General features: G+C 70.8%; 49 protein-coding genes and 4 pseudogenes (1 of these 53 cut by a window edge). 28 read left to right on the plus strand and 25 right to left on the minus strand.

Annotation, left to right across the window (positions count from 1 at the left end; translation table 11 throughout):
* Positions 1 to 373, minus strand: a pseudogene (locus AB0383_RS47255) (hypothetical protein); the annotation flags it as partial.
* 490 nt (positions 374 to 863) lie between these two features.
* On the opposite strand from AB0383_RS47255, the gene AB0383_RS47260 reads away from it, so the two are divergent.
* Positions 864 to 1,136 (plus strand): hypothetical protein, encoded by a 273-nt coding sequence (locus AB0383_RS47260; protein ID WP_366191039.1) that lies wholly within the window; start codon positions 864 to 866, stop codon positions 1,134 to 1,136.
* 186 nt (positions 1,137 to 1,322) lie between these two features.
* Here the strand turns inward: AB0383_RS47260 and AB0383_RS47265 are convergent, their stop codons facing one another.
* The 6 genes from AB0383_RS47265 to AB0383_RS47290 form a co-directional block, all read right to left on the minus strand.
* Positions 1,323 to 2,729, minus strand: coding sequence for an L-fucose/L-arabinose isomerase family protein (locus AB0383_RS47265; RefSeq protein WP_366191041.1), 1,407 nt, complete (start codon positions 2,727 to 2,729; stop codon positions 1,323 to 1,325).
* Complete coding sequence (locus tag AB0383_RS47270) at positions 2,726 to 3,739, minus strand: substrate-binding domain-containing protein (protein WP_364189024.1); 1,014 nt, start codon at positions 3,737 to 3,739, stop codon at positions 2,726 to 2,728. The genes AB0383_RS47265 and AB0383_RS47270 overlap by 4 nt, the downstream gene beginning before the upstream one ends.
* A gap of 28 nt (positions 3,740 to 3,767) precedes the next feature.
* Positions 3,768 to 4,769 (minus strand): ABC transporter permease, encoded by a 1,002-nt coding sequence (locus tag AB0383_RS47275; RefSeq protein WP_366191044.1) that lies wholly within the window; start codon positions 4,767 to 4,769, stop codon positions 3,768 to 3,770.
* On the minus strand, positions 4,766 to 6,292 hold the full coding sequence (locus tag AB0383_RS47280) for a sugar ABC transporter ATP-binding protein (RefSeq protein ID WP_366191046.1): 1,527 nt from the start codon (positions 6,290 to 6,292) through the stop codon (positions 4,766 to 4,768). The genes AB0383_RS47275 and AB0383_RS47280 overlap by 4 nt, the downstream gene beginning before the upstream one ends.
* Before the next feature lie 1,027 nt (positions 6,293 to 7,319).
* Positions 7,320 to 7,577, minus strand: a complete 258-nt coding sequence (locus tag AB0383_RS47285) for a hypothetical protein (protein WP_366191048.1) — start codon at positions 7,575 to 7,577, stop codon at positions 7,320 to 7,322.
* Complete coding sequence (locus tag AB0383_RS47290; protein WP_366191050.1) at positions 7,550 to 7,867, minus strand: cupin domain-containing protein; 318 nt, start codon at positions 7,865 to 7,867, stop codon at positions 7,550 to 7,552. The genes AB0383_RS47285 and AB0383_RS47290 overlap by 28 nt, the downstream gene beginning before the upstream one ends.
* 386 nt (positions 7,868 to 8,253) lie before the next feature.
* Here AB0383_RS47290 and AB0383_RS47295 point away from each other — a divergent pair, with 386 nt between their 5' ends.
* Positions 8,254 to 13,725: a biotin carboxylase N-terminal domain-containing protein gene (locus tag AB0383_RS47295; protein WP_366191053.1), complete on the plus strand. Its 5,472-nt coding sequence runs from the start codon at positions 8,254 to 8,256 to the stop codon at positions 13,723 to 13,725.
* 265 nt (positions 13,726 to 13,990) lie between these two features.
* On the opposite strand, the gene AB0383_RS47300 is transcribed toward AB0383_RS47295, so the two are convergent.
* The 4 genes and pseudogenes from AB0383_RS47300 to AB0383_RS47315 form a co-directional block, all read right to left on the minus strand.
* Positions 13,991 to 15,085, minus strand: a complete 1,095-nt coding sequence (locus tag AB0383_RS47300) for an iron-containing alcohol dehydrogenase (protein ID WP_366191055.1) — start codon at positions 15,083 to 15,085, stop codon at positions 13,991 to 13,993.
* A 64-nt stretch (positions 15,086 to 15,149) separates the two neighbouring features.
* Positions 15,150 to 15,437: an aldehyde dehydrogenase family protein gene (locus tag AB0383_RS47305; RefSeq protein ID WP_364189138.1), complete on the minus strand. Its 288-nt coding sequence runs from the start codon at positions 15,435 to 15,437 to the stop codon at positions 15,150 to 15,152.
* Positions 15,438 to 15,456: 19 nt separating this feature from the next.
* Positions 15,457 to 16,383, minus strand: a pseudogene (locus tag AB0383_RS47310) (aldehyde dehydrogenase family protein); the annotation flags it as partial.
* Positions 16,371 to 17,480 (minus strand): mandelate racemase/muconate lactonizing enzyme family protein, encoded by a 1,110-nt coding sequence (locus AB0383_RS47315; protein WP_364189039.1) that lies wholly within the window; start codon positions 17,478 to 17,480, stop codon positions 16,371 to 16,373. The gene AB0383_RS47315 and the pseudogene AB0383_RS47310, both read right to left, overlap by 13 nt.
* A 98-nt stretch (positions 17,481 to 17,578) precedes the next feature.
* Here AB0383_RS47315 and AB0383_RS47320 point away from each other — a divergent pair, with 98 nt between their 5' ends.
* Entirely contained in the window at positions 17,579 to 18,337 is a 759-nt protein-coding gene (locus AB0383_RS47320) for an IclR family transcriptional regulator (protein WP_366191057.1), read from the plus strand.
* A gap of 279 nt (positions 18,338 to 18,616) precedes the next feature.
* Here the strand turns inward: AB0383_RS47320 and AB0383_RS47325 are convergent, their stop codons facing one another.
* The 4 genes from AB0383_RS47325 to AB0383_RS47340 form a co-directional block, all read right to left on the minus strand.
* On the minus strand, positions 18,617 to 19,831 hold the full coding sequence (locus AB0383_RS47325) for a PadR family transcriptional regulator (protein WP_366191059.1): 1,215 nt from the start codon (positions 19,829 to 19,831) through the stop codon (positions 18,617 to 18,619).
* Positions 19,832 to 20,481: 650 nt separating this feature from the next.
* Positions 20,482 to 21,771 carry an MFS transporter gene (locus tag AB0383_RS47330; protein WP_364189048.1) on the minus strand — a complete coding sequence of 430 codons (1,290 nt, stop codon included), beginning with the start codon at positions 21,769 to 21,771 and terminating at the stop codon, positions 20,482 to 20,484.
* A gap of 192 nt (positions 21,772 to 21,963) precedes the next feature.
* A complete protein-coding gene (locus AB0383_RS47335) occupies positions 21,964 to 22,470 on the minus strand; it encodes a flavodoxin domain-containing protein (RefSeq protein ID WP_366191062.1) in 507 nt (168 codons plus the stop codon).
* 69 nt (positions 22,471 to 22,539) lie between these two features.
* Positions 22,540 to 23,670 carry a nitric oxide synthase oxygenase gene (locus AB0383_RS47340; protein ID WP_366191064.1) on the minus strand — a complete coding sequence of 377 codons (1,131 nt, stop codon included), beginning with the start codon at positions 23,668 to 23,670 and terminating at the stop codon, positions 22,540 to 22,542.
* A 344-nt stretch (positions 23,671 to 24,014) separates the two neighbouring features.
* On the opposite strand from AB0383_RS47340, the gene AB0383_RS47345 reads away from it, so the two are divergent.
* On the plus strand, positions 24,015 to 25,055 hold the full coding sequence (locus AB0383_RS47345; RefSeq protein ID WP_366191066.1) for a GTP-binding protein: 1,041 nt from the start codon (positions 24,015 to 24,017) through the stop codon (positions 25,053 to 25,055).
* 107 nt (positions 25,056 to 25,162) lie between these two features.
* Positions 25,163 to 25,438, plus strand: coding sequence for a hypothetical protein (locus AB0383_RS47350; RefSeq protein WP_366191068.1), 276 nt, complete (start codon positions 25,163 to 25,165; stop codon positions 25,436 to 25,438).
* Between the two features lie 100 nt (positions 25,439 to 25,538).
* Here AB0383_RS47350 and AB0383_RS47355 read toward each other — a convergent pair whose 3' ends face one another.
* Genes AB0383_RS47355 through AB0383_RS47365 form a run of 3 tightly spaced genes read right to left on the minus strand, consistent with a single transcriptional unit; the run spans position 25,539 to position 28,068 of the window.
* On the minus strand, positions 25,539 to 25,982 hold the full coding sequence (locus AB0383_RS47355) for a GNAT family N-acetyltransferase (RefSeq protein WP_366191070.1): 444 nt from the start codon (positions 25,980 to 25,982) through the stop codon (positions 25,539 to 25,541).
* Between the two features lie 5 nt (positions 25,983 to 25,987).
* The gene (gene ligD / locus AB0383_RS47360) at positions 25,988 to 26,989 is read right to left on the minus strand and encodes a non-homologous end-joining DNA ligase (protein ID WP_364189064.1); all 1,002 of its coding nucleotides are present in this window, start codon (positions 26,987 to 26,989) and stop codon (positions 25,988 to 25,990) included.
* The gene (locus AB0383_RS47365) at positions 26,986 to 28,068 is read right to left on the minus strand and encodes an ATP-dependent DNA ligase (RefSeq protein WP_366191073.1); all 1,083 of its coding nucleotides are present in this window, start codon (positions 28,066 to 28,068) and stop codon (positions 26,986 to 26,988) included. The genes ligD and AB0383_RS47365 overlap by 4 nt, the downstream gene beginning before the upstream one ends.
* A gap of 212 nt (positions 28,069 to 28,280) precedes the next feature.
* On the opposite strand from AB0383_RS47365, the pseudogene AB0383_RS47370 reads away from it, so the two are divergent.
* Positions 28,281 to 28,424, plus strand: a pseudogene (locus tag AB0383_RS47370) (RNA polymerase subunit sigma-70); the annotation flags it as partial.
* A 348-nt stretch (positions 28,425 to 28,772) separates the two neighbouring features.
* Positions 28,773 to 29,624 (plus strand): hypothetical protein, encoded by an 852-nt coding sequence (locus AB0383_RS47375; RefSeq protein WP_366191106.1) that lies wholly within the window; start codon positions 28,773 to 28,775, stop codon positions 29,622 to 29,624.
* Between the two features lies 1 nt (position 29,625).
* On the opposite strand, the gene AB0383_RS47380 is transcribed toward AB0383_RS47375, so the two are convergent.
* Genes AB0383_RS47380 through AB0383_RS47395 form a run of 4 tightly spaced genes read right to left on the minus strand, consistent with a single transcriptional unit; the run spans position 29,626 to position 32,657 of the window.
* Positions 29,626 to 30,420, minus strand: coding sequence for an IclR family transcriptional regulator (locus AB0383_RS47380; RefSeq protein ID WP_364189073.1), 795 nt, complete (start codon positions 30,418 to 30,420; stop codon positions 29,626 to 29,628).
* 21 nt (positions 30,421 to 30,441) lie between these two features.
* Entirely contained in the window at positions 30,442 to 31,383 is a 942-nt protein-coding gene (locus AB0383_RS47385; RefSeq protein ID WP_364189076.1) for a PDR/VanB family oxidoreductase, read from the minus strand.
* 12 nt (positions 31,384 to 31,395) lie between these two features.
* On the minus strand, positions 31,396 to 31,611 hold the full coding sequence (locus tag AB0383_RS47390; protein ID WP_364189078.1) for a hypothetical protein: 216 nt from the start codon (positions 31,609 to 31,611) through the stop codon (positions 31,396 to 31,398).
* The gene (locus AB0383_RS47395) at positions 31,608 to 32,657 is read right to left on the minus strand and encodes an aromatic ring-hydroxylating dioxygenase subunit alpha (RefSeq protein WP_366191076.1); all 1,050 of its coding nucleotides are present in this window, start codon (positions 32,655 to 32,657) and stop codon (positions 31,608 to 31,610) included. Before AB0383_RS47395 ends, AB0383_RS47390 begins: the two co-directional genes overlap by 4 nt.
* A gap of 190 nt (positions 32,658 to 32,847) precedes the next feature.
* On the opposite strand from AB0383_RS47395, the gene AB0383_RS47400 reads away from it, so the two are divergent.
* The 20 genes and pseudogenes from AB0383_RS47400 to AB0383_RS47495 form a co-directional block, all read left to right on the plus strand.
* A complete protein-coding gene (locus AB0383_RS47400) occupies positions 32,848 to 33,321 on the plus strand; it encodes a MarR family winged helix-turn-helix transcriptional regulator (protein WP_364189084.1) in 474 nt (157 codons plus the stop codon).
* A 452-nt stretch (positions 33,322 to 33,773) separates the two neighbouring features.
* Positions 33,774 to 35,165, plus strand: coding sequence for an MFS transporter (locus tag AB0383_RS47405; RefSeq protein ID WP_366191079.1), 1,392 nt, complete (start codon positions 33,774 to 33,776; stop codon positions 35,163 to 35,165).
* A 54-nt stretch (positions 35,166 to 35,219) separates the two neighbouring features.
* Positions 35,220 to 36,392, plus strand: a complete 1,173-nt coding sequence (locus AB0383_RS47410) for a Xaa-Pro peptidase family protein (RefSeq protein ID WP_366191081.1) — start codon at positions 35,220 to 35,222, stop codon at positions 36,390 to 36,392.
* Complete coding sequence (locus tag AB0383_RS47415) at positions 36,389 to 37,435, plus strand: aminopeptidase P family N-terminal domain-containing protein (protein ID WP_366191083.1); 1,047 nt, start codon at positions 36,389 to 36,391, stop codon at positions 37,433 to 37,435. Before AB0383_RS47410 ends, AB0383_RS47415 begins: the two co-directional genes overlap by 4 nt.
* Positions 37,432 to 38,511: an ornithine cyclodeaminase family protein gene (locus AB0383_RS47420; protein WP_364189094.1), complete on the plus strand. Its 1,080-nt coding sequence runs from the start codon at positions 37,432 to 37,434 to the stop codon at positions 38,509 to 38,511. The genes AB0383_RS47415 and AB0383_RS47420 overlap by 4 nt, the downstream gene beginning before the upstream one ends.
* A 45-nt stretch (positions 38,512 to 38,556) precedes the next feature.
* Positions 38,557 to 39,066 (plus strand): 3-isopropylmalate dehydratase, encoded by a 510-nt coding sequence (locus tag AB0383_RS47425; RefSeq protein ID WP_364189097.1) that lies wholly within the window; start codon positions 38,557 to 38,559, stop codon positions 39,064 to 39,066.
* Entirely contained in the window at positions 39,063 to 40,343 is a 1,281-nt protein-coding gene (locus AB0383_RS47430; protein WP_364046606.1) for an aconitase/3-isopropylmalate dehydratase large subunit family protein, read from the plus strand. The genes AB0383_RS47425 and AB0383_RS47430 overlap by 4 nt, the downstream gene beginning before the upstream one ends.
* Positions 40,340 to 41,602, plus strand: coding sequence for an aconitase family protein (locus AB0383_RS47435; protein ID WP_366191087.1), 1,263 nt, complete (start codon positions 40,340 to 40,342; stop codon positions 41,600 to 41,602). The genes AB0383_RS47430 and AB0383_RS47435 overlap by 4 nt, the downstream gene beginning before the upstream one ends.
* Positions 41,599 to 42,096, plus strand: a complete 498-nt coding sequence (locus tag AB0383_RS47440) for a hypothetical protein (protein WP_220238894.1) — start codon at positions 41,599 to 41,601, stop codon at positions 42,094 to 42,096. Before AB0383_RS47435 ends, AB0383_RS47440 begins: the two co-directional genes overlap by 4 nt.
* Before the next feature lie 271 nt (positions 42,097 to 42,367).
* Complete coding sequence (locus tag AB0383_RS47445) at positions 42,368 to 43,357, plus strand: ABC transporter substrate-binding protein (RefSeq protein ID WP_366191089.1); 990 nt, start codon at positions 42,368 to 42,370, stop codon at positions 43,355 to 43,357.
* Between the two features lie 12 nt (positions 43,358 to 43,369).
* The gene (locus tag AB0383_RS47450) at positions 43,370 to 44,149 is read left to right on the plus strand and encodes an ABC transporter ATP-binding protein (protein ID WP_366191091.1); all 780 of its coding nucleotides are present in this window, start codon (positions 43,370 to 43,372) and stop codon (positions 44,147 to 44,149) included.
* Positions 44,146 to 44,973, plus strand: a complete 828-nt coding sequence (locus tag AB0383_RS47455; protein ID WP_220238891.1) for an ABC transporter permease — start codon at positions 44,146 to 44,148, stop codon at positions 44,971 to 44,973. Before AB0383_RS47450 ends, AB0383_RS47455 begins: the two co-directional genes overlap by 4 nt.
* Before the next feature lie 4 nt (positions 44,974 to 44,977).
* Complete coding sequence (locus AB0383_RS47460) at positions 44,978 to 45,790, plus strand: ABC transporter permease (protein WP_366191094.1); 813 nt, start codon at positions 44,978 to 44,980, stop codon at positions 45,788 to 45,790.
* Between the two features lie 25 nt (positions 45,791 to 45,815).
* Complete coding sequence (locus AB0383_RS47465) at positions 45,816 to 47,879, plus strand: hydantoinase/oxoprolinase family protein (RefSeq protein WP_366191096.1); 2,064 nt, start codon at positions 45,816 to 45,818, stop codon at positions 47,877 to 47,879.
* Positions 47,876 to 49,624, plus strand: coding sequence for a hydantoinase B/oxoprolinase family protein (locus AB0383_RS47470; protein WP_220238888.1), 1,749 nt, complete (start codon positions 47,876 to 47,878; stop codon positions 49,622 to 49,624). The genes AB0383_RS47465 and AB0383_RS47470 overlap by 4 nt, the downstream gene beginning before the upstream one ends.
* Positions 49,608 to 50,969: an MmgE/PrpD family protein gene (locus AB0383_RS47475; RefSeq protein ID WP_366191098.1), complete on the plus strand. Its 1,362-nt coding sequence runs from the start codon at positions 49,608 to 49,610 to the stop codon at positions 50,967 to 50,969. The genes AB0383_RS47470 and AB0383_RS47475 overlap by 17 nt, the downstream gene beginning before the upstream one ends.
* Positions 50,970 to 51,025: 56 nt before the next feature.
* Positions 51,026 to 51,808: a PaaX family transcriptional regulator C-terminal domain-containing protein gene (locus AB0383_RS47480; RefSeq protein ID WP_364189121.1), complete on the plus strand. Its 783-nt coding sequence runs from the start codon at positions 51,026 to 51,028 to the stop codon at positions 51,806 to 51,808.
* An 11-nt stretch (positions 51,809 to 51,819) separates the two neighbouring features.
* Positions 51,820 to 52,803: an amidohydrolase family protein gene (locus tag AB0383_RS47485; protein WP_366191100.1), complete on the plus strand. Its 984-nt coding sequence runs from the start codon at positions 51,820 to 51,822 to the stop codon at positions 52,801 to 52,803.
* A 60-nt stretch (positions 52,804 to 52,863) separates the two neighbouring features.
* Positions 52,864 to 53,403, plus strand: a complete 540-nt coding sequence (locus AB0383_RS47490) for a peptidase inhibitor family I36 protein (protein ID WP_366191108.1) — start codon at positions 52,864 to 52,866, stop codon at positions 53,401 to 53,403.
* Between the two features lie 107 nt (positions 53,404 to 53,510).
* Positions 53,511 to 53,627, plus strand: a pseudogene (locus tag AB0383_RS47495) (IS5/IS1182 family transposase); the annotation flags it as partial.
* A 56-nt stretch (positions 53,628 to 53,683) separates the two neighbouring features.
* Here AB0383_RS47495 and AB0383_RS47500 read toward each other — a convergent pair.
* Both AB0383_RS47500 and AB0383_RS47505 read right to left on the minus strand, forming a co-directional pair.
* On the minus strand, positions 53,684 to 54,010 hold the full coding sequence (locus tag AB0383_RS47500) for a hypothetical protein (RefSeq protein ID WP_366191101.1): 327 nt from the start codon (positions 54,008 to 54,010) through the stop codon (positions 53,684 to 53,686).
* 11 nt (positions 54,011 to 54,021) lie between these two features.
* Positions 54,022 to 55,176: a DUF1015 family protein gene (locus AB0383_RS47505; protein WP_366191102.1), complete on the minus strand. Its 1,155-nt coding sequence runs from the start codon at positions 55,174 to 55,176 to the stop codon at positions 54,022 to 54,024.
* Between the two features lie 112 nt (positions 55,177 to 55,288).
* Here AB0383_RS47505 and AB0383_RS47510 point away from each other — a divergent pair, with 112 nt between their 5' ends.
* A complete protein-coding gene (locus tag AB0383_RS47510) occupies positions 55,289 to 56,812 on the plus strand; it encodes an MDR family MFS transporter (RefSeq protein WP_366191103.1) in 1,524 nt (507 codons plus the stop codon).
* Here the strand turns inward: AB0383_RS47510 and AB0383_RS47515 are convergent.
* Positions 56,809 to 57,181, minus strand: the final stretch of a protein-coding gene (locus AB0383_RS47515) for a TIGR03854 family LLM class F420-dependent oxidoreductase (protein ID WP_366191104.1). The gene runs 518 nt beyond the window's last position; the window shows 373 of its 891 coding nt (coding positions 519-891); the start codon falls outside the window, past its right edge; the stop codon is at positions 56,809 to 56,811. The two genes, AB0383_RS47510 and AB0383_RS47515, sit on opposite strands and share 4 nt — an antisense overlap.

Here is a 57,181-nt window from a genome sequence, read left to right on the forward strand (position 1 = left end):
GTGGTGCCGCGGGTCGCCGGGCTGCGCTGTGGCCGGCGGTCAGCGCGGCCGCGCGGACGGCCGGTGGGGTGGTGGTGCTGCTCGCGGCGGCCACGGTGCTGTCGCGCGCGCTGGGTGATTCCGGCGCGCGTACCGCGCTCGCGTCCGCCGGACTGCCGCTCGCCTTCGCCGCGGGCGCGCTGGCCCTGGCCGGGGCGCCGCCGACGTCCGCGGCGGGCGCGTGTCCGGGACTGTTCGGCGATGCCCTCGCTTTCGGTCCGCCGCAGGTGCTCGCGGGGTGCGCGGCCGTGCCGGTGGCGTCGCTGGTGGCGCTGGTGGCCGTGGCCGAGCCGGGTGCCGGTGTTCGTGGGGGGCGCTCATGGCGAGCGTCCACGGCGGGGCCGCCGCGTGGCACGCGACGGGCGGCGCCGGCGCCGCCGCCGGCGCCGCGGCTTCGGCAGCGGGCGTGGTTCTGGTTTTCTCGCCCTTGTCCGGACCACTGGTCGCGCGGCTCGGGCGGGTCCCGGCGCCCGCGTTGCCGCAGACCACGGCCGACCTCGTGCGCGATGAACCCCAGCCGCAGCGGCGCGCGGTGTACGCGAGGTGGTGCGGGCCGAGCAGTTCCTCACGGGGCTGCTCGGCGGGGCGGCCGTCGCGGCGGCGGCGGCGGAGGAGGAGAAGGAGGAGGAGGAGGAAGGTGTATTGGCCGCGGACGGGCGGACGTCGGCGATCGTGCTGCTCGCCGTGCTGGCACTGGGCTTCTCCGTGCAGGCCCGGCTTTATCCGGCCGTGCGGCAACGGCCTCCGCTGCCCGCGACGGGGCTGCACGGGTTCCCGGCGCCGGCGGTCGATCAGCTGATCGCCGAAACCCCCAGACAGTCGCCGTGCAGGCGCTGGGGTCCTCCGTGCAGGCCCGGCTTTATCCGGCCGTGCGGCAACGGCGTCCACTGCTCACGGCGGGGCTGTGCGGGTTCGCGGCGCCGGCGATCGGCCCGCTGATCGCCGAAACCCCACTGACGGTCGCCGTCCTAGCGGTGGAGTTCTCCATGCAGATCCGGCTTTATCCAACAGCGCGGCAACGGCTCCCGCTGCTCACGGCGGGGCTGTGCGGGTTCCCGGCGCTGGCGGTCGTTCAGCTGATCGCCGAAACCCCCTGACAGTCGCCGTGCCCGCGTTGATGGTGGCGGCCGCGATGGCGGCCCTGCTCAGTCTCGTGCACAGCCGGAGCGCACCGGGGGCGCGGCTCGGGCGGTACGCGGAGCTGTTCGAGGTGCTGCCGAAAAGTCTCACCCGCGCATGGTCACTCCTCGCGCACGCTCACGGCCGCCGTTGGCCGGAAGCGGTCAGCGCGTCCACTCCTCCACGCGCACCCCGAGCAGCTCCGCCGCCACGCGCAGCTCGCGCCGGCGGTCGCCCGGGACGGCGTGGATGTGGTTGGCACCGAATCCCCTCAGGAACACCGGCGCCTCGACATCGAGCCGGGCGAACGCGTGCGGCCATTCCGGTGTGGAGCGAGCGGCCAACGCCGTGTTCGTCGCGTCGTCGTAGCATTCGAACTCGCCCAGCACGAGCTGCAGCCGATAGGCGCCGTCGAGCCGCGTCAGTCGCGCGAGGGTCATCTGCCCGGGCGCCGCGAAGTGCGCGACGGACGCGCCACCGGCGGGAAAGAAGAACACCGACGGATACAGGTGCACCCGGCCGAGGTTCTCCGCCGGATTGTCGCTGCGGGCGGCGAACCACGTCGCGTGTTGTCCGGAATTGCACAGATCCCACACGTCGCGATTGGGATGGTGGTGCCGGACGTCCGCGAACAGCACCGGCGTGCCCGTGATGCGGTGCATCAGCTGCATCGTCAGCGCACCGTCCATATCGGACTCCGTGGCGGTGACGTGGACGGCCTTGGGCCCGTTCCAGTCGTACGGGTCGTTGAGCAGCGCCTCCGCCACGTCCATCGTCGCGAAGTTCTCCGTGAGCTCAGGCTGGGCTTTGATGCCCGAGAAGTCCAGGTGCCGCTCGGCCGCGATATCCCGCACGGCCAGGTACGCCTGGATCTGCCGCTCCAGCAACGCAGGCGTGAGCTTCTCCCCGTCATAGTGGACGGTCGCGAGCCGCTCCAGCCACTCGCGCCCGCGCGCGGCCTCGACGGCATCGGCCTTCTCCGCGCGCAGCACGAGCTCGTACTGGTCGATCTCCTCGACGTCCACGCCGAATTGCCGCATCCACTGGTCCGTGTTCGCGACGGCCGTGTTCATCCCCATCGGCCGCCCGCCGAAGCGCCCGAACGTCGAGCCGCGCAGCGACGCCACGGCGCCGGCAGCCCGCGCGTGCAAGACGACGTCGTCGACCAGCGCCGGGGCGTCCGGCGCGCCCCACAGCCGCGTGTGGCGGCGGCCGAGCTGGTCCAGGGCGCCGCCCGCGGCGAGCATCCCGACGAGCCCCGGTTCCGCCGGATCGGTGGACGCGACGAGCAGCAACGGCGTCGTCGTCGCGTCGGCCGCCAGCATCGTGAAGTGCGGGAAGCTCCAGACGGCGTAGTAGAACACCGTCACGTCCACCGAAGCCGCGGCGACGGACCGGGCGGCCGCGGTCGCCGTGGTGTTGGTGGCCACGAGCCCGCCGCTGATCACGTCGTGGCCGGCGGCGGTGAGAGCGGTGATGAACGAGTCCACTTTGGATCGGATGAACCCGATGTTGCGCCGGTGCACGTGATCGCGACCGTCGGAGATCGCGATGACCCCGATGCGCGTCATGAGCCTTGGTTCAACTCGGCGTAGACCTGCGTGGCGTTGTCCTTGGTGATCAGCCGCGTCTGCAGGGTCTGCGTCTTCTGGACCTGCCCGCAGTCGACGAGCAGTTTCTTGGCCGCGGCAACGGCTTCCGCCCCGCCGGTCGGGTAGATGAACGTGGCCGACAGCCGCCCGGCCTCCACCGCCTTGATGCCACCCTCCGGCACCGGGAGCCCGTCGATGCCGACGATCGGCAGAGCCGCCTTGCCCGCGTTCTGCGCGGCGAGCCGCGCGCCTTCGGCCATCGGGTCGTTCTCGGAGAAGATCGCCTGCGCGTCGGGGTGGGCCTTGAGCAGCGCGTCGGCCTGCTGCTGGCCCTTGTCGCGCAGCCAGTCGGCGTCGGCCGTGCCGACGATCGTGATGCCCGAGCCCGCGATGCCCTCGTTGAAGCCGTCGGCGCGTTCCTTCGCCGGCGTCGAACCCGCGAGGCCCTTCAGCTCCACGATCTTCCCGCCCTGCGGCAGGAGGTGCTGCTTGAAGTACTGGCCGGCCTGGCGCCCGATGTCCACATTGTCCGCGCCGATGAACGACGTGTATGCCTCACCGTCCACTTTGCGGTCGAGCACCAGCACCGGAATGCCCTGGTCGTAGGCCTTCTTCACGACGCTGGTGAGCGGCGTCGCCTCGTTGGGGCTGATGATCAGCAGGTCGATCTTCTGCGTGAGGAACGTGCTGACCTGCTCCACCTGTTTCGAGTTGTCCTGCGCGGCGTCGGCGAAGTTGACCGTGAACTGCGGGATCGACGCGGCCGCCTTGCGGATGTCGTCGTCCATGCGCACGCGGTAGGGCTCGCCGAGGTTGGCCTGGCTCATGCCGATGGTGAACTTCCCGCCCGGCCCCTTGCACGCCTGCGTGGCGGGCCCGGCGCCGGACGACGCACCGGGCGCGTTCTCGTGCGTGGTGCCGCAGGCCGTGGCCACGAACGCGACCCCCGCGACCGCGAGCGCCAGCCCGCGGCGAGTGGTGGTGGACATGTGAGCTCCTCTTCCCTGGCGAACGTCTCTACGGCCCGGCCTGCGCGCGGCCCGGACGCAGTCGCTGCAGTCCGGCGGCGAACACGATCACCACGCCGACCACGATCAGCTGCACGTTGGAGTCGATGTTGTTGAGCTGGAGGATGTTGTCGAGCACGCCGACGAGCAGCGCGCCCGCCACGGTGCCTAGCACGGTCCCGCGCCCGCCCGAGAGGCTGGTGCCGCCGATGACGACGGCGGCGATGGCGTTGAGCTCGTAGCCGTTGCCGTCGTTGGGTCCGCCGAAGTTGAGCTGTCCCGCGTGGACGATGCCGGCGAGCGCGGCGAGCAGGCCGCAGATGCCGAACACGAGCACCTTCACCCGCACCACGGGCACGCCGGAGAGCCGCGCGGCCTTTTCGTTGCCGCCGATCGCGTAGATGTGCCGGGAGAAGGCGCTCACCCGCAGCAGCACCATGGCGAGGGCGGCGACCACGACGAAGATGAGCGCGGGGATCGGCACGGTGCCGTTGAACGTCCGCTCCCCCAACAGCGAGAACGGGACCGGCGCCTGGCCGGGGCCGTCGCCGTAGGTGATCGACACGCCTTCGCCACCGGACCACATGCGCGCGAGCCCGCGGGCGATCTGCATGCCGGCGAGGGTGACGATGAACGACTGGATGCGGAACCGTGCGCTCGCGACCCCCTGGACCAGGCCGAAACCCAGGCCCAGTGCGAGGATCGCGAGCACGGCTGGGACGAGTGCCCAGTCGTTCGTGGTGAGCAGCTCGGCGATGCCGACGCTCGCCAGGCCCACCACCGAGCCCACGGACAGGTCGATGCCGCCGACGAGGATCACCAGCGTCATGCCGACGGCGAGGATGCCGATCTCGGAGATGGCGCGGACGACGTTGAGCAGGTTGTCGGCGCCGAGGAACACGAGGTCGCCGTCGTTCGAGGGTGAGAACACGATCGCGGCGGCGAACACCACGACGAGCCCGAAGACGCTCTGGAACCGGAACAGCGTGGCGAGCACCCTGCGGCCGGTCACCGGACGTCGCCCATCGACGCGGCGAGCAGCTCGCCTTCGCCGGCGAGGGCGGTGTCAAGCTCGTGCACGGTCTTGCCGCCGCGTAGCACCACCACGCGGTCGCAGACTCCCACGAGCTCGGCTGGTTCGGACGACGCGAGAAGGATTCCCACCCCGGTCTGTGCGACTTCTCCCAAGATCCGGTAGATCTCGGCCTTCGCGCCGACGTCTACTCCTCGGGTTGGTTCGTCGAGTAACAGCAGTTGTGGTTTTGTGAGCAAAGCGCGTCCGAGAACCACCTTTTGCTGATTACCTCCGGACAACGCGCCGACCGGGTCGGCCAGTGTGCGAAGTTTGACATCGAGCTGTTCGGCCGAGTTGTGCGCGGTTTCGCGCTCTCGGCCGGCGGAGACGATGCCGAAGCGGGCGAGGGCGTCGACGACGGAGAGGACGGTGTTGGCGAGGATCGAGTGGTCCAGCGAGAGCCCGGAGATCCGGCGGTCCTCGGGGACGAAGGCCACGCCGTTGCGGAGCGCGTCTCGCGGGGATCGCGGCCGGTATTCCCCACCGTTGAGCCGAATTCGGCCACTGGTGATGGTTCCGGGGGACGCGCCGTAGAGGGTTTCGAGGAGTTCGGTGCGTCCTGAGCCGAGCAGCCCGGCGACCCCGACGATCTCACCGGCGGCGACACTCAGGCTGACCCCCGCGAGTTCACGGCGGCCCGCCTTCGGTGTGACAACAAGTTCGTCTACCACCAAAACGTGTTCGTCTTCGGACGGCTTGGTGTCGGTCGTGAACATCTGCTGCACCGGCCGGCCCACCATCGCTTCGGCGACCTGTGACGCCGTCAGCTCGCGCGCGGCGAACTCGGCGACGACCTCGCCGTTGCGCAGCACCGTCGCCCGGTCCGCGACACGTCCGATTTCTTCCATGCGGTGGGAGATGTACACCAGGGCCACACCGGCTGTGCGCAACTGGTCGATCACTGTGAACAACCGCTCGACTTCGCGGGGGGAAAGCGCCGAGGTCGGTTCGTCCATGATCAGGATCTGTGCGTTCAGCGACAGCGCTTTCGCGATTGTCACCAATTGTTGTTCGCCGGTGCGCAACCGCTCGACCGGCATGGTGGCGTCGAGGTCCACACCGGACTGTTCGAGCAGGGCCCGGGTGGCGCGGACCATCCGCTTGCGGTCGAGCACGCCGTAACGGGTGTGCGGCTCGCGGCCGAGGAACACGTTCTCCGCCACGGAAAGCGCCGGCACGAGGTCGAGCTCCTGGTGGATCATCGCGACGCCGGCCCGCTGCGCGTCGGCCGGGCGGGCGAACCGGACCGGCACCCCGCCGATCCGGATCACCCCCTCCTCGGCGGCCACCTCTCCGGAGAGAACTTTCATCAGGGTGGACTTGCCCGCCCCGTTCTCCCCGAGGAGCGCGTGCACCTCCCCCGCCCACACGGTGAAATCCACCGAACGAACTGCACGCACTCCGCCGTAGGTCTTGCTGACGCCGGCCAGCTCGACCAGCGCGACGCCGTCGTCGCCCATCCCCCTCGATCCCACCGTTCGAGAAATCGATTACCAGCGAACGTAAGGGGGCCGGCGAGGTGTGTCAAGAGTCACTGGACAACCGGTCGAAAACGAGGGAAACCGGACCGGCCGGCACACAAATGTGCGGAAAGCCTCGGCCGAGGGGGTCAACCCGCTACTCCGCTCAGTCCGCGGCCGGCCAGGCCGGCCGATCGCGCCACAGTGCGGTCCGGAGCTCGGTCAATGCGCCTTACTGAGCCCAGCTCAGCCAAGAAAACGCGGCACCACCGGCACGGCCCGGAGCCCTGCGCGCACCACCGGGCGGCCAAGTCAGGCAGGCGGGCCGATCGCGCCACAGCGCGGTCCGAGGCTCGGCCAACGCGCGATAGCGAGCCGCAACTCGGCCAAGAAACGCGGCACCACCCGCACAGCCCCCAGCCCTGCCCGCACCACCGGACAGCTAAGACAGGCAGGCCACTCGCACCACGACGAGGTCCAGGCCTCGACCAACGCGCGATAGCGAGCGCCCACTCGGCCAAGAAACGCGGCACCACCCGCACGGCCCGCAGCCTTGCCCGCACCACCGTGCAGCCAAGTCAGGCAGGCAGGCAGGCCGATCGCACCACAGCGCGGTCCGGGCCTCAGCCAACGCGCGATAACGAGCCCCAGCTCAGCCGAGAGAACGCAGCATCACCCGCACGACCGTCAGCCCTGCCCGCGGCGCTATCAGCCGGCCCGCCGGGCCGGCTGATAGCGCCGCAGCGAGGTCTGCCGCTCAGCACACGCCGGCCAGCGCCCCGCAGCCCACACGCCGCAATCCGAAGCCCGGAGATTCGGGGCCACACCGCGCTCGGGCAAGAAGTTCAAGACTCACAGCCCGAGGTCCGAGCACAATGTCCGAGCCTCAAACCCGGAAGGCCCGAGCCACACCGGCCGGACCCCAAGGACCGATTCCCGAGGCCCGAAGCCTGAAGCCCGAGGCCCGAAATCCACAGCCCAAGACCGCCGGCATCACCGCAGGCGAAGTGCACCGGCAGACACCCCGTCAATCCTCCATACCACCAGGTGACCAATCCACCGCGCCTCCCGGAAAATCCACCACCGCAGCGCGCTCCGGCTCCCCCGCCAAGAGCCGCGTCCACACCGGACTCACCGTGAAGTGGTTGTCGAACTCCTCCTGCGTGGCCAGGACCTCCGCGGGATCCGCCGCACCTCGCCGGATGCGGTCGCCCAGGCGGAAGTAGTCGAAGCGGTTCTCGCCCGGCGCCTTGACGATCAGCACGTCAGCGCCGGACTCGGCCAAGGTGCCCAAGCGTGCACCACACCCGGAGGCACGAGCAGGTAGTCGCCGGCGGTCAAGACCACCACCTCGTCGCCGACGAGGACGCGAAGGCGACCGTCGAGCAGGTAGAACATCTCCGGCGCGAGCCGGTGGAAGTGCGGCGGCGGACCGTCCACACCCGGCCCCAGCGTCGTCCGTACCACGTTCATCACGCCGCCGGTGTCGGCGGCGTCCGCGAGCAGCCACGTCCGGTTCGGTGCGGCGCCCAGCACCTCGGCTTCACCACCCCGGACCAGTACCGGCTGATTCATCCCGACCTCCTCAAGCGGCCATCCACAGAAAAATAGTACGGTGCCAAACTATTCGGAGCCAAACCACATCGGAGGGTTGAACAACCGGTGACGATCACGCACCGTCCCGGCGACAACCTCGGCCACGCTCCGCACTCTCGCGGTTTCCCCAGTCCGCGCGCCGTACGTTGATCGGGTGGTTTGTGGCAGACCTCGCGCGAAACGTGTCCCCGGCGGTGTGGCCTGGGCAACTTTTTGGCGGGTTCCCACAATGCAGCGGCTCCGGCATGCGCCATGCACGACATTGGTGTACCCGCCGGTAAGGGAGCAGGGTGTAAGCGAAGACAGGCGACGATCCGGACACGGACGTCGCCTGCTGCGCGTGGGTACTTGGGAGGCTCAGTCCGGTGTTCAGTCGTGTCGCCATCGTGAACCGCGGGGAAGCCGCAATGCGGTTGATCCACGCTGTCCGAGATCTTTCCGCGGAGACCGGTACACGGATCGAGACGGTCGCCCTCTACACGGACGCGGATCGGTCCGCGACGTTCGTGCGGGAGGCCGACGTGGCCTACTCGCTCGGGCCGGCCTCGGCGCGCCCGTACCTCGATCTCGCCAAGCTGGAGAAGGCCCTGGTCGAGACGAAGGCCGACGCCGCGTGGGTCGGCTGGGGCTTCGTCGCCGAGGACCCGGCGTTCGCCCAGCTGTGCGAGAAGGTGGGGGTGACCTTCATCGGGCCGAGCGCTGAGGCCATGCGCCGGCTCGGTGACAAGATCGGCGCGAAGCTGATCGCCGAGGAGGTCGGCGTCCCCGTGGCGCCGTGGAGCCGCGGCGAGGTCGCGACGCTCGAAGACGCGCTGGCGGCCGGTGACAAGATCGGCTACCCGCTCATGCTCAAGGCCACCGCGGGCGGCGGCGGGCGCGGCATCCGCAAGGTGTCCTCGGCCGACGAACTCACCGACGCCTACGAGCGCACCAGCCAGGAGGCACTGCGCGCGTTCGGCAGCGGCATCGTGTTCCTGGAGCGCCTGGTCACGGGCGCCCGCCACGTCGAGGTCCAGGTGATCTCCGACGGCGAGACGGCGTGGGCCCTGGGCGTGCGCGACTGTTCCGTCCAGCGGCGCAACCAGAAGATCATCGAAGAGTCGTCGTCGCCGGTCCTCTCGCCGGACCAGACGGCCGAGCTGAAGTCCTCGGCCGAGCGGCTCGCGGTCAAGGTCGGCTACCGCGGCGCGTGCACCGTCGAGTTCCTCTACCACCCGGGCGAGAAGCTGTTCGCCTTCCTCGAGGTGAACACCCGCCTGCAGGTGGAGCACCCGATCACGGAGATCACCACCGGCACGGATCTGGTGCGGCTGCAGCTGCACGTCGCGTCGGGCGGCAAGCTCGAAGGCGAGCAGCCCGCCGAGCTCGGCCACGCCGTGGAGGCGCGGCTCAACGCCGAGGACCCCGACCGCGACTTCGCCCCGTCGCCCGGACACATCGCGCGGCTGCTGCTGCCGGCCGGCCCGGGCATCCGCGTCGACACCGGCGTGAGCGAAGGCGACACGATCCCCGCCGACTTCGACTCGATGATCGCCAAGATCATCGCCTACGGCCGCGACCGCGACCAGGCGCTCGCCCGTCTGCGTCGCGCGATGTCCGAGACGACCGTGATCATCGAGGGCGGCGCCACCAACAAGAGTTTCGTGCTCGACCTGCTCGACCAGCCCGAGGTGATCGACGCCAGCGCCGACACCGGCTGGATCGACCGCGTCCGCGCCGAAGGCCGCCTGGTCACTAGCAAGCATTCCGCGATCGCGCTCGCCGCCGCGGCCATCGAGGCCTACGAGGACGAGGAAGAGATCGCCCGCGTCCGGCTGCTGTCGACCGCGCACGGCGGCCGTCCGCAGGTGCAGTTCGAGAGCGGCCGTCCGCTCGACCTGAAGCTGCGCGGCGTCGCGTATCGCGTGAGCGTGGCGCGCATCGGGCCGAAGCGCTTCCGCGTCGGCATCAGCGGCGGCGGCGACGTGCACCCGGCCGACGTCGAGATCGAGCGCTTCGACTCCCACAGCGGCCAGATCACCGTGAACGGCACGCGGTTCCGCCTCGTGGCCGCCACGCACGGCCCGATCCACCTGGTCGAGGTCGACGGCGTCACCCACCGCGTGAGCCGCGACGAGGGCGGTGTCGTCCGCTCCCCCGCGCCCGCGCTGGTGGTCGCGACGCCGCTGTCGATCGGCGACGAGGTGGACATCGGCGCCCCGATCCTCGTGCTGGAGAGCATGAAGATGGAGACGGTGCTGCGCGCGCCGTTCCGTGCTCGCGTGCGGGAGCTGCCCGTGTCGGTCGGCAGCCAGGTCGAGACCGGCGCCGCGCTGATGCGCCTCGAGCCGCTGGCCGACGAGGACGAGGCAGAGGAAACCGCCGACGCCGGCGAGACCGTGGAAATCGAGCTGCCCGCCGAGCCCACGGCCACCTCCGCCGCCGACCGCGCGGCCCGCGGACTGCAGGACCTGCGCGGCCTGTTGCTCGGATTCGACGTGGACCCGCACGACCAGCGCCGCACGCTCGCCGGCTACCTCACCGCGCGCGCTGAGCAAGGTACGACCCGGCCGCTGGCGGGCGAGGTGGAGCTGCTGGGCGTGTTCGCCGACCTGTCGGAGCTCACGCGCAACAAGCCGGCCGGCGAAGACGTCAGCCCGGCGAGCCCGGTGCACAGCGCCCGCGAGTACTTCCACACATACCTGCAGAGCCTCGACGTGGAGCGCGCCGGGCTGCCCGAGACGTTCCAGGCCCGGCTGCGCCGCGTGCTCGGCCACTACGGCGTGGCCGACCTGGAGCGCACGCCGGAGCTGGAGGAGGCGGTCTTCCGCATTTTCCTGGCCCAGCAACGGGCTTCGTCGGACGTCGCGATCGTCACGGCGCTGCTGCGGCAGTGGCTCACGGAGGCGCCGCCCACCGGCGACCTGCGCGAGGAGGCCGGCCTGGCGCTGGAGCACCTCGTGGCCGCCACGCAGGTGCGTCACCCCGCCGTGAGCGACTTCGCGCGCGGGGTGGTGTTCCGCTGGTTCGCCCAGCCGCTGCTGCGCCGCGCCCGCGCCGAGGTCTACGCCGAGGTCCGCCAGAGCCTCAAGCACCTCGACCGCAACCCGGACGCGGCGGACCGCGCGGAGCTCATCGCCGGCATGGTGTCGAGCTCCGAGCCGCTGGTGCGGCTGCTCGGCCAGCGCATCGGCCGGCCGGGCACGGATCCCGCGCCGCTGCTGGAAGTTCTCACCCGACGTTACTACGGCAACAAGAGCCTGTCCGAAATCGAACGGCGCGAAGTCGCCGAGTGTGTGTTCGTCACCGCGGAGCACGCCGAGCCCGCGCGAGTGGTCACCACGGCCGTGGACTTCGCGCGGCTGCCCGCCGCCGTCCACGCCGCGGGTGAGCTCGCGAGCGACGCCGACACCTACGCGGTGGCCGACATCTACGTGACGTGGGCCGACCAGCCCGACTCCGACGCGATGGCCGCGCGTCTGGGCGAGGTCATCGCCGCGCAGCCGCTGCCGGAGGCGATCACGCGCATCACCACCACCGTCGCCGGAGGCGGCGGAGCTGTGATGCACCACCACTTCACTTTCCGCCGCGGCGCCGATGGCTTCGCGGAAGACCGGCTGATCCGCGGCCTGCACCCGCGCGTGGCCGAGCGGATGCAGCTGGAACGGCTGCAGGAGTTCGACCTCACGCGCCTGCCTTCGGCCGACGAAGAGGTGTACCTGTTCAAGTGCGTCGCGCAGGCCAACCCGGCCGACGAGCGCCTCGTCGCGATGGCGCAGGTGCGCGACCTGACGCCGCTGCGCGAGGCCGACGGCCGGCTCGTGTCGCTGCCCGCGGCCGAGGACACGCTGGCCGCGTGCCTCGACGCGATCCGCAACGTGCAGGCGCAGCGCCCGGCCCGGAAACGCTTCGACACCAACCGGATCGTCGTCTACGTGTGGCCGCCGAGCGACCTCACCATGGACGAGCTGAACCTGCTCGCCCAGCGGGTGCTGCCGTCGACGGCGGGCGCGGGCCTGGAGGAGATCCAGTTCCTGGCGCGGCGGCGCAACCCGGAGACGGGCGAGATGACCGAGCTGGCGGTGACGATCCGCAACGAGGTCGGCTCCGGCGTCCGGCTGACAGTCGGGGAGCCTTCGCGCGAACCGGTGCAGCCGCTGGACGACTACCGCCAGAAGGTGCTGCGCGCGGCTCGCCGCGACACCGTCTACCCGTACGAACTCACCGACATGCTGGCCGGCGAGGGCACGTTCACCGAGCACGACCTCGACGACGCCGGTGCCCTGGTGCCGGTCGACCGGCCGAAGGGCCGCAACAAGGCCGGGATCGTCGCGGGTGTCGTCTCCACGCCGACCGCGCGGGTGCCCGAGGGGCTCGAGCGCGTGGTGCTGCTGGGCGACCCGACGAAGTCCCTCGGCGCGCTCGCGGAGCCGGAATGCGCGCGGGTGATCGCCGCGCTGGACCTCGCCGAGCGGATGCAGGTGCCGCTGGAGTGGTTCGCGCTGTCGGCCGGGGCCAAGATCTCCATGGACTCCGGCGTGGAGAACATGGACTGGGTGGCGGCCGCACTGAAGCGGATCGTCGAGTTCACGCAGGCGGGCGGCGAGATCAACATCGTCGTCGCCGGCATCACCGTCGGCGCACAGCCGTACTGGAACGCCGAAGCGACGATGCTCATGCACACCAAGGGAATCCTGGTCATGACGCCGGATTCCGCGATGGTGCTCACGGGCAAGCAGTCGCTCGACTTCTCCGGTGGCGTGTCGGCCGAGGACAACTTCGGCATCGGCGGCTACGACCGCGTGATGGGCCCCAACGGCCAGGCGCAGTACTGGGCGCCGAACCTGGCGGGCGCGCGCGACGTGCTGATGTCCCACTACGACCACACCTACGTGGTCCCGGGCGAACCCGGCCCGCGCGCGGCCGCGACATCGGACCCGGTGAACCGCGACGTGTCGGACTTCCCGCACGCGATCGTCGGCAGCGACTTCTCCACGGTGGGCCAGATCTTCTCGACCGAGCACAACCCGGACCGGAAGAAGCCGTTCGACATCCGCACGGTGATGCGCGCGTTGTCCGACCAGGACCACCCGGTGCTGGAGCGCTGGGCCGGCATGGCCGACGCGGACACGGCGGCCGTGCAGGACGTGCACATCGGCGGGCACCCCGTGTGCCTGCTCGGCATCGAGTCGCGCTCGGTGCCGCGCCGCGGCTTCCCGCCCACCGACGGCCCGGACACCTACACCGCGGGCACCCTGTTCCCGCGCTCGTCCAAGAAGGCCGCCCGCGCCATCAACTCCGCCAGCGGCAACCGTCCGCTGGTGGTGCTGGCGAACCTGTCGGGCTTCGACGGCTCCCCGGAGTCCATGCGCAAGCTCCAGCTGGAGTACGGCGCCGAGATCGGCCGCGCGATCGTCAACTTCGACGGCCCGATCGTCTTCACCGTGATCTCCCGCTACCACGGCGGGGCGTTCGTGGTGTTCTCCAAGGCGCTCAACCCGAACATGACGGTGCTCGCCCTGGAGGGCTCCTTCGCTTCCGTGCTGGGCGGCGCACCGGCCGCCGCGGTGGTGTTCTCGGGCGAGGTCACCACGCGCACGGCTAACGACCCGCGGGTCTCCTCGCTGCAGGCGCGGCTGGGTGAGCTGAACGGCGCCGAGCGCGCGGCCTGCGCGGCCGAGCTGGCGGAGGTGCAGTCGTCCGTGCGCGCCGAGAAGCTGGGCGAGGTGGCCGCCGAGTTCGACCGCGTGCACAGCATCCAGCGCGCGGTGGAGGTCGGCTCGGTGGACGCGATCGTCAGCGTGGCGGACCTGCGGCCGCGGATCGTGGAGGCGATCGAGCACGGGTTGAAGCGCTGAGGTTGGTGTTGGGAAACGCCGAGCCCCTGGTGGGGTCCGGCGTTTCTCTTTGTCCTCAGCAGACGGAGGCGGAGACGCCGGCCACGCGCGGGCGTAGGCCGATGGCGACGGCCCGGTCCAGGACGCGAAAGCGTCCCGGTCAAGGGCCTGGCCGCGCACGCCGAGGCACCGCGTCGCGATGGGCCCGAGGCGTACGTCGCCCAGGCAGAACCTCGCGTAGCTGCCGGGTGAATGGGACCGGCGGTTCGGACCCATCGACTTATCCTCAGTAGACGGAGGCGAGCAGCTGCTCGACCTCGTCTTGCCGCGGTGAGCGAGGCGCGTTTTTCGTCACCGCGTCAGCCAGGGCGGCCGAGGCCACCGCGGGCAGGTCGGCACGGGTGAGGCCGAAGGCGCGCAGCGGGCGTTTGAGGTCGACAGCCATGGAGATCGCGCGGACGGCGTCGACCGCGGTGGGGGCGCGGAGGGATTCGGCGACGGTGGCGTAGGCGGCGGCCGCGAAGGGGGCCGTGTAGGTCATGACCTCCTCCAGCACGGCGGCCAGCGCGACGCCGTGCGGGGTGCCGGTGCGGGCGGTGATGGCGTGGCCGAGGCCGTGGACCAGGCCGAGGCCGGAGCGCGTCAAGGCCTGGCCGGCGAGGTGCGCGCCGAGCATGAGCTGGGAGCGGGCCTCCAGGTTGGCGCCGTCGCGGTAGGCGATCGGGAGCCAGACGCCGACGAGCGCGACAGCGCGGGCAGCGTCGGCGGTCGACACCGCGTCGGCGCCGCGGGAGGCGAGGGACTCGACGCCGTGGACGAGGGCGTCGAGGCCGGTGGCGGCGCTGATCGGGGCGGGGAGGCCGAGCGTGAGCTCCGGGTCGAGCACGGCGATCCGCGGCCGGACCGAATCGTGTCCGATGTAGACTTTCCGGCACAAGCGGGTGTCTTCCACCACGCCGAAACCGTTGGTTTCCGCGCCGGTGCCCGACGTCGTCGGCACGGCGACGATCGGCAGTCCGTCCGAAGCGGACCACAGCGTGTCGGCGTCGGCGGCGAGCGAGCCGGGGTTGCCGGCCAGCAGCGAGATGCCCTTGGCCGCATCCAAAGCGGACCCGCCGCCGAGGGCGATCACCACGGCAGCCCCGTATTCGCGCAGGCGGGCGGCGCCGCGGTCGAGCTCGGTCGTCGCGGGGTTGGGGCCGATGTCTTCGTGCACAAGGCACTCGACGCCGGCCGCGGCGAAGATCCTCTCGACGCGGCCGACGATGCCCGTCGCGCGCAGGCCGCGGTCGGTCACCACGAAGACCCGCGACCCGCCCAGCTCGGCGGCGAACTCCGGCAGCCGTTCGACGAAGCCAGGTCCGAACTCGGTCCGCACCACGCGTGCCCCTTTCCCGAAAGAGGTGGACAAGTCGACAACTCAGGCGAGGTCGGGCCAGGTGGTTTCAGCGCTGTGTGCGCATCGAGCGCGTGCAGCGACTTGTCGCGCCCCGCGTCGGTCGCTTTGAACCGCCGAACGGGGTGATGACGTCGCTCGCGTCGAACGTGTTCACCCACACTGTGCCCGCGCGAAGCTGCTTCGCAACGCGGTGGGCCGTGGTGACGTCGCGCGTCCAGGCTGAGGCGACGGGACCATAATCGGTGTCGTCGGCTAGGCGGCCGTCGTGGAGCACCGTCAGCTCGACGTAGCTGCCGCCGGTCTCGGTGAGCACGCGATTTGCGCGCAGCACCACCGTCCTTCGGCTCCGCCGGCACGATCACGCGCGAGCCGGCGTTGCAGGTCTGTCCGGCGTTGTAGAAGATGCTCCACGCCACGGCGGAAGCGGCGGCCGGCAGGTCCGCGTCACGCAGGATCAGCTGCGGCGGCTTGCCGCCGGCCTCCACGGCGACCTGCTTGCGGTTGGACGCCCCCGCGCAGACCTGGAACCGTCGCGCCACTTCGGGTGAGCCGGTGAACGCGATCTTGTCGACGTCGGGGTGCCGGCCGAGTGCCTGCCCGGTGACCTCGCCGCGGCCGGGAACGACGTTGAGCATCCCGTCGGGCAGGCCGGCCTCGGTGGCGAGCCGCGCGAGCACGAGCGGGGCCAGCGACGTCTGCTCCGCGGGCCTGAGCACCACGGAGTTGCCGGTGGCCGGCGCCGGGCCGAGCTTCCACGACGCGATGAGCAGCGCGTAGTTCCACGGCACGACGGCGCCCACGACGCCGAGCGGCTCGCGGGTGATCAGGGCGAGGGCGTGGCCGGGTGTGGGCGCGACCTCGTCGTAGGTCTTGTCGACGGTTTCGGCGTACCAGGCAAGGGTTTCCGCTGTCTTGGCGACGTCGATGCGCAGCGCCTCGGCGATCGGTTTGCCCATTTCGATGGCGTCGAGCAGGGCGAGCTCGTCGGCGTGGTCCTGGTTGAGTTCGACCCAGCGCAGGAGGACGCGGTTGCGGTCGCGCGGTGGGAGTTCGCGCCGGCGGCCGTCTTCGAAGGCCTCGCGGGCGGCTCGCACAGCGCGGTCGACGTCGGCGGTGCCGCAGTCGGCGACGTGGGCCAGCACGCGGCCGTCGCGGGGCGAGGTGGACGGGAAAGTGTTGCCGGACAACGGCTCCACGAACCCGCCGTCGATGAACGGCCTGGTCTCGGGAGTCAGGTTCCGCGCCGCGGCCGGCCGGTCTTCGTGCGTCAGATCCGCCACCGGTCCACCGCCTCCTCGTCGAGTTCGACGCCGAGCCCGGGTCGTCGTGGCACGGCGAGCTCGCCGCCCGCGGTGATCTTCAGGGGTTCGGCCAGCATGAAGTCGCGTCGTTCCGGAGTCCAGCCCGGTGGGTCGTACGGGAACTCCAGGTACGGGCCGGCGCCGACGCCCGCCGCGAGCGCCAGGTTTGCGAGCAGGCCGATGCCGTTGGTCCAGCTGTGCGGGGTGAACGCGCGATGTTTGAATTCCGCCACCTCGGCGAGTGTGCGGGCGCGGTGCATTCCCACCGCGAGAACGGCGTCCATCTGGTAGATATCGAGCACGTCCTGTTCGAGATAGGACAACAAGTCGGGCACCGAGTGGTGCATTTCTCCCGCGGCGATGCGAAGCCCGGGGTTTTCCGAACGCAGGGTGCGAAAACCCTCGACATCGGCGTAGGGCAAGGGTTCCTCGACCCAGAACACGTCGAGTTCGGCCAGGCGGCGCACGAGCCGGCGGGTCGCGGCGAGGTCCGCGGCGGGCGCGGTGTCGCCGGCCATGCGCCACGACTGGTTGAGATCCACCATGATGTGAAAATTCGAACCGAGCGCATCACGCACGGCGGCGACGGTCTCGACGCCTTCCTCGGCGCGGTCGCGATCGATGCGGATCTTGAGCGCGCGGAAGCCTTCTTCACGGGCCTGCTGCGCTGCTTCGACGCGTTCGGCCGGCGGCTTGAGCTCCGCCGAGGACGCGTAGACGGGCAGCGACTGCGCGGCGTTCCCGAAGAGCGTGGCGACAGGCAGGCCGGCGACCTGGCCGATCACGTCCCAGAGCGCGGCTTCGAGCGGCCAGTAGCGGCCGCCGTGGAAGTTGGCCGTCTCGATGGCTTTGACGTGGCGGACGATGTCGAGCGGGTCGGTGCCGAGGAACAGGTGCTCCACGGCCTCGAAGCCCGCCATCGTGTCGCCGGAGCCGATGCCGGTGACGCCTTCGTCGGTGTGGACGCGCACGATCGTGGCGTCGAAGTGCCCCCGTGGCTCGGGGTCCCACGCCGCGTGCAGCGGGGGGTCGAGCGGCAGGCGCAGGTGGTCGAGGGTGATCGCGGTGATCTTCATCGGATTCGACGCTACGAGCGCGCCGGGCGGGCCGACAAGGGTGCGCGGGACATCGCAACGTGTGTTGCGCTCAGGCCAACTCGGCTTAGGGTTCGGCCATGACAGTGTCCGGGCACGGCCTGCGCCGAGACCTCGACCTGCTCGAGGCCCTGGCGTCGGCCGACGCCCAGCGCGCGGGCGGCCTCGGCGTGGTGCGGCTGGCCACGTTGACCGGGCGCGAGAAGAGCCAGGTCTCGCGCGCGCTCAAGGCGCTGGCGCTGGCGGGCGTGGTCGAGCGCGACCCCGACACCCTCCGCTACCGCATGGGCCGTCGACTGTTTTCGCTGGTCGCGCGCAGTGCGGAGGACCGTCTGGTGCGCGCCGCGGAGCCCGTGATGCACGCGCTGTCGGCGGACCTGGAGGAGACGAGCCATCTGTGCGTGCTGCGCGACCGCGAAGTGCTGACGCTGCTTTCGGTTTCGGGACACTCGTTCCGCGTCCACGAATGGGAGGGCCGCGGCGTGCCGGCCGACCGCACCTCGGCCGGGCGCGTCCTGCTGTTCGACGCGACGCCTGACGAGCTCTACGTGCGGTTCCCCGGCCATCCCGCGCTGCCCACTCTGTGGACCACGATCCGTCACGCGCGTGACGAGGGGTTTGCCCGGGTGGTGGAGGAGTTCGAGCCCGGGCTGTCCGGTGTGTCGGCTCCGGTGCGGGACTTCCGGGGGCGGGTGGTGGCGGCGTTGAACATCTCGGCGCCGGATGCGCGAATCGGTTCGCGGCTGGCGGAGGCGGGGCACCGGACGATCGCGGCGGCGGATGTGGTGTCGGCGCATCTGGGGTGGGAGCCGGAACCACCGCCGGGGCGGATGACCTGAGGGGGCGCCGAAGTTTGACGCCGGGCATCGACCCCGGGTGATTCGGGTTGGGTGCTGCGGCGCGGATGATTCGGTACTTCAATGCCGCGCATTTGCTTCGGCGCAACAGAACTGGCCGCCGCCGAATCTGAGTGCTCGTGCCCCAGAGCACGGCACATCGGCGGCGCGTGTCGACGCCGCAGGACGAGTGAATGGAAGCCGAGCCCGGGTCGAGCTTGCCCGCCGCCGGGGTGACGGGCGGGCGCCGAGTCCACTGTGGACTCGGCGCCCCTGTGCCGGTCAGTCTTCGGGGTCGTCCTGGTCTTCGGCGAGGAGGGCGTAGAGACGGCGGCGCGCGTCGGCCAGGATTTTGCGCATGTCGGCGGCCTGGGAGTCGGTGCCGGTGTACGCGACCTGGCCCGCGGCGGCCCAGAGGTCGCCGAGTTGCTTGTGCAGGGCGGCGAAGCGGTCGGCGGCCGGGTCGTCTTCGGGAGCGTGGGAGGCCCACAGCGCCGCGAACTCCTCCTCACGGCCGGCGACGTGCTCGCGCCCCGCCTCGGTCAGCTGCGCGACGCGGCGGCCGCCCTCCTCGGCCGAGCGGACGAAGCCCTCGTCCTCCAGCTGCTGCAGGATCGGGTAGATCGAGCCGGGACTCGGGCGCCACTCCTCGTTCGAGCGGCGCCGGATTTCCTGCATGAGCTGGTAACCGTGCATCGGGCCTTCGGCGAGCAAGGCGAGTACCGCCGGGCGCACGGGCCGCGCCGGGCCGCGGGAACCGCGGCCGCCCCACTGGCGGCCGTCGCCGAACCACGCGCGCGGACCGCCTGGGAAGCCTTGGAAGCCTTGGAAGCCGCCGAAGCCCGGGCCACCGGGAAATCCGGGCCCCGGCGGAACCGGCGGCATCGGCGGAGGCGGCGGGAACCCGCCCGGCCCGCGCGCCGCGTCGGGCGCGAAGCCGAAGGGGTCGCCGGGGTCGCCGAAGTGGCCGGGGCCGTGGTGGCCGGCGAAGTGGTCGGGGGTGGCAGGGCCGTGGTGGCCGCCGAAGTGGTCGGGGGCGCCAGGGCCGTGGTGGCCGACGCCGTGGTGCTCGCCGAAGCCGAATTGCTCGAACTCGCCTGAGCCTTCCGGCCCACCGAAATACCCGGGAGCGCTGGGGCCGTGGTGTTCGAAGCCGTGGTGCTCGAAGCCGGATCGCGCAGACTCGCCCGGGGTGTGCGGGCCGCCGAGGCCCGGGTGGTGCCTGCCGTGCGCGCCGGGGTGGTCGAATCCCGGGGCGCCTGGGCCGTGGTGGGTGAAGCCGAAGCCTCCGCCCCGGGGCGGTCCGCCGTGGTGGCCGCCGAGGTGGTCGGGAGCGCCAGGGCCGTGGTGTTCGAAGTTTTGGCGCTCGAAGCCGTGGTGCTCGCCGTCGTGGTGGGTGAAGCCGAAGCGGGCGGGGTGGTGGCCGGCGAAGTTGCGGGGGTCTTGTGGGCCGCCGAAGCCGTTGAACATGTGGTGGGTGCCTGCTGTCCTGGTCATGAGAAATCCCTTCGTGTGCTATCGCCGACATACCCACGATATATCGGCGGCCTATCGTCGGCAACCTTGCTGGTCAAAGCGGTGAAGGACGATCGGCGGTCCGCGGGCCGGAAGCACGCGGAGGTAAATGTCGGCGGGGACGAGGCGGTGGGTGGAGAGGGCGAGGGTGTGATCACCGTGGGGCTCGGACGCGTGGTGATGCCGGCCGGGTGTGCCGCTCGGACGTCGGTGCGCCGGTGCGGATCAGCACGACGATCCGCACCGGCGGGTGCGCCCGGGTGCCGGGCCGCGGGTGAGCCGCGAGCGACTCCGGGACGGGGCAGGGCAGGGCAGGGCAGGGCAGGGCGACACAGGGCGGAGCCGAGCAGGACTGGGCAGTACGGGGCTGGGCAGGGCTGGGCGGGCGGCGCCGGGACCGGGCAGGGCGGGGCAGGGCCGGCAGGACACGGCGACGCACGGCGGAGCCGAGCAGGGCTGGGCAGTACGGGGCTGGGCGGGGCGGAGCCGCGACGGGGCAGGGCTGGGCGGGGCGGCGCCGGGACGGGACGGGGCAGGGCGGGGCAGGACAGGGCCGGCAGGGCACGGCGACGCAGGGCGGAGCCGAGGAGGGCTGGGCAGGACGCGGCTGGGCAGTGCGGAGCCGACCTGAACTACTGCGCGCTCGTCGCCGGTGCGGTGGTCGCCGCCTCGGCGCCGAAGCGGATGGACTTGGCTTCCTTGCCCACGGCGGTCAGGACGGCGACGCAGACCAGCGCCGGGATGACTGTCCACAAGAGAGCGGCCGAATAGCCTTGCGACTGAGCGATGGCTTGCTGGATCGGCAGATTCAGCGCGGCCAGGAGGTTGCCCAGCTGGTAGGTGACGCCGGGGTAGAAGCCGCGGATCGCGTCGGGCGACATTTCTGTGAGGTGGGCCGGGATGACGCCCCAGGCGCCTTGCACCATGATCTGCATGAGGAACGAGCCGAGCGCCAGCATGCCCGCGCCGTGGTCGAAGGCGAAGATCGGGATGATCGGCAGGCCCAGCACGGCGGCGCTGACGATCGTCACGCGCCGCCCGAAGCGTTCCGACAGGGCGCCGAACGTGAGGCCGCCGATGATCGCGCCGATGTTGTAGATCACGGCGATCCACGTGCTCGTCGAGGCGCTCAGGCCGGCGCCGCCGTGTTCGGTGGACTTGAGGAACGTCGGATAGACGTCCTGGGTGCCGTGGCTGAGCCAGTTGAACGCTGTCATCAGCACGATCAAATAGGCAAAGCGGCGGATGACCTTCGCGTTGAGCAGCACGTCTTTCACCGACGTGCGCGTGACCCGCATCTTCTCCTGCGCGGCCACCCACACCTCGGATTCCTTGACCCGCGCGCGGATCAGCAGGCTGATGAGCGCCGGGAACACGCTCAGCACGAAGATCCAGCGCCAGTCCAGGTCCAGCGCGGTGTGGAACAGCAGGTACGCCAGCGCGGCCACCAGGTAACCGCTCGAGTAACCGGCCTGCAGCACCCCCGAGAAGAACCCGCGCCGCTGCACCGGAATCTTCTCCATGGCCAGCGCCGCGCCCAGGCCCCACTCGCCGCCCATGCCGATGCCGTAGATGAACCGCAGGATCAGCAACACGGTGAAGTTCGGCGCCACCGCGCAGAGCACACCGGCGACGGAGTACAGCAGCACGTCCACCATCAACGGGATCCGCCGCCCGACGCGGTCCGCCCACAGCCCGAACACCAGCGCCCCCACCGGCCGCATCACCAGCGTCGCCGTGGTGATGAACGCGAGCTGCGTCGCGGTAGCGCCGAAGGACTTGTCCTTGGCGATGTCCGCCAGGATGAACACGACCAGGAAGTAGTCGAACGCGTCCATGGTCCACCCGAGCCAGGCGGCGATGAACGCGTTGCGCTGGTCCGAGGTGAGTTTGGGTTTCTTGCCCGCCGTGGCATCCGGCACCGGAGTCCCCCTGCTCGTTGGTGAGTTTCGAGGTGTCGCCGGTGTTGGTCTACACCTGAGTGAGTGACCGGGCAACCGATGTGGTTTGGCGGTTTTGGTGGCATTCAAGGGTTTTGCGCGGATTCCGGCACGGCCGGAGCAGGGCGCGCGAAGGTCACGAAGGTGATCGTTACCGATGAAACCGGCAAGTGTTCAGAGAGAAACGTGCGAGCTCACGTGGTTCCCGACGTCGCGGGCCCATGCGCGAATCCGCGCCCAGTCGCGGAAATCGCCGACGCGGGACCCGCGCGCCATCAGCCGCGGCAGAACCCCCCGGACGAGCGCTGGGTCCAGCCGCCCGCCGAAGGTCGTGGTGCGTTCCGCGTCGATGCTCGCCGCCAGGAGCGCCACGGATGCGGGAAGGCTCACGTGCACCAGGGAGGCGGCCTGCCCGCACGGGCCACTGTGGAAGAGCCAGACCTGACGCTCACGCAAGGCCGCCACGTTGCGCTCCAGCAGACGGACCGCGGACGGACGCCAGCGCGAGTAGTACAGCCCGCTGCCGACGACCACGGCCGTGTACGGGGTGACGTCGGCGACGTCGGCCGCGTCCCGGGTGTCCACGGTGTGCCCGAGGGCGCGCAGTTCTTCCGAGACCACCTCGGCGATCTCGCGGGTGCCGCCGGTCTTGCCTGCGTGAGCGACGAGCACTGCGGTCATGCCCCTATTGTCCGCCTTCGGGGGACCGTCGGCGCCCCCAGTTCGCCGAGATCCGCCGAACGGCTGTTCTCATTGGCCGGGCAGGAGGAACGCCGGACGCGTCGCGGGGTCGGGTTCGTCGTAGTAGCGGTGGAAAACCGGGGTCTGCGCGCCGGAAAGCGGTGGCACGACCCAGCTCCAGTCGGCCGGGCACGAGCGGCCCGCTCGCTCCTCTCGTTCGAGGTGCGTGAGGAACCGCTGCGACTCCGAGTGGTGGTCGGCGATGGTGACGCCCGCGTGGTCGAACGAGTGCTGCACGGCCAACGTCAGCTCCACCAAGGCGCGGTCGCGCCACAGCGTGCGGTCGTCGTCCGTGGACAGGCCCATGAGACCGGCGATGACAGGCAGCAGGTTGTAGCGCGTGACGTCGGCGAGGTTGCGCGCGCCGATCTCCGTGGCCATGTACCAGCCGTTGAATGGCGCCGCGCGGTAGCGCAGGCCGCCGATCTCCAGCGGCATGTTGCTGATGGCGGGCACGGCGTGCCAGCGCAGGCCGAGGCCGGCGAACCAGCGGTGGTCCGGGTGCGTCAGCGGCACCTCCAGCACGGCGTCGGCGGGCAGCCCGAACAGCTGCCGCGAACCCGGTTCCGCCTCGACGAGCAGCGGCAGCACGTCGAACGAACCGCGCCGCTCGGGTGCGTGCCAGCCCAGCTCGCGCACGGTGTCGGTGAACTCGACGTACTGCGGATCGCCCAGCACGGAGCCGTCTTCGAGGCGGTAGCCGGCGTAGCGGATGAGCTGGTCGTTGTGGATGCGCGGGCCCGGCGCGGTGGGGCTGTCCGGTGCGAACGCCGTCAGCGTGGGCCGGATCCGGCCGCCGCGGGTCGCTTCGTGCAGGTGCGTGACGCATTCGGCGGCGACCCCCGCGGCGTCGCGCACATCGCGGCGGTCGCGCACGCGCAGGCCGCGCCAGTAGAGCCGGCCGATGCAGCGCGCGGAGTTGCGCCACGCCACGCGCGCGCCGTGGGCCAGTTCGGCGTAGGTGTGCCGGTAGGAACCGGTTTCGGCGATCTCCTCCTTGATCTGCGCCAGCCGCTCGTCGACCCGCAGGCCGGGCACGGCGGCTTCCGCGTGGCAGAGCCGGATGAATTCCTCGGCCTCGCCGTATTCGACGGTTGTCACCCTCTCGGGCGGTAACGATGCGTCGAAATTCACTCGCATGGACGCAACGGTCACCGGGCTACTCCACTCTTCGAAAACACAACCCGCGACACGCAGGGAAGACCCACTGTTCCTCCGTCATTCGGTGCTGATCCGAGTCGACGGCGAAAACCCCGTAGCCCCAGGGGTTTCGCCAAGCCGGGAAGCGTACCCGAAGCGGGGTTGAAGACAACCGCCGAATGTGTCGGCGGCACCGCGATAATTCGATAAACGCAGGTGAGCGGCGCGGAAATAAATGTGTCACCTCGACCTTGCGCAATGTGTCCGGAAATCGATCACGACCTGGAAGCGGTTCCGTGATCACCTGACGGTAAGGTCGTCGCGACGGCGGGAGGGGTGTGATCGTGGCCAGGCAGCGGATCCCGGTGGTCCTCGTCGCGGGGTTCCTCGGCTCGGGCAAGACCACGATGCTCAACCACCTGCTCGCCAACCGCCAGGGCGTGCGGGTCGGCGTGGTGGTCAACGACTTCGGCAGCGTGAACATCGACGCGCTCGCGGTGTCCGGCCAGGTCGACACCATGGTCTCGCTCGGCAACGGCTGCCTCTGCTGCGCCGTCGACGCGAGCGGGCTCGACGCGATGCTCGGGCGGCTGTCGAGCGCCGAAGCCGGCATCGACGTGATCGTGGTCGAGGCCAGCGGCATCGCCGAGCCGCGCGACCTGCTGCGGCTGATGATCGCCAGCGAGAACCCCGACATCCGCTACGGCGGCCTCGCCGAGGTCGTCGACGCCGCGGAGTTCGAGAACACCCGCGAGCGCCACCCCGAACTGGCCGACCACCTGCGCATCGCCGACCTGATCGTGGTCAACAAGGCCGACCGCGTCACGTCCGACGCACTCGCCAAGCTGACCGCCACCGTCGAGGAGTTCGCGCCGGGGGTGCCGGTGCTGGTGACCGATCACGGCCGCGTGGACCCGCAGCTGTTCTTCGACCCGAAGCCCCGCGAGCGCTACGGCCAGCTGTCCTTCGACGACCTGCGCGAAGACGACCACGACCACTCGCAGCACCTCCACGCGGCCTACGAGAGCGTCACCTTCACCGCCGACCGCCCGCTGTCGCCGCGGCGGCTGCTCGCGTTCCTGGAACAGCGCCCGCCCGGCCTCTACCGGGTGAAGGGCCACGTGGACCTGGGGCCGCGCGCGCGGTTCGGGCTGCACACCGTGGGCGCCTTCATCCAGCTCGATCGCTCCGCCTGGCCCGCCGGTCGTCCGCGCCGTACCGAACTGGTGCTCATCGGCGCCGGTCTCGACGCCGACGACGTCACGCGGCGCCTCACCGAGTGCGTGGCCGAGGACGACAAGATCGACGAACGCGGCCTGCTGCGGATCTTGCGTTACCTCGACGAACCGGCGGCTGACCAGGGCGAACCGTCCCTCGGGGACTGACCGCGCCACGCCGAACACCACGAAACGCACGAAATCCGCCGCATCGCGACGGAAGATGGCTGTGACGAAGGAATGAAGCTGAACCGGCCTCCCAGGAGGACTGTTCCATGGCGACCATCCCCACAGTCCACACCGCGACCCGGTGGTACCTCGTCGGCGCCCTGCCGGACGACGCACCCGTCGCCCATCTGATGACCCGCGCCGGCGACCTGCGCTACCGCCGCTCCGTCTGCGGCGAACGCGAATCCCGCACCTGGACGCCGATCGACCTCACGGCCCCGGGCACCGGCGATGTCACGCCGTGCCCGGACTGCGCGGCGACCCTCTCGGGCGCACCGCCGGGCGGGGGCGATCAGTTGTCCTTCGACCTGCCGTTCGAGTGAGCGGCGAGGTCTTTGGCGTACTGTGCCGATCGTTACCAATCCGACCACAGCCACGGCCGAATGGCTTCTTGACAACGGTTACGTTGCCGCGTGGGGTGGCCTACTTTTGGCCGGATTGGTAACAGACGCTCTCCGGGTCGTTCTCGTGCGGCGGGAACGCGGCGACGCGCCGGTCTCCCTTGCGCTCGTACAGCCGCATCGCCGCGGGTTGCCGCAGGCCGGTCTCGAGCCGAATTCCGGTGGCGCCGGCCCGGCGGGCCACATCCTCGGCAGCGGCCAGAAGAGCGGCGGCGAGCCCGCTCCCGCGAGCCGGCGGAGCGACGTACATGCGGTTGAGCTGGCACCACCCCTCGACCTCGGGCTGAACGGCGCAGCAACCCAGCGCGACGCCGTCGCCGGTGCCCATCAGGTAGTGGGTGCCGGGAGGCAGCGGGGACGGGCGGGCGTCCGGCGGCAGACCGTAAACGGCGACGAGTTCGGCCGTCATGGCGGCGACGAGGGTGTGCAAAGCCGGATCGGTGGCCTCGCACGGCTCGATGTCCACGCGGCTCAGGTTTTCTTCGCACGGCTCGGCGCCACGCGGGGCGGCTCGCCCGGCATCTTCGGGTACACCGGCGGCCAGGGTGCGTCCATGAGTCCCGACGCGAGGTCCGCGCGGGACAGCTCCAGCAGCGGCTCGATCGACTGCGGCCGGTCGTTCGCGCCGGCCCAGGGGTCGCCGTGTTCGGCGACGAGCGCGGGCACGGAGGTCAGCGTGAGCGTGTCCGGGCTGACGGTGGCGAGGTCCGCCCACGAGATCGGCGTGGAGACCTGGCCGCCGACCCGCGGACGGACGCACCAAGCGCCGAAAACCGTCTTGTGCGGGGCGTTCTGGTTGAAGTCGACGAAGACGCGCGCGCCGCGTTCTTCCTTCCACCACTGGGCCGTGATGAGGTCCGGGTGGCGGCGTTCGAGGGCCCGCGCGAGAGCGACGGCGGCGGCGCGGACCTGGTAGCCGTCCCAGCGGGTTTCGAGGATGGCGTAGAGGTGCAGGCCGCGCGAGCCGGAGGTCTTCACGTGGACCTCGATGCCCAGCTCGGTCAGGAACTCGCGCACGAGCACCGCCGCGTCACGCAGCTGCGGGAAGCCGATGCCGGGTGACGGGTCGAGGTCGATGCGCAGCTCGTCGGCGATGTCGAGGGACGCGGCGCGGTTCGGCCACACGTGGAAGCCGAGGCAGCCCTGGTTCACGGCCCACAGCACGTGGGCGAGGTCGGCGGCCACGAGGGCGTCGCTGGTGGTGCCGTTGGGTGTGGAGACGACGGTGGTGGTGAGCCACTCGGGCGCGGTCTTGGGCACGCGCTTCTGAAACCAGCTCTTGCCACCGGCGCCGTCCGGGTAGCGCTCCAGCAGCAGGGGCCGGCCGCCGAGGCGGTCGAGCAGCGGGCCGGCCACGGCCTGGTAGTAGCGCACGAGGTCGAGCTTCGTCTCGCCGCGCTCGGGGAAGTACACCTTGTCCGGGCTGGAGATCGTCAGCTCGACGCCGTCGAGCTCCAGGACCAACCCGCTCATCTCGCCTCCCCGAACAACGTCGCCAGCTCGGCCGGCGGCGCTTCCTCCAGCTGCGCGTACGTGCACGAAGCCGGATCACGGTCGGGGCGGAAGCGCACGAGCCGCCCGCCGTGGCGGAACCGGCCGCCCTGCAGGTGCTCGTAGCGCACCTCCGCGACCCACTCGGGCCGCACCGCCTCCCACGACAGGTCCTTCTGCGGCGCCCAGCGACTGTTCGCGCCCGGCCGGCGGCCGGGCTCGGGCTCGTACTCGGCCCAGGTGCGCCACGGGTGGCCGGCCAGCGCGTTCTCGCGCAGAGGCGCCAGCTCGTCGACCAGTTCACGGCGCCTTTTGGCCGTGAAGCTGCTCGCCACGCCGACGTGGTGCAGCGCGCCGGCGTCGTCGAACAAGCCGAGCAGCAGCGAGCCGACGCCCTGGCCGTCCTTGTGCCAGCGGAACCCGGCGACGACGCAGTCGGCCGTGCGCTCGTGCTTGACCTTCCACATCACGCGTTTGTCCTGCTCGTACGGCTGGTCGGCGGGCTTGGCCATCACTCCGTCGAAGCCCGCGCCCTCGAAGCGGGTGAACCAGTCCTGCGCCGTGTCCGGATCCGTGGTCAGCGGGGTCAGGTGGACGCGCTGCAGGCCGCCGCTCGGGTTGTCGCCGAGCAGGTCTTCCAGGATCCGCCGGCGCGTGCTGAACGGCTCGGCCGTGAGGTCGCGGTCGCCCAGGGCCAGCAGGTCGAACGCCACGAAGCTCGCCGGCGTCTCCTCGGCCAGCTTCCGCACGCGGCTCGCAGCCGGGTGCAGCCGCAGCTGCAGCGACTCGAAGTCCAGGCCCCGCGGCGTGACCAGCACGATCTCGCCGTCGACCACGCACTTCTCCGGCAGCGCGTCGCCCAGCAGCTCGACCAGCTCGGGAAAGTAGCGCGTGAGCGGGCGGTCGTTGCGCGAGCCCAGCTCCACCTCGGCGCCGTCGCGGAACACGACGCAGCGGAACCCGTCCCACTTGGGCTCGAACCAGAGCCCCTCGGTCCTGGGGACCTCGTGCACGGCCTTGGCGAGCATCGGCCGCACGGGCGGCATCACGGGAAGCTCCACGCGCCGATCCTAGGCCGCGCCGCCGCTGACCAGGACCGTTTTGACCTTCCTCGCCCGTTCGGGAAGAAGATTCCCCGATGCGGCGAAGACGTGGTGAAAGCTGTCCCCGACCGGGAGGAGACCCCGCGTGACAGAGGCAGAGACATGACGGCATCGGTGGGTGACGCCGAGCTGGCCGCGCGGTTCGGGCTGGAGCCGACGCGTTCACCGAGGTGCACGACCGCTACTACCCCGCCGTCCACCGCGACGTCGCGGCGCGGCTCGATTCGCGCGACGCCGAAGTCGTCACGGCGGAGACGTTCCTGATCGCGTTCGACCGGCGGCAGAAGTTCGACGCCACGCGCGGCGAGCTGCGGCCCTGGTTGTTCGGCATCGCGACGAACCTGGTGGCGGGGCACCGCCGCAAGGAAGCGCGCCACTATCGGGCGCTGACGCGGCTGGGGTCGCGCCAGCGTCCGGTGAGGGCCCCGAAAGCCGCGTGGTCACGGCCATCACGGCCCGCGGCACGCTCGCGGCCGCGCTGGCGAAGCTCCCGCACGGCGAACGCGACGTGCTGCTGCTCGTGGAGCTCGCGCAACTCGACGAAGCCATTTGAAAAGCGGCCTCCGTCGCCCAGGCGCTGGGGCATCTCGCCCGGCACGGTCGGCCCCGGTTGCACCGCGCCCGTCAGAAGCTCGCCCCGATCCTCGCCCAGGAGGCCCGCGATGAATGACCTGCAGAAGCTCGAAACGCGGCTCGACCCGAGCGACCCCGCCCCGTCCGCCGTGGCGCGGAGCCGACGCCGGTTGCAGGACCGGTTCGCCGGCGAGCCCGTGCGCAGCCTCACCGCGAGGCCGGCCCGGGGGCTGCGCACGGCGTGGCTGGCCGGGGGGACCGGCGCCATCGCGGCCGCGGCCGTCGCCGTCGCCGTGTTCAGCGCTGCGGCCCCGGCCCCGCCCGCCGCGCCGCCTGTCGTCCAGTCCGGGCAGCAGGTGCTGCTCGCCGCCGCGACCGTCGCCGAGCGCTCGCCCGACGCGACCGGCACCTACTGGCACGTGACGATCACCGAGACCGGCGCGGGCGCGGCCGTCACGGACTACTGGGTCAAGCCCGACGGGCACTGGTGGTTCCGCGGCGCGAAGACCGGCGGAAAGGCGATGCCGATGCCCGGCTCGCGGCCGTTCTCGCTCGTCGGCGTGCACCTGACCTACGCCCAGCTGCGCGCCCTGCCCACCGACCCGGCCGCGCTCAAGGCGTGGATCGCCGACGCCCGAGACGCACAGCGCGCGGACGAGCGGCGGTCCGTTCACCGCGGCCGACTGCCGGCATCGCCGGCGGTGCGGGCCGCGGCGTTCCGGGCGATCTCCGAGTACCGGGGCGTCGGCATGCTCGGCGGTGTGCCGGGTGGGGAGGGCCTGACGATCCCGCCGGACGGTCTGCGCCTCGTCGTCGACCCCGCGTCGGGTCGCGTCAACGCCACCTCCGTCTACGTCACCGCCGACGGCGCGCAGTACCTCATCGCGCCGCCCGGCACCGCCCGCGTCGACGTGGGCTGGACGGACACGCCGCCGCAGTAGGTCACGGACGGGTGCGGCCGGCCGGGAACACCCGCGCCGGCCCGCCCGCCAGTGCCCGGCAGATGCCGCGCGCGGCCGCCATCACCAAGGGCGCCAACGCTCCCGGCTGCGTGCTGCCGGCACGCACCACAAGGGACACTGCCGCCGCGACCGTGCCGTCGGCGGTGAAGACCGGGGCGCCGACGGAGAGGGCGTCGACGGTGACCTGGCCGTCGCTGACCGAGTAGCCGTGTTTGCGGACGTCGGCGAGCGCGCGGCGCAGCCGGGCCGGATCGCACACGGTTTTCGGGGTGAACCTGTGCAGGGGCGCGCAGAGCACCTCCTCCTGCACGGCCGCGGGCGCGTGGGCGAGCAGGACGAGGCCGACGCCCGTGGCGTGCAAGGCGAACCGGCCGCCGACGCGGGTCCAGACCGGCACGGCGTCGCGCCCGGCGATGCGTTCGACGAACACGACCTCCAGGCCCTCGCGCACGGCGAGCTGCACGTTTTCGTGCGTGACCTCGTACAGGTCCTCCAGGAACGGCATCGCCGCGTCACGCAGCCCGAGCCCGCGCGGGGCGAGTGACGCGACCTCCCACAGCCGCAGCCCGATGCGGTAGCGCCCGGCCGCGTCTCGCTCCAGCGCACCCCACTCCACGAGCTCGGCCGCGCGCCGGTGCGCGGTCGCCAGCGAAACTCCCGACCGCCGGGCCAGCTCGCTGAGGCTGAGGTCCGCGGCGTCCGGGGTGAAAGCCTCGAGCAACGCCAGCACCTTGCTGGTCACGGAGGTGCCCGTCGCCGGGACTTGCCGGGTCATCGCCTCACGCTACCCGCGGATTCACAGATCCAGAACGAGTCGCGCTCCGGCGCAGCGCGACACGCAGATCATCATCACGTCGCCCGCCTCGCGCTCCGGGCCGGTGAGCACGGAGTCGCGGTGGTCCGGCACTCCCGCGAGCACGCCGGTCTCACACGTGCCGCACGTCCCCTCCTGGCAGGAGGACAACACGGGCACACCGGACTCTTCGAGCACCGACAGGATCGAGCGATCCGCCGGTACCTCCAGCGTCCGGCCTGATTGGGCGAGCTCGACCTCGAAGGCGTCGCGCGGACCGGTGTCGGGCAGCGCGGTGAACCGCTCGACGTGCAGCAAATCGGGCGCGCACCGCTGCTCGACGGCCGCCAGCAACGGTTCCGGGCCGCAGCAGTAGACGGCCGCGCCCGGTGCCGCGGCCAGCGCCGCGTCGAGGTCGAGCAGTCCGCGTTCGTCCTGCGGCACGAGTTCCACGCGGTCGCCGTAGCGTTCACGCAGTTCTGCGGCGAAGGCCATCGACGCCCGGGTGCGGCCGCCGTAGAGCAGGCGCCACTCGGCACCCGCCGCCTCGGCCACGGCCAGCATCGGCACGAGCGGCGTGATGCCGATGCCACCCGCCACGAACAAGTAGCGCGGCGAAGGCACCAACCCGAAGTGGTTGCGCGGGCCGCGCACGCGCAGCCGCTCGCCACCGGTCAGGCCGTGGACGTGCGCCGAGCCCCCGCGTCCGGACGGCTCGTGCAGCACGGCCACCTGCAGCACCGACCGGTCGGCCGGATCACCGCACAGCGAGTACTGCCGCACGAGATCGGGGCCCAGCACGAGGTCCACGTGCGCGCCCGGCTCCCACGCCGGCATCGCCGCGCCGGCCGGGTCGCGCAGGGTCAGCCGGACGACGCCGTCGGCCAGCCGTTCCGGGGCCGCCAGCACCACGTCGAGCTCCAGCTCCGTGGCCAGGACGCTCATCGTCTCCTCCTCCTAGACAGCGACGGCCACGCGCTCCGGCGGGGCCACCGGCACCGACGGACCGCCGTGCCCGACAGGGTGGGCCAGCAGCCAGTCCCACAGCTCGACCGGGTCTTCCGACTCGTGCTCGGCCCCGCAGTGACACACGCCGACGAGCACGTCCGTGCCGAGCTTCCAGTGGATGCGCACCACGTTCTCGCCCTGCAGCATCGCCACGCGCTCGCTCACGACGGCACGACCTGCGCGCTCTCGCCGGCCGCCATCTTCTTGAGGATGCGGCGTGCCGCCAGGCCGCCCGTGTCGATGTTGACCGAAAGCTCCTGGTATCCCTCGGGTTCCGCCTCGATGATGCGTTCGAGGATGTCGAGCGCCCGCACGTCCTGCAGCACGACCGTGCGGTTGTTCTCCGCGAGGAAATCGGACACACCGGTGTCGTCGAGCGCGAAATCCCTTGCCACGGCCCAGAAGTCGTGGGTGCTGTGCTCGGTCTCCGGGGTGATCGCGTAGACGACCTCGACGTGGAAGCCCTCGGGGTCGGTGCCGTCGGGGTTCGGCAGCACGCCGACGGGCGCGATGCGGCTGTGCAGCAGGTACAGGCACGGCGGGTGGTACTCGATGTCCTGCCAGCGCGTGATCCGGCCTTCGATGCCGGTGGACTTCGCGTAGAAGGACGGGCACTCGGCGTCGGCCATGTGGCGGCTGACGTAGATGATGCCGCGGTCCTCGTCGACCTCCGTGGTGATCGGCGTGTTCGCGACCTCCGGCGTGCCGATGTAGCCGCCGTGCAGGTAGGTCTCGTGCGAGAGGTCGAGCAGGTTGTCCACCAGCAGCTCGTAGCGCGCGGCCAGTGGTTCCATGCCGCTCACGCTGGTGTAGGCCGGGTCCGCCAACCACGGCGCCCGCGGGATGGTCGACTCGTCGGCCAGCTCGCGCTCGCCGATCCAGACCCACACGAACGAGTCCTGCTCCACCACCGGGTAGGACGGAACCCTTGCGGTCCGCGGAATCCGGGCCTGGCCGGGGACGAACACGCACGAGCCGGCGCTGTCGTAGGTGAAGCCGTGGTATCCGCAGACGATCTTGTCGCCGTCGAGCCGGCTCTCCGAGAGCGGGTAGCGGCGGTGCACGCAGCGGTCGGCCAGGGCGACGACGTCGCCGGATTCGGTGCGGTAGAAGACGATCGGCTCGCCGAGCACGGTCCGGGAGAACAGCTCCCGGCCCAATTCGCGGCCGTATGCGGCGACATACCACTGGTTTCGGGCGAACGCTGCCATCGACGCCTCAGAGCTCCTTCGGTCGGGGTCGGCTTCCGAAGCTCTCACCCGCGGTGCTCCGGGGACCATCCGGGTTTTCACCCACTGAAAGACTCTCCTCGTCACGAAATCACCCCTTCCCACAGCGCGGCGGGCGGACGTACAGTCGGCGACATCGTTATTTCGGGTACCGGAACGTACGGGGACCAAAATGACCACCAACGACACTGAGACCTTCGACGAGCTGGGCCCGGAAGCGGGCCTCGGCGAGGTCTTGCTGGCACTGGGCGGGCGCTTGACCCGACTCCAGACGGAGCTGCTCGCTGAACTCGAGCTGCCGCTCACCATCCGGCAGTACCGGATCCTGTCGAGGGTCGGGAGCGGCCACACGTCGCTCACGGCGCTGTGCAAGCTCGCGCACCGCAACCCGTCGACGATGTCCGAAAGCGTCGACAAGATGGTGAACCAGGGCTTACTCTCGCGCCGCCCCTCGGCCACGAGCCGGCGCACGATGCAACTCGAGCTCACCACCAAGGGCGTCAACGCGCGGGACACCGCCCGGCGCACCCTCGACAAGTTCGCGGCCGAGCTGACCGCGGGCCTCACCCCCGAGATGCGCGAGCAGTTACTGCCCGCGCTCTCGCAGCTCTACTTCGACGTCCAGGGCAACCTGGACGACCGGTGACGGAAGAAGACCCAAGGGGGGTCAGCACCACCGCACGACACCGGGTCGGAACCGTTTGACGCCGGGCCGTTCGGCCCTGCGCCACGACGTTTCGAACCGGACGGCTTCGAGCCACCGGCCGACGTCCCTCGGCCTCCTGACCGCCGGGCTTTCGAGCCGCGCGGCTACGGAGTGCTGCGGTGCCGGCGGTGTCGAAGCCATCGGGTGGCAACCGATCAGCCCGACGCGACCGGAACGCGGACCGACGGCTCACCAGCCCGCCGGCCTGCCCAACCGGATCGCTGAACCGCCGATGGGTTGCCGGCCAACGGGTTCCGAGCCGCGCGACAATCAAGTCGAGCGGCGCGGAGCCACCGGGTAGCACCAGCCGCCGCCTATGAGCTGCTGGGTTTACAAGCCCTGGGTTGTTCCAAGCCGCTGGGTTTCAAAGAGCCACAAGGAGGTGGCCCCACATGCCCCCGTCCCCCGCGACCTCGTCCCACTCCCTGCTCTCCCGCCTCGACGAGTCGGCGTTCACCGCACGGCACCTGAGGATCTACGTAACCGTCCTCATCGGACATTTCCTGTGCGGGTTCGTGATCAACCTGACCGGCGTGATCCTGCCGGGTGTCATCAAGACCTTCCACCTCACCAGCGAGTCGGCCGGGGTGTTCTCCTCGGCGCTGTTCGCGGGCATGCTCGTGGGCGCGGCCGTCGCCGGCACGGTGTCCGACCGGTTCGGCCGGAAGGTGCCGCTGTCGATCACGGTGATCGTCTACGCCGTGTTCTCACTCGCCGCGGTGTTCGCACCCAGTTTCGGCGCGTTGGTCACGTTCCGCGCACTGCAGGGGATCGGGCTCGGCGCCGAGATCGCCGTGGTCCTGCCCTACATCGCCGAGTTCGTGCCCTCGCGCCACCGCGGCCCGCTCGTCACCGCGGCCACGGCTGCGTGGCTGATCGGGCTGCCGACGGCGGCCGCGGTCGGCACCGCGGTGGTGCCGGCGTTCGGCTGGCGCGCGATGTTCGTGATCGCCACCGTGCCGGTGCTCGTCGGCGTGTTCATGCTGGCGACGCTGCCGGAGTCGGTCCGCTACCTGCTGCGCCGCGGCCGCCTCGCCGACGCGGCGGCCATCGTCAGCGGCCTGTGCCGAGGCGGTAATCCCACCGAAGCCCCCGCCGCCCGGCACGCGGCACCCGAGACCGGCGGCACCGTGCGCACGCTCGTCGCTCGGCACTACCTGCGCTACACGATCGCCATCTGGTTCATGGAAGTCTGCGCCGGCGCGTTCCTCTACGGGCTCTCGAGCTGGCTGCCGTCCGTGCTGGAAGGCCAGGGCGTGGACCTGCTCAAAAGCTTCGGCTACACGGCGATCATCACGGCCGCCGGCGTGGTCGGCGCGATCCTCGCCGGGCAGCTGATCAACCGGATCGGCCGCCGCGTCGTGCTCGGCGGGGCCTTCGTCCTCAGTGGACTGTTCTGCCTGGCCTGGGGCACCACGTCGGCGACCGGCGCGGTGATCGTGCTCGGCTCGCTGGCCACGTTCTTCGGCAGCGGCCTGGCCGGCAGCACGCTCTTCGCCTACGCCAGCGAGCTCTACCCCACGGCCAGCCGCGCGACCGGGCTCGGCTGGGCGGCGGCGTGGCAGAAGGTCGGCGGCCTCATCATGCCCGTGCTCGTCGGGTTCATCCTGGCGGCGCACGCTTCGCAGTTCCTGTTCTTCCTGGTCTTCGGGATCATCTCGATCCTCGCCGGGATCGCCGCGCTCGTGGCGACCTTCGAGACCCGCGGCCGCACCGTCGAGCAGATCACGAGTGAGATCACCGGCGAAGGGGCGCCCGCCGCCCTGACCCCGGCGCGCTCCTGACTGACCGAGCAACACCGAAAAACCGAACCCACCACAAACACAGTGGAGGAATCCATGACGATCGACCACGCCCCGGCACCCGCCGGTGCGGGCCTGTCCCCCAAGGACCTCGCGGAGCTGAAGCTGCGGCACCGCAAGATCCGCGACGCGATGGCCGAGCAGGGCCTCGACGTCGTGCTCGCCTACGGCCCGGCCTGGCGGCGCGAGAACATCCGTTACTTCACCGACGTGACCCCGGCCGGCAGCGCCGCGCTCGTGGTGTTCCCCGCCGAGGGTGACGCGGTGGCGTTCTCGACCCGGCTTTCGGACCTCGCGGCGTTCACCGCGCAGGGCTGGGTCGGCGAGGCCCGGCGGCTGGACCCGGCGAACCCGGCGGAGCTGGGCGTGGTCCTCAAGGAGCTGGCGCCGCGGCGCATCGGTATCGCCCACCACGAGCTCGTGCCGCTCGTGCTCATGGAGACGATCCGCGCCGCGGCGCCGGGCGCCGAAGTCGGGTCGGCCACGAAGCTGCTCGACACCGCACGGCTGGTGAAGAGCGAGTGGGAGCTGGCCCGGATGCGCCGCAGCGCCGTGGTGTGCGCCGCCGGGTGGGAAGCGTTCGTGGACGTGCTCGAGCCAGGGCTGCCGGAGTACCGGATCGTCGCGGAGGTCGAGGCGCGGCTGAAGAACCTCGGTGCCGAGGACAACTTCATGCTCATCGCTTCGGGCCGCGACGAGGTGCGCGGCATGACCCCGCCCGGCGACCGGCTGCTCGAAGCGGGCGACATGGTGCGGACCGAGCTCACGCCCAAGATGGACGGTTACTGGCTGCAGATCTGTCGCTCCGCCGTGGTGGGCAAGGCCGACGACGGGCAGCGCAAGTCGTTCGGCCTGTTCAACGAGGCCGTCGAGGCCGGCATTTCGGTGGTGCGCCCGGGAATCACCGCCCACGAGGTGGCGATGGCCGAGAACGACGTGTTCCGCAAGTACGGCTACGGCGAGTACTGCTCCAGCAACTACACCCGCGTGCGCGGGCACGGCCACGGCCTGCACCTCGACGAGACGCCGATCATCGAGGGCAACCACACGGTGCTGCCCGAGAACTCCGTGTTCATCATCCACCCCAACACCTACACGCCGCTGGCCGGCTACCACGTGCTCGGCGACCCCGTGCGCGTGACCGCCGACGGCTGTGAAGTGCTGATCACGACCGAACGGAAGCTGTTCGAGACAGGAGACGTGGCGTGAAACGAGGTCTGCACGTACTCGACCCCGCGGAAACCCCCGACCAGGAGTGGGGCGACCGCGTCGCCGCGCTGCAGAAGGCCATGGCGGCCCAGGGCGTCGACGTCGCGTTCGTCTACGCCGACGTGTCCCGCTCCGACGACCTCGCCTACCTGACCAACCTGTGCCTCTACTGGAACGAAGGCGTGCTGGCGATCCCCGCCGAGGGGCCCGTCGCGTTCCTCACCAAGCTCTCGCTGCGGGTGCAGAACTGGATGAAGGCCTCGTCGAAGGTCACGGAGTTCAGCGGCGGCAAGAACTTCGCCGACCTCGTCGCGAAGTACCTGCTGGGCAGGAAGAACGGCACGCTCGGCCTGGTCGACGCCGCGCTGTGGCCCGCCGACGTCGCCGACGAGATCGTGGCCGCGGTGCCCGGCTGGCAGGTCGAGCGCCTCGGCAGCCTGGTCCGTGAGCAGCGGCTCATCCCGTCGGCGGCCGAGACCGAGCTGCTGCGCGCGGCCGGCCGGATCCTCGACGACGCCGCGGCCAAGGCGACGGTGGAGGGCAGCACCGCCGGCAGCCGCGTCGAGACCGTGGAACGCGCCTTGCGCGGCGGCGGTTTCCTCGACCTCTACCCGATCTCGCTGTCCACAACGGACGACGTGACGTCCTTCGGCGTCACCGGGCAGTACCGCATGAACTGGGTGTACTCGAGCCGCGTCCTCGGTGACGGCGCGGGCTGGCCGGCCGCGCTCAAGGACGCGCTGACCGCGGCCATCGCGGCGGCCAAGGCCGGCGCGAGGATCGGCTCGCTCGCCGAGGCCGCCGCGCCCGCGCTGGCGAAGCTGCCGGACGGCGCCAAGGCCGAGGTCCGCTGGGTCAACCAGGCCGACTTGTCCACGAGCGGTGAGTTCCGCGCCCAGGACCCGGCCGCAGTACTGGCCGACGGCGAGGCGGGCGCGGTGTCCGTGGAGGTCGCCTTCGCCGACGGCGGCAACGCGGCCGTGGCCGAGACCGTCCGCGTCACCGAAGGCGAACCCGAACACCTGACAGGAGCACAGCGGTGAGGATCCTTTCCAACGGCGACATCGAGCAGGTGCTCACCGCCGGCGAGACGCTCGACGCGCTGGAGACGGCGTACAAAGAGCTCAACGCCGGCCAGGGCGCCAACCGGCCGCGCAACCACACGTATTTCCCGGTCGAGGACAGCCGCCACCCCGGCTTCCGCTTCCGGTTCAAGTCGCAGGAGGGCGGCAACGTCTCCAGCGGCGTGTGGGCGCTGCGGATCACGTCCGACATCGCGGGTGTCGAGACGCTGCCCAGCGGCGTGCAGCGCCGCCGGCTCATCCCGGCCGCGCCCGGCGGCCGCTACGTCGGGCTCGTCACGCTCTACAGCCTGACCACACTCGAACCGCTCGCCATCATGCACGACAGCTTCATCCAGAAGATGCGCGTCGGCGCGACCTCGGCGCTCGGCATCCGCGAACTGTCCAACCCGGACGCGACGGTCGCGGGCATGTTCGGCTCCGGCTGGCAGGCCGAGGCACACCTGGAGTGCCTGCTGATGGTGCGGCCGAACATCGAAGAGGTCCGCGTCTACAGCCCCACCGCGGAGCACCGCGAACAGTTCGCGAAGGTGTGGAGCGAGAAGACCGGGCGCAAGATCGTGGCCGTGGACGAGCGGCGCGACGCCGTGGCGGGCTGCCAGATCGTCACCTGCGCCACGGCGGCCATGGAAGCCTGCTTCGACGGCGCCTGGCTCGACCCGGGCACCCACGTCACGGCCATCACCTCGCCCGACGGCACCGCCACCCGGCGCGAGCTGGACGACACGACGTTCGACCGTGCCGACCGCATCACGGTGCTCTCGCGCGAGCAGGTGCACCACGACAAGCAGTACGACATCCTCGGCCCGGTGAACCGCGGCCTGAAGTCGTGGGACGACATCCGCGAGCTCGGCGACCTGCTGCTGGGCGAGGCCCCGGGGCGCACGAGCCCCGACGACATCACCGTGTTCGCCAACAACACCGGCATGGGCGTGCAGTTCGCGGCCGTCTGTGCGCGGGCGCTGGCGCTGGCCGAGGAGCGCGAGCTGGGGCACACCGTGCCGACGGACTGGTTCCTGGAAGAGACGAGCCCGTGAGCGGAAACCGCCGTACACCACCGGATCCACGAGCGGAGACCTCTCATGGGCAGTGAACACCGTGTCGGAGGCAAGATCATCACCTTCGGCGAGAACGTGAACACCGACGTCATCATCCCCGGCCGCTACCTCGTGAGCATCGACCCGGCGGAGCTCGCCGAGCACGCCTTCGAGCCGCTGGGGCCGGAGACTCAGGCGCGGCTGCGGGCGAGCGACGTCGTCGTCGCCGGCCGCAACTTCGGCTGCGGCAGCGCGCGAGAGCAGGCCGCCACGTGCCTGATCGGCGCCGGGATCAAGGCGGTCGTCGCGGCCTCCTTCTCCCGCGTCTTCTTTCGCAACGCCATCAACACCGGGCTCGTCGCGGTCGAGTCGCCCGCCGCGGCCGAGGCGGCCACCGACGGTGGCGAGATGTGGGTCGACTACGACGCGGGCACGGTCGAGGTGGGCGGGCAGACCTTCCCGTTCAGCCCGTACCCGCAGGTGCTGCGGGAGATCATGGCCGACGGTGGCCTGATCCCGCACCTGATGGCGAGCTTCGCGGGAGGAAAGCAGTGACCGCCAAGACCTTCGCGCAGAAGGCGATCGAACGCGCGTCCGGGGTCGCAGACCTCGTGCCGGGCCAGATCGTCGACGCGTTCCCCGACCTGTACATGAGCCACACCGCGAGCTGGCGGTGCATCCGGACGCTGGAGAAGATGGGCGTCGAGCAACTCTACGACGTCGACCGCGTGGCCATGGTCATGGACCACCTGTCCCCCGCCATGAACGCGAAAACCGCCGCGGACCACGCGTTGTGCCGGGAGTTCGCGCAGAAGATGGGCGTGAAGAACTTCTTCGACGTCAACAGCGGCATCGCGCACATCGTGCTCATGGAGCACGGGCTCGTGCGGCCCGGCCAGTTCATCATCGGCACCGACTCGCACTCCACGATCTACGGCGCGCTGGGCGCGTTCGGCACCGGCGTCGGGTTCAGTGAGATCACCGCCGCGTGGGTGACCGGCAAGCTGTGGGTCAAGGTGCCCGAGTCGGTGCGGATCGTGATCGACGGCGACCTCGCCCCGGGCGTTTACGCCAAGGACATCATGCTCAAGCTCATCGGCGACCTCGGTGCCGACGGGCTCACCTACGAGTCGGTCGAGTTCTCCGGCTCCTACGTCGAGGGCATGTCGGTTTCGGAACGCATGACGTTCTGCAACCTGGCCATGGAGATGGGCGCGAAGAACGCCTTCGTGGCCCCGGACGACACCACGCTCGCCTACCTCGACGAGGCCGGTGTGCCGCGCGACGAGCTCGACATCCTGCTGCCGGACGAGGGCGCCACCTACCGCGCCACCGTGCGGCTCGACGGGCCGACGCTCGCCCCGCAGATCGCGGTGCCGCACACGGTCGACAACGTGGTGGGCGTCGGTGACGTCGCCGGCACGAAGCTCGACCAGGTCTTCATCGGCTCGTGCGCCAACGCCAAGTACGACGACCTCGTGATCGCGGCCGACGTGCTGGCCGGCCACCGAGTGGCCCCGGGCCTGCGGCTGATCGTCACGCCGGCGTCGGCGAAGATCATGGCGCAGGCTTCGGACAGCGGTGTGCTCACGAAGCTGATCCAGGCCGGCGCGATGATCACCAACCCCGGCTGCGGGGCGTGCGCGGGCAATGGCGGCGCGATGGCCGACGGCGAAACCACGCTGTCGACCGCGAACCGCAACTTCCAGGGCCGCATGGGCAGCTACGACTCGAAGATCTTCCTGTCGAGCCCGGCCACGGCCGCGGCGTCGGCCATCCGCGGCGTGATCACCGACCCGCGCGAGATCGTCGCGACGGCGGTGGTCGCGTGAACCTCGTCGAGAAGATCCTCGCCCGTGCCAGCGGCCGCGAGTCCGTGGAGCCCGGCGAGATCGTCGTGGCCAAAGTGGACCGCCTGATCATGCACGACCTGTCCGGGTACCTCACCTCGCAGGTGTACGAGAAGCGCGTGAACGTGCCCATCCCCGCCCCGGAGCGGGCCGTGATGGTGTTCGACCACCACTTCGCGCCGCCGACCGAGCAGCAGGCGGACGTGCTGCAGCACAACCGCCGGTGGGCCCGCAAGCACGGTTTGAAGCTGTACGACTGCGGCAACGGCAACCTGCACCACGCCGTGGTGCGCAACGGGCACATCAAGCCGGGCATGATCGTCGTCGGGTCCGACAGCCACACGCCGGTGCACGGCACGATGGGCGCGCTCGCGGTGGCGCTCGGCAACGACTCCCACGCCGGAACCGTGCTGCCGTACGGCAAAGCGTGGTTCAAGGTGCCGGAGACCACCCGGGTCCACCTCGAAGGGACGCCGAAGCCCGGCGTCACGCCGCGCGACATCGCGCTGTGGCTGGTCGGCCGTATCGGTGAGGGCGAGCTGAACTACCGGGCCGTGGAGTTCGGCGGCCCGTACGTGCGCGGACTGTCCTTCTGGGACCGTTGGCTCTTCCCGCTGCTGTGCGTGGACCTCGGCGCCAAGTGCAGCTTCGTCGAGCCGGACGAGGTCACCGAGGCGTTCGTGCGCACGTTGCCCGGCGGCGACGCCGGCCTGCTGGTGCACGGCGACGGTGAAGAAGCGGCACAGGTGCTGCGCTTCGACGTCGGCGAGGTCGACCCCACGGTCGCCTGCCCGCCGACCGTCGGCAACGTCAAGCCCGTGGCCGAGGTCGCCGGCACGCCGGTTCAGTACGCGGAGCTGGGCGGTCACGGCGGCGGCCGGCTCGAGGACTTCCGTGCGGCGGCCCAGGTCCTGGCCGGGCACAAGGTGCACCCGGACACGCGGTTCCACCTCGTCCCCTCCAGCCGTGAGGTGTTCGCGGAGGCCGCGCGCGAGGGGCTGGTGCTCGCGCTGCACGAGGCCGGCGCCACGTGGTTCCCGCCCAGCACGGGCTCGAACCAGGCCTACAACATGGGCGCGATGGCGTCCGACGAGACGATGATCTCCACCCACGCCCGCAACTTCCCCGGCCGCAACGGCAGCCCCGATGCGTCGATGTACCTGGCGTCTTCGGCAACCGTGGCCGCGTCGGCTGTCGCGGGGGTCATCGCCTCGACCGTCCGAACGGGAGGGAAATCGTGAAGTTCGAGGGCCGCTGCTGGCGGTTCGGGGACAACATCCCGACCGACCGGCTCGTGAAGACCCAGTACGTGTTCGAGCCGATGGAGATCCTCGTGCAGCACGTGCTCGAAGACCTCAACCCGGAGTTCCCGAAGCAGGTGCAGCCCGGTGACATCGTGTTCGCCGGCAAGCACTTCGGGCAGTCCTCGGGCCGCGCCATCGCGACGAAGGCGTTGCAAGCCACGGGAATCGGGTGCGTCGTCGCGGAGACGTTCGCCCGGACGTTCTACCGCAACTGCTTCGAGGTCGGCCTGCCGGCGCTCGAAGTCGGGCTCAACCCCGATTTCGCGGCCGACGGCGACCGCGTGCGCGTGGACCTCACCACCGGTGAGTTCACCAACCTGACCACGCAGACGACGATCCGCGGTGCCGCGGCCGACCCGTTCCTCGTCGACATGCTCGAGGCGGGCGGGCTGATCAGCCTCGCGAAGAACCGGCCGGAGGTGTTCCGCTAGGACGGACGGGAACGGTGAAACCCCCTGGCGGGCATGGACTCAGCGTCCGCCGGGGGTTTCGTCGTGCCCGCGGTCCGGCGGGAAATCCCCGGCCAAACGATGTTTCTCAGCTTCTTGACGCGCGTCGAGATCGAGAGTCACACTGACCGGAGCACAAAGAGGTGCACCTCCCGATGCTTCTCATGGTCGACACCTCGCCCGATTCCAGACCGAGGCGGCAAAGTTCCCCCGCGTCCCGGTCTCCCCCCTGGACACAATCGAGGTCTCCCCCGTGCCATGGAAAACTCTCCGCCGGACGCGGTTCGCGTTACCGGCCGTCGCTCTCGCCTTTGTCGCCACCGCGTGCGGTTCGGGTGGTGCCGCCTCCTCCGGCGGCGGTGAGACGATCACCCTCGGCCTGCCGGTACAGGCCACCACCCTCGCGTCGGTCTACCTGGCCAACGACGAGAACCTCTGGAAGCAGCACGGCCTCACCGTCAAGGCCGTGACGTTCAAGGGCGACGCCGAGCTGGCGAAGGCCGTGCTCTCCGGCGACGTCGACGTCGCGGTCGGCTCGCTCACCGGGCCGCTCACGGCCGAGGAAGCCGGCCAGGACGTGAAGGTCATCTACGGCGGCTTCGACATGACCGCGTTCGCCTGGTACGCCGTGCCCGAGATCCACACCGTGGCGCAGGGCAAGGGAAAGAACTGGGGCGTGACGACGATCGGTTCGTCCACCGACCTGCTCACGCGCTTCGCCGCGGCCAAGGCGGGGCTTGACCCCAACAAGGACATCAAGGTCGTGCAGGGCGGCGCCTCGGCGGCGCGGTTCGCGGCCATGAAGGCGGGCCAGCTGCAGGCCAACATCTTCACCGAGCCGCAGACCGTCTACGCGCAGAAGGCCGGCTACAACAAGATCCTGGACCTCAAGGACCTCGTCGACAGCTACCCGATGCACGTCACGTGGAGCAAGCCCGGCTTCGTCGACGACAACCCCGACCGGGCCAAGAAGTTCGTCGACACGCTGTCGCAGGCCATGCAGATGACCAAGGACCAGCCCGATGCCGCGGCCAAGTCGATCGCCAAGGCGCTCAAGATCAGCGTCGACGACGCGAAGGCCAGCATGGCCGAGTGGATCGACCAGCTCTACCCCGACGGCCGCATGCCCTCGGCCAAGGCGATGGACGACTTCTGGCAGATGGGCCTGCAGGGCAAGGTGTTCGCGAAACGGCTGCCCGACTCGCAGTGGCTCGACACCCGCTTCCTGCCCAAGACCAGCTGAACGGAGGACCCGATGGCAGACATCACCTTCGACGGCCTGCAGATCTCCTACCCCGGCAAGGGCGAATCGTTCGTGGCGGTGAACGGGTTCGAAGCGCACGTGCGCGACGGCGAGTTCGTGACGATCGTGGGCGCCAGCGGCTGCGGCAAGAGCAGCGTGCTGCTGGCCGCCGACGGCCTGCTGCGCCCGTCCGCCGGCGAGATCCGCATCGGTGACAAGGTCGTCAGCAAGCCCGGCCCCGACCGGGGGGTGGTGTTCCAGGACGCGTCGCTGATGCCGTGGCGCACGATCCTCGCGAACGTCGCGTTCGGACTCGAGATGCAGGGTGTCGACAAGGCGACGCGGCTGGACCGGGCCCGGCACTTCATCGAGCTGGTCGGCCTGGCCGGGCGTGAAGACGCGCACCCGCACCAGCTGTCGGGCGGCATGCGCCAGCGCGTGGGCATCGCCCGCGCGCTGGCCACCGACCCCGAGGTGCTGCTGATGGACGAGCCGTTCGGCGCGCTCGACGCGCAGACACGCGAGCTGATGGCCACCGAACTGCTGCGGATCTGGGACCTGGACCGGAAAACGGTACTGTTCGTGACCCACGGCATCGACGAGGCCGTGTTCCTCGCCGACCGCGTGCTCGTGATGGGCGGCAGCCCGAGCCGCGTGGTCGAGGTGATCGAGATCGACCTGCCGCGTCCGCGCGACGCCGCGGTGCGCGCGAGCGAGGCGTTCGGCAAGTACCGCACGCACCTGGCCGAGCTGCTCTTCGGTGCGCAGGACAAGGCGGCGGTGCCGTCATGACGCAGGGCTTGCGCACGCGGCCGCCGCGCCCGGTGGCCGCGGCGCCGCCGAGCCGCGCGGTGGGCCTGCGCTGGCTGCCGCCGGTGCGGGCGCGGTTCGTGCTCGGCAGCGTCGTCGTGGTTCTCGCGCTGTGGCAGCTGGCCGCCTCGACCGGTCTGGTCGACGTGGAGTTCACCAGCACGCCGGTGGCGATCGTCCAGGCCGGCGGCGACCTGCTGAGCTCGGGCGAGCTGTGGGAGAACGCGCAGACGACGCTTGTCGAGTTCTTCACGGGCTTCCTGCTCGCCGTCGTGGTCGGCGTGCCGGTGGGCATGCTGATGGGCTGGAAGCTGCGGATCCGCCAGACGCTGGAGCCGGCGCTGGTCGCCCTCTACGTGACGCCGTCGCTCGCGCTGCTGCCGCTGGTGGTGCTCGCGCTGGGCATCGGCGAGGCGTCGAAGATCGCGATGGTCTTCATCGAGGCCGTGATCACGATCGCGGTGAACGCCATGGCCGGCATCCGCGAGACGGACCCGAAGCTCGTGCAGGCCGCGAGGGCGTTCTGCGCGGGCGGCGGCGCGATGTTCGGCAAGATCCTTTTCCCGAGCGCGCTGCCGACGATCATGGCCGGGCTTCGCCTCGGCGCCGGGCGCGGCGTGATCGCCGTGATCGTGGCCGAGCTGTACGGCGGCACGGACGGCGTGGGACAGCTGATCTCCACGTACGGCCAGAACTTCGACGTCGCCCCGTTGCTGTTCCTGACCCTCGTGGTCGGGATCTTCGGGTACATCGTGACCGCGCTGCTGCGCGTGCTCGGTACCGCCGCCACGTCGTGGGAGAGGTGAACCGATGACCACCAGTGTCAGTACCACTGTGCGTCCCCCCAAGCGGCGGCGGATGCCGGAGAAGGCCATGCCGATCGTGCTCGGCGGCGGTTTTCTCGTGCTGGTCGCCATCCTGTGGCAGATCGCCGTGTGGGCCGGCCTCGTGAACCCGTTCCTGACGTCCTCCCCCGTGCTCATCGCGGGCTCGCTCGGCAACCAGATCGGCTCGGGGCTGCTGCTGCGCAGCATCGGCACGAGCGCGCTGGAGCTGGTGATCGGCTTCGGGATGGCCGGCGTTGTCGGCGTCGCCGTGGGACTGCTGATGGGCCGCTACCGCTACGTCGACTACGTGGTCGAACCGTACGTGTGGCTGCTCTACTCGGCGCCGATCATCGCGTTGTTCCCCTTGCTGGTGCTCATGTTCGGCCTCGGCAGCCCGACGGTCGTCGCCATCACGTTCCTGATGTCGGTGATCCCCGTGATCGTCAACTCCGCCCAGGGCGTGCGCAACGTCGACCCGAAGCTGATCCGCACCGCGGTGTCGTTCGGCGCGGGTGAGACCGCGTTGCTGCGCAAGGTGATCCTGCCCGCGTCGGTGCCGACGGTGATGGCCGGGCTGCGCCTGGGCGTGGGCCGCGGGCTCGTCGGCGTGGTCGTGGGCGAGTTCTTCGCGGGCGACGGCGGGATCGGCTACAACATCAGCTTCTTCGCCGGCCACCTCGGCACCACGGAGGTGCTCGCGTCGGTGTTCGTCGTGATCGTGGCCGGCGTCCTGCTCAACGTGGGCGCCCGCAAGCTCGAATCCCTCGCCGACTCCTGGCGCACCGAACTCCCCTGACCGCTTTCCAGGAAAGAGGTACCCCGTGAAGCAGATCGCCGCCGACATCGGCGGGACGTTCACCGACCTGACCGCCGTGGACGAGCACGGCGTCTTCAGCACCGCCAAGACCCTGACCACCCCGCAAGACCACGCCCAGGGCGTGCTCGACGGGCTCGACAAGCTCGGGGCGCACCTGCCCGACACCGAACTGTTCCTGCACGGCTCCACCATCGCGATCAACACCGTGCTGCAGCGCGCCGGCGCCGCCACCGCGCTGATCACCACCGAGGGCTTCCGCGACGTCTACGAGATCGGCCGCGGCAACCGTTCCGAGCCGTACAACTTGTTCTTCGGCAAGCCCGACCCGCTGGTGCCCCGCCGGTTGCGACGCGAGGTGCGCGAGCGCGTGCTCGTGGACGGCAGTGTGCGCACGCCGCTCGACGTCGCCGCCGCGCGGGAGCTGATCACCGAGCTGAAGTCCTCGGGCGTGCAGTCCGTGGCCGTCTGCCTGCTGCACGCGTATGCCAACCCGGAGCAGGAGCTCGAGCTGGGGCGGCTGTTCACCGAGCTGTGGCCCGAGGCGTACGTGACGCTGTCGCACCAGATCATGCGTGAGTACCGCGAGTACGAGCGCACATCGACCGCGGTGCTCAACTCCTACGTCGGCCCGGTCGTGTCGCGTTACCTCGACTCGCTCACCACGCGGCTGGAGGCCCGCGGCTTCCGCGGCCGGCTGCTGATCATGCAGTCCAACGGCGGCATCATGTCCGTCGAGACCGCGCGGCAGAGCCCGGTCCGGATGATGGAGTCGGGCCCGGTCGCGGGTGTCATCGGCGCGTCGGCGCTGGCCGCCGGCCTCGACCTGCCGCGGCTGATCTCGTTCGACATGGGCGGCACCACGGCCAAGACCAGCCTGGTCAAGGACGGCCAGGTCGACATCAGCCCGGGCTACTTCATCGGCGGGTACGCGACCGGGCACCCGATGGCGCTGCCCGTGGTCAACATCGTCGAGGTCGGCTCCGGCGGCGGTAGCATCGCGTGGGTCGACCCCGCGGGCGCGCTCAAGGTCGGCCCCGTCAGCGCCGGTGCGGCACCCGGCCCCGCGTGTTACGGCCGCGGCGGCGACCGTCCGACCGTGACCGACGCCAACCTCGTGCTCGGCCGCCTCGGCGCGAGCCGGTTCCTCGGCGGCGAGATGCCGCTGGACAGCGCGGCTGCCGAAGCCGCGATCACGAAGCACGTCGCCGAACCGCTGGGCCTCGACCTGCTGGCCGCCGCGCGCGGGATCGTGACGATCGCCGACGCACAGATGTCGCTGGCCGTGCGCGCGGTTTCGGTGGAGAAGGGCGAAGACCCGCGCACGTTCGCGCTCGTGGCCACCGGCGGCGCCGGCCCGCTGCACGCCGTGTCCATCGCGCGTGAGCTCACCATCGGCACGGTCGTGGTTCCCGTGCTGCCCGGACAGTTCTCGGCCAAGGGCATGCTCTACTCCGAGGTGCGCCACGACCTCACGCGCACGCACCTGGCGAAGTTCGAACCGTCCACAGTGGAGCAGTACGCGATCACGCTCAAGGCGCTCGGCGCCGAGGCGTGGGCGCGGCTGCGGGCGGACGTCGGCGAGCCGGCGACCGCGCCCGTGCTGCAGCACTTCCTCGAATTGCGCTACCAGGGCCAGGAGTTCACGATTCCCGTGCCGGTGCCCGAAGAGGGACTGTCCACAGCGAACCACGCGGCCGTGCGGGCGCTCTACGACGAGATGCACAACCGGCTCTACGGCCACCACGCGTCGGACGAGACGGTGGAGGCCGTCGGTGTCCGCACGGTGATCTCGCTGCCGCTCGAAACGACCGCGGGCAACGCGGCCGAGGTCGAAACCGCCTCGGGCGAGCCGGAGCCGGTCGAGCACCGGCCCGTGGTGCTGCACGGCGGCGGCCCGGAACCCGTGTCCTGTCCAGTCTACGACCGTGAGGCGCTGCGGCCCGGCCACCGGATCACCGGTCCCGCCGTAGTGCAGGAAGCCACGTCCTCGGTCGTGTTCTACGCCGGCGACGTGCTCACCGTCGCGTCCGACCTTTCGCTCGTCGTCTCCGTGGGGAGCCCCGCATGAGGAACACCATCGACCCCGTCACGCTCGAAGTGGTCCGCTGCGCGCTCGTGGCGTACTCCGACGAGATGGCCACCGCGCTGCGCCGCGCCGCCTACAACCCGATGATCTTCGAGGTCCAGGACTACTGCGTGGGCCTGGTGGACACCGAGGGCGAGCTGATCGCCCAGAACCTCGGCGGCCTGCCGATCTTCCTGGCCGACCTCGGCGTCTCCGTGGCCGACGGCATCGAGCGCCACGGCCTCGAGGGCTTCGAACCCGGCGACGCGCTGGTGATGAACTACCCGTACGTCGCGGGTCAGCACCTCAACAACGTCGTGGTCTACACCCCGATCTTCGTCGACGGCAAGGTGGTGGCGTTCCCCGCGGTGCGCGCCCACTGGGTCGACATCGGCGGCTCGCGCATCGGCTTCGGCTCCACCGCCACCACCGACATCTACTCCGAGGGCCTGCAGCTGCGCTCGATCAAGGTGATGAAGGCCGGCGAGTGGGACGCCGACGTGATGCAGATCCTCAAGGACAACATCCGCATCCCCGAATCGTCGCTGGGTGACCTGCGCGCGGCCATCGCGGCCTGCCGCCTGGGCGAGCGTCGCATCGCCGAGCTGGCCGAGCGCTACGGCCTCGACACGGTGATGGCCTGCATCACCGAGATGCGCGATCAGTCGGAACGCTTGTCGCGCCACGCGGTCGCGCAGATGGCCGACGGCGAGTACACGGCGTCGGCGTGGATGGACAACGACGGCCAGGACCTCGACAAGCGCATCACGCTCGACCTCAAAGTGATCGTGAAGGGCGAAGAGCTCACGATCGACTTCTCCGACATCAACGAGCAGGTCAAGGGCCCGCTCAACTCCGGCAAGTCGGGCGGCGTCGCGGCCGCGCGAGTGGCGTTCAAAATGCTGACGTTGCCGACCCACCCGGTCGACGAGGGGTCCTTCCGCAACCTGCACGTGGTGCTGCCGGAAGGGAAACTGCTCAACGCCAAGTCCCCGGCCGCGCTGGGCCAGTGGAGCATTTCGCTGCCGACGGTGGTCGACACGATCATCCGCGCGCTGGCCGACGCGTTGCCCGACCAGGTGCCGGCCGCGCACAAGGGCGACATGTCCGGCTTCACCTTCCACGGCATCGACGAGAAGACCGGCTCGCGGTTCGTGTGCCTCAACATCAACGGCGGCGGCTGGGGCGGGCGCCCCGTCGGCGACGGCCCGAGCGCGTGCGTGTCGGTGTGCCAGGGCGACGTGCGCAACATCCCCATCGAGATCCAGGAAGCGCGTTACCCCTTGGTGTTCACGCGCCACGAGCTGCGCGCCGACAGCGGCGGCGCGGGCCGCCACCGCGGCGGGCTGGGCCTGGAGATCGACGTGGAGCCGCAGCAGGCGATGTTCACCAACATCGCCAACGAGCGCACGACCTGCCCGCCGTGGGGCCTGCGCGGCGGCCAGGCGGGCGCGGTCAACGACACGATCGTCACGCAGCCGGGCGGGCAGCCGGAGCACGTGAAGAAGCACACCGGGCTGGCGTTGCAGGCGGGGTCGAAGGTCACCTTCCGCACCGCGGGCGGCGGCGGTTGGGGTTCGCCGTCGGAGCGGCCGGCCGCGGACGTCGCCGAGGACGTGCGCGACGGCTTCGTGACGGCCGAGGCCGCGCGTGAGCTGTACGGCGTCGTACTCACGGCCGACGGGCGAGTGGACGAGCCGTCGACCGGCCGGCTCCGGGCCACGCAGGCAGATGTCGCTCGTCGGTGAGCTCGCCGCGCGGGCGCACTCGGCCGGTTCCCGGCCGGTGCCGCCCGCGGTCCGGGCCGCCGTGCGAGCCCATCTGACCGACGCCGTCGGTGCCATGATCGCCGGCCACACCACGCTCGCCGGCTCGGTCGCCGGGCTCGCGCACACCCTGTCCGCGGAGTACGGCGCCGCGCGGCGGACCGCGTTCCTCGGCGGGGTGTACGCCCACGGCTGGGAAGCGGGTGACATCCACCGCGGTTCGGTGCTGTGCCCGGGGTGTGTGGTGTTGCCGGCGACGCTGGCGGTGGTGCCCTCGGCCGCGTCGGCCGAGGATTTCGAGCGGGCCTTCCTGGCCGGCTACGAGGTGGCGCTGGCCGCGGCGGCCGCGATCGGGGGCGAAGGGCTGATCCGGCGCGGGTGGTGGCCGACGGCTCTGCTGGCCCCGCTCGGCGGCGCGGCCGCGGCTTCGGTGCTCCTCGATCGGCCGCTCGCCGTGACCGCGTCGGCGATCGCGCTGGCCGCGCAGCACGCGGGCGGGTCGATCGCGGGTGCGACGGACCGGGCGGACGGCAAGTACCTGCTGGCCGGGTTCGCGGCGGAGCGCGCGGTGACGGCGTTCCTCGCGGCCGACTCCGGCTGGACGGGCCCGCTCGACATCCTCGACGACCCGCGTTCGCCGCTGCGGCGTTCGGAAGGCGCCTTGCCGGAGCCGTTCCTGCTGCCGGAGACGAGCCTGAAGCCCCACGCGGGGGCGAAACACCTGCAGGGTGCGATCGACGCCGTGCTGTCGTTGCGTCCTGGGGACGGCTGGTCCCGCTCGTCGGTGCGTCGGCTGAGGTGCCTGTTGCCGGCGCAGCTGGCCGGGATCGTCGACCGGCCGCCACCGTTCGGCTCGGCGTTGAGCGCGTTGGGCAGCGCCCAGTTCGTGCTGGCCATCGCAGCGCTGCGGGGGCACTGCACGCCGTGGGACTTCGAGGACGACGCGCTGCGCGACGAGGCCGTGCTGGAGCTGGCACGGGTCGTCGAGGTCGGATCGGCCGACGACCTCACGGCCGCGTACCCCGCCAAGTGGGGCGCGCGGGTGGAAATCACCACCGCGGCGGGGGCAGTATCGGCGGATCGGCTCGACGCGCGGGGAGACCCGGGGAACCCGTTGCCGGACAACGAGATCGTGGGCAAATTCGTCACGCTGGCCGAGCGCGAACTGGGTCCGGCACGAGCCCGGATGGTCGCGGAGTCCTTGCTGGGCCCGGATCCCTCGACCGTGTCGGTGCTGCGCGAGCACGTGCTGCCGCTGCTCAAGGGTACGTTCGACAGGTCACCGGAGAACGCCGCGGCGGGCGTGAGAACAGGGGGTTCGTCCTGACCACCGACCGACCCGCACCCGACCTGAGCCGCGCGCCGACGCCACAGACGGTGCTGATGACGATGCTCGGCCGCTACTGCCTCGAGGAGAACCCCGAGATCGCCACCGCCGGGTACATCGACGTGCTCGCGCGGATCGGCGTGTCCGCGCACGCCACGCGGCTCACCGTGTCGCGGATGACCGAGCGCGGGCTGCTGGACCGCTCGCGCCAGGGCCGCGCGGCGTACTTCCGCGCGTCGGAGGTCGGGCTGCGGGTGGTGCGCGTGCAGCAGCAGCGGACGTTCCACGACACCGGCGAGGGGCCGCAACCGCCCGGCGCGTGGACGGTCCTGTGCTTCTCGCTGCCGGAGACGCACCGCAAGGAACGCCACCTGCTGCGGCGGAGCCTGGCGTGGGAGAGCTTCGGGCTGCTGCGCGACGGCGTGTGGCTCGCGCCGGGCGAGCGCGACGTGTCGGCCATCCTCGCGCAGCTGCCCGGCGCGGGCGTCGAGAAGCACGTCGAGGTGTTCACGGCGTACCCGAAGTTCGACGACGTGCAGGGGATGATCTCCCGCACGTGGCACCTCGACGAGCTGGCCGCGCGCTACGACCGGTTCCTGCGGTCCTGGGACGTGCCCGACCCCGTGCCCGAGGCGCTCGATGACCTCGGCCGCGACCTGATCCTGGCGTCGGCGTGGCGCCAGCTGCTGCGCGAGACCCCGCAACTGCCCGCCGAGCACCTGCCGGGCGACTGGCCGGCCGCGCGCTGCCACGAACTTTTCCGCACCCTGCACGAGAACTACCGCCCCGATGCCGACCGCATCTTCGCCGGCATCCTCGCCGAACACCGGATGAGCTGAGGAGAATTTCGATGCGCGTGGTGGACACCCACTTCCACTGGTTCCCCCGGTCCCACTTCGAAACCATGGCGAATCGCGGCTCGTTTCCCCGCACCGAACGCGTGGGCGACGGCTACCGGTACCTGTACAACGAAGGCCGCGGCTTCATCCCCCTGCCGGCCGTCTGGTTCGACCTCGACGCGGGCTTCTCGGCGTCTTTCTCGGCAACCGGCCCCGACACCGTCGTGGTCTGCACCACCGGCGTCCTGGCGGGCATGCTCGATCAGATGCCGGCGGAGGAGGCGCTGGACGAGGCGTACGCGTACAACGAGGAAATCGCTCGTGCGCAACGCCTGCACCCGGGCCGGTTCTTCGGCACGGCCGCGGTTCCGTTGCAGGACACGGCGACGGCGTTGAAGGTGCTGGACCACGCGGTGGGTTCGCTGGATCTGCGCGGGGTGAACCTGCCTTCGATGATCGGATCGGAAACCGTTGACGCTTCGCGCCTGGAGCCGTTTTACGAGCGGGTCGCGGAGCTCGACGTCCCCCTCATCGTGCACCCGACGGACCTCGCCTTCAACGAAGTCCTCACCGGCTACGCGGACGGCATCCAGCGGTCCATCGGCCGTCTGCTCGACTCCAGCGTGACGGTGCTGCGCCTCATCTTCAGCGGCATCATGGAACGCCACCCGACGCTCCGCGTCGTCCAGACCCATGCCGGTGGCCTGTTGCCCTACCAGGCCGGGCGCATCGACAAGAACGCCCGCATCGAAGGATTGCCGCGGCTGCCTTCGGAGTATTTGAAGCGGGTCTTCGTGGATACTGTCGCACCTCAGTCGTTGACCATCCGCACAGCGCTGGAGTACTACGGCCCCGACAACATCCTGTACGGCACGGACAACCCGTGCTGGAGCCCCCAGGCGGCGGTGTCGGTGCTGGACGAGTCGGCTTTGTCGGATGAGGTGCGGAGGAAGATCTACTCGACCAACGCGGAGTCGGTGTTCAGGCTGACGTGAGTCTCACCGCGGACCCCGGACGGTGAATCTCTCATCGAAAGGTGGTCGCATCGGGTGAACATGACACCGAGCGCTCCCCAGCAAAAATCTTCGCGTGCCAGAATCCTGACGGATTCCGCGCACACGGCGCACGAAGGCCAAGGCGCCGACCGCGCCGCCGTCGATGGGGAGGATACCTTGGGAAACAACGGAAAACGCCTGTTCCAGGGGTTAGCGGCAACAGCCGGCGCTGTCGCCCTGCTCATGACCGTGCCGTCGGCGGCCAGCGCAGCCCCAGTCCGCAACGGAATTTGCGAGGTCGGCGAATTCTGCCTGTACTACGGCTACGATCTATCCGGATCAGTGTCGGACTTCACCACGTCGATTCCGAATTACGGGAGTTCCCAGCCGGGTTGCTACGAATTCAAGAGCGACGGCGTTGGCCAGCATCAGTGCGTGAAGAACAACGCACTTTCGGCATTCAACCAGACCAAACATGTGGTCAAGGTCTACTACAACAGCAACTACGGGGGTATCTCCGTCACCTTCCAGCCCGGTGAAGCACGAGACGGAGGCCTGGGCCCGCTCGACCGAGAGAACGCCTCGCACAAGTTCTTCTAGGGCGCGACCGGTAAGTGGTTGTGATCGTCAACGACGACGCCATCGACGGTCGCGGGCTGCCGATGTGGTTCCTGCTGACCCCGGGCCAGACCGGAGACAACCCGCAGCGCGATGACCAGATCGCCCGCCGCGCGGCCACAGGCTCCCCCGGCGGGCACCCACCCGCCTTCGACGCCCAGGTCTACAAGCAGCGCAACGTGGTCGAACGCTGCGTCAACCGGGTCGGGTGACGGCGACGTTGCTGCCGCATCCCTCGACATGAGCCAGTTGCGCAGAGCCCTCACTCCCCCGAGTCGACAACCCCCTGATGTTCCCCGCCCGTATCGAAGAAGCGGGTCACGTAGTCCTCCGGCGGGAGTGGGCTGTCGCGGAGCAAGGAGAAGACCTCGGCGCCAGGCGAAAGCTCGCCCGACTCTCTCAACGCGTAGGCCTGGACGAAGTCGACATAGGTCACCCCGTTGTCCGAGGCATAACGACCAGCCTCGCGCTCCTCCAATTCGATGGCGGAGGCGAGGCTGGACGCGCGCCAGAGGGTGATGCGTTCTTCGAAGGGCGAGCCACGCCACGAGTTCCACTGGAAAACGCAGCGGACGGCGTACCACTCCATCGTCAAACCCCTCAGATCTCCGCCAGAACCAGCCCACCCCGAGGCTTCGGAGTGAAGTAAGTCGCCTTCCGGGGCATGCGCAAGCCCGCCGCGTGGACCTTCAACACGGTCGAGAACTCGACGGGCGCCAGCTGCACCACCGCGTCGGCATCAGCCGGTGCAGGGCGGCCCGCCGGCAAGGGCTGCACGTGCGGTCCGTCCAGATCCAAACCGAGAGCCTCATCGAACAGCAGCCGCTCCACCACGGCGTGATCGATCGTCAGCTCGTCGGCCGGAGGAAGCACCACCCGCAGCGTCGACGACCGAGCCAGCACCACCGCCGAACCCGAAACAGCGGGCGGAGTGCCGTCGAGGACCTCCGAAACCTCCAGCCCCACCCCACGCCAAGCCGAAGCCAACGCATCGGACGTCAACCCCGTCCCCGTCAGCACGCGGTGGATGGCCCCGATCCGCAACCGCGGCCCGCCGGTCACCAACGCCAGCAGCGCACCCGTCTGCGCAGCCGCGGCTACGCGGTGATTCCCGTCGGCGACCAGAAGATCCGCAGCCGACGCGGCCCCCACCAACCGTTCCTGCAAAGTCCCCGACGGAACCACCCACAGCTCGTGCCGGCGCCCCGACTGATCCACAGTGGACACGTCCGGCGGCCCCAGTCCCGCGCACGCCGCCTCCACCGCCGCGGTCAGCGCCTCGCCGCCGGACGACGGCACCAGCAGCGCCGCACTCGTCGCGGTGCCCAGCCCGGCCAGCACCGCGGCGCGCTCGGCCACCACGTGTGGGTAGACCTCCTCCGTGTGGCGCACGTGTGACCCGCCCGCCGTCAGCTCGCGGACGTCGACCAGGCACAGCACGCCCACCGCCACACCGTCCGGGCCCGAGATGCGGTACGGCGCGACGAACCCCGCCACCGACCGGTAGTGCCGCGCCCGGATGCGGGCCAGCGCGGCCCGCGCGGAAGGCAGCGCGGCGGCCAGGTCGAGGCCCCGCTCCAACGCCGCAGGCGTCCGCGCCGGGTGCTGCACCGCCAGCAGCGTGTCGCCCGCCGCGCCGGGGGACGCGAGGGCCGTGACCACCGCGTCGGGCTCCGCGAACTCGTCGACGTCCGGGCCCGGCACCACGCCGCGCACCACCCACCCGCGGCGGATCGGCCGCACCCACGTGTCCATCCCCTCATCATGGCTGGCCCGCCAAGGCTGTCCGACGGTCACTCGTTCGTGAAATGCTTACCCTTGCGAAACAGTTGTCCCGGCCCCTGGGAACCCCGAGGAGACCCCGCCGATGAGCACCCCCGCCGAGACGCCGGCGCCCACGAAAAAGGCCGTCGGCCTGCGCTCCGAACGCGGGCCGGTGCTCGCGGCGGTGATGCTGAGCACCGGGCTGGTCGCGCTCGACAGCACGATCATCGCCACGGCCGTGCCCTCGGTGGTCGGCGACCTGGGCGGATTCTCGCAATTCCCGTGGCTGTTCTCGGTCTACCTGCTCACCCAGGCGGTCACCGTGCCGCTCTACGGCAAGTTCGCCGACGTCCTCGGCCGCCGGCCGGTGATGTTCTTCGGCATCGCCGTGTTCCTGCTCGGCTCGGTGCTGTGCGGCGCGGCCTGGAGCATGCCGGTGCTCATCGCCGCGCGCGCCCTGCAGGGCGTCGGCGCCGGGGCCGTGCAGCCGATCAGCATGACGATGGTCGGCGACCTGTACACCGTCGAGGAACGCGCCCGGGTGCAGGGTTACGTGGCCGGTGTGTGGGCCGTCGCGTCCGTGCTCGGCCCGGCACTGGGCGGCGTGTTCTCCGAGTTCCTCAGCTGGCGCTGGATCTTCTTCGTGAACCTGCCGCTGGGCGCGATCGCCGCCTGGATGCTGTACCGCAAGTTCGCCGAACGCGTCGAGCGCACGCGCCACCGCATCGACTACGCGGGCGCCGGCCTGCTCATCACCGGCTGCACACTGCTGATCCTGGGGCTGCTGGAAGGTGGTGTGGCCTGGGGCTGGGGCTCGGTGGTGGGCGTGCTCATCTTCGTCGCCTCCGCGGCGGCGCTGGTCGGGTTCGTGCTGGTCGAACGCCATGCGGCCGAGCCCGTGCTGCCGCTGTGGGTGTTCACCAGGCGCACCCTCGTGGGCGGCACGCTGGTGGCCCTCGTCGTCGGCGCGACCCTGATGGGGCTCAGCTCGTTCCTGCCGACCTACGCGCAAGGCGTGCTCGGCCACGACGCCCTCACGGCCGGGTTCGCCCTGGCCGCCCTCACCGTCGGCAGGCCGATCGCCGCGTCGCTGTCCGGACGGCTCTACATGCGGATCGGGTTCCGCGACACCGCGTTCATCGGCGCCGGGCTCATCATCGTCGGCGTCGTGCTCACCACGCTGCTCGGCGAGAACACCTCGCTCTGGAACGTGGCCGGCGCCGCGTTCGTCGTCGGCGCGGGCCTCGGCCTGGCGTCGAGCCCCACGATCGTGGCCAGCCAGTCGAGCGTCGGCTGGGAACGCCGCGGCGTGGTCACGGCCACGAACATGTTCGGCCGCTCGCTGGGCAGCGCGCTCGGCGCGGCGGTGTTCGGCGCGATCGCCAACTCCACCCTCGCCGACCGCTTCGCCCACCCGCCCGCCGCCGTCGCCGGGCGCCTGCCCGACAGCGCCGACGCGACCAGCCTCGTGCTCGGGCGGAACGACCACTCGGCGGCCGCGGAGTACGTGCGCCAGTCGCTGACGGGCGCCACGCACAACGTGTTCGTGGCGATCGCCGCCGTCGCCGCGCTCAGCATCGTCGCGCTGGCCCTGATGCCGCGCAAGACGGAGCAGCTGCAGTTCTAGTTCTGGAGCGGCAGCAGCTCGCGGTGCAAACCGTCGAGGAACCGCCGGTAGTCGCCCGAATGCCCGGGCCGGATCACGAACTTCGACAGCCCCGCGTCGATGTGCTGCTCCAGCAGGCGCCGCGCCTCGGCCCAGCTCGTGGCCACGAGCTCGGTCACGGGCGTGCCGGGCCGACGCTTCGCGGCGACCTCCAGCATCCGGTCGGGCACCCCCTCGCTCGCCACCAGCAGGCTGAGGCCGAAGTGGTCGGGCTCGATCTCGCGCCCGGCCTCGGCGGCCGCGTCCTGGATCGCGATGCGCGCGGCTCGCGCCTGCTCAGGCGAGTGGAAGCTGCCGAGCCAGCCGTCGGACAGGCGCCCCGCGCGGCGC

The organism is Amycolatopsis sp. NPDC051373 (assembly GCF_040689465.1).
Taxonomy (GTDB): Bacteria; Actinomycetota; Actinomycetes; order Mycobacteriales; family Pseudonocardiaceae; genus Amycolatopsis.

What these genes read in the sequence shown, in the direction of transcription:
- AB0383_RS47450 (WP_366191091.1), top strand. Translation starts at nt 43,370, where the DNA reads ATGGCAGACATCACCTTCGACGGCCTGCAGATCTCCTACCCCGGCAAG.
- AB0383_RS47395 (WP_366191076.1), bottom strand. Translation starts at nt 32,657, where the DNA reads ATGGCAGCGTTCGCCCGAAACCAGTGGTATGTCGCCGCATACGGCCGC.
- AB0383_RS47475 (WP_366191098.1), top strand. Translation starts at nt 49,608, where the DNA reads ATGTCGCTCGTCGGTGAGCTCGCCGCGCGGGCGCACTCGGCCGGTTCC.
- AB0383_RS47505 (WP_366191102.1), bottom strand. Translation starts at nt 55,176, where the DNA reads ATGGACACGTGGGTGCGGCCGATCCGCCGCGGGTGGGTGGTGCGCGGC.
- AB0383_RS47265 (WP_366191041.1), bottom strand. Translation starts at nt 2,729, where the DNA reads ATGACGCGCATCGGGGTCATCGCGATCTCCGACGGTCGCGATCACGTG.
- AB0383_RS47500 (WP_366191101.1), bottom strand. Translation starts at nt 54,010, where the DNA reads ATGGAGTGGTACGCCGTCCGCTGCGTTTTCCAGTGGAACTCGTGGCGT.
- AB0383_RS47490 (WP_366191108.1), top strand. Translation starts at nt 52,864, where the DNA reads ATGACACCGAGCGCTCCCCAGCAAAAATCTTCGCGTGCCAGAATCCTG.
- AB0383_RS47350 (WP_366191068.1), top strand. Translation starts at nt 25,163, where the DNA reads ATGGCGACCATCCCCACAGTCCACACCGCGACCCGGTGGTACCTCGTC.
- AB0383_RS47470 (WP_220238888.1), top strand. Translation starts at nt 47,876, where the DNA reads ATGAGGAACACCATCGACCCCGTCACGCTCGAAGTGGTCCGCTGCGCG.
- AB0383_RS47335 (WP_366191062.1), bottom strand. Translation starts at nt 22,470, where the DNA reads ATGACCGCAGTGCTCGTCGCTCACGCAGGCAAGACCGGCGGCACCCGC.
- AB0383_RS47400 (WP_364189084.1), top strand. Translation starts at nt 32,848, where the DNA reads ATGACCACCAACGACACTGAGACCTTCGACGAGCTGGGCCCGGAAGCG.
- AB0383_RS47385 (WP_364189076.1), bottom strand. Translation starts at nt 31,383, where the DNA reads ATGAGCGTCCTGGCCACGGAGCTGGAGCTCGACGTGGTGCTGGCGGCC.
- AB0383_RS47325 (WP_366191059.1), bottom strand. Translation starts at nt 19,831, where the DNA reads ATGACCAGGACAGCAGGCACCCACCACATGTTCAACGGCTTCGGCGGC.
- AB0383_RS47340 (WP_366191064.1), bottom strand. Translation starts at nt 23,670, where the DNA reads ATGCGAGTGAATTTCGACGCATCGTTACCGCCCGAGAGGGTGACAACC.
- AB0383_RS47485 (WP_366191100.1), top strand. Translation starts at nt 51,820, where the DNA reads ATGCGCGTGGTGGACACCCACTTCCACTGGTTCCCCCGGTCCCACTTC.
- AB0383_RS47320 (WP_366191057.1), top strand. Translation starts at nt 17,579, where the DNA reads ATGACAGTGTCCGGGCACGGCCTGCGCCGAGACCTCGACCTGCTCGAG.
- AB0383_RS47290 (WP_366191050.1), bottom strand. Translation starts at nt 7,867, where the DNA reads ATGAATCAGCCGGTACTGGTCCGGGGTGGTGAAGCCGAGGTGCTGGGC.
- AB0383_RS47410 (WP_366191081.1), top strand. Translation starts at nt 35,220, where the DNA reads ATGACGATCGACCACGCCCCGGCACCCGCCGGTGCGGGCCTGTCCCCC.
- AB0383_RS47455 (WP_220238891.1), top strand. Translation starts at nt 44,146, where the DNA reads ATGACGCAGGGCTTGCGCACGCGGCCGCCGCGCCCGGTGGCCGCGGCG.
- AB0383_RS47375 (WP_366191106.1), top strand. Translation starts at nt 28,773, where the DNA reads ATGAATGACCTGCAGAAGCTCGAAACGCGGCTCGACCCGAGCGACCCC.
- AB0383_RS47405 (WP_366191079.1), top strand. Translation starts at nt 33,774, where the DNA reads ATGCCCCCGTCCCCCGCGACCTCGTCCCACTCCCTGCTCTCCCGCCTC.
- AB0383_RS47280 (WP_366191046.1), bottom strand. Translation starts at nt 6,292, where the DNA reads ATGGGCGACGACGGCGTCGCGCTGGTCGAGCTGGCCGGCGTCAGCAAG.
- AB0383_RS47315 (WP_364189039.1), bottom strand. Translation starts at nt 17,480, where the DNA reads ATGAAGATCACCGCGATCACCCTCGACCACCTGCGCCTGCCGCTCGAC.
- AB0383_RS47460 (WP_366191094.1), top strand. Translation starts at nt 44,978, where the DNA reads ATGACCACCAGTGTCAGTACCACTGTGCGTCCCCCCAAGCGGCGGCGG.
- AB0383_RS47380 (WP_364189073.1), bottom strand. Translation starts at nt 30,420, where the DNA reads ATGACCCGGCAAGTCCCGGCGACGGGCACCTCCGTGACCAGCAAGGTG.
- AB0383_RS47270 (WP_364189024.1), bottom strand. Translation starts at nt 3,739, where the DNA reads ATGTCCACCACCACTCGCCGCGGGCTGGCGCTCGCGGTCGCGGGGGTC.
- ligD (WP_364189064.1), bottom strand. Translation starts at nt 26,989, where the DNA reads ATGAGCGGGTTGGTCCTGGAGCTCGACGGCGTCGAGCTGACGATCTCC.
- AB0383_RS47480 (WP_364189121.1), top strand. Translation starts at nt 51,026, where the DNA reads ATGACGATGCTCGGCCGCTACTGCCTCGAGGAGAACCCCGAGATCGCC.
- AB0383_RS47425 (WP_364189097.1), top strand. Translation starts at nt 38,557, where the DNA reads ATGGGCAGTGAACACCGTGTCGGAGGCAAGATCATCACCTTCGGCGAG.
- AB0383_RS47510 (WP_366191103.1), top strand. Translation starts at nt 55,289, where the DNA reads ATGAGCACCCCCGCCGAGACGCCGGCGCCCACGAAAAAGGCCGTCGGC.